We start from the raw sequence: 57,671 nt of genomic DNA, 5'->3' as shown, positions 1-57,671 counted from the left end.
TTACTATTAACCGCCTATACGACATCGCTGTTGTTGGCGTCACTCGGATTCCTAATGCGCCAGGCGCTTATGAACGCCGGAAATCCAATTCAAAGTGCTATTGCAATGGAAATTGTTGCTGATAAATACAAAGGGCTTGCTAACTCCGTGAACCAAACTGTGTTTAATATTGGATGGGCAACCATGGGCCCTGTAGCGGCGGGACTTGTAATGGCAAGTGGTTCGTATTGGGGTTATGCCTATGCATTCACAATCACAGCGGGCCTCTATGTCGTTTCCTCGACGTACTATTACTTCATTTTTGGTAGAAGGAAGCTGTCGGGAGGTTGAGTAGTCAGCTGAATCTGGTTTCACGTCTGTTGATTAACCATTTATTTGCATAAAGTACTGGTGAGAAGGGCTTGATATCCTCCATTTTCACTGGACTATTTTCGGCTCGCTTTCGGCTAACTATTCATGACAGATTTACTGAGGGATCCTAATGTGGCTAGAAGTTACTCCGTCACTTCTAGCCACACTTTTTTTCAGTAATCCTGTTGTGAATAGTTGCCTGTCGCGTTCCTACACTATTCAAGTGAAAAATGCAGTTGTTTTGGAAGAAAAGAGTAAATGACATTCTATAGAGAGTGTAAGTGCCCGAAGATGAAATTTCGGGCACTCTTTCCCGTTGTACAATGTGCATCTTGCTTACTTTTAACAAAGAGTATGCATGTAATCATGTGATTCCTTATAGAAAGTGACACTTCTTTATTAGTAAAAAAGAGAAAACCCTATAGAAAGTTTCAGCCGCCAAAATTGCATCTTTGGCGACTTTTTTCCAGGTAAGAAGCCAGCTATTCTTTCGTCCCGAAAAGCTTCAGCACTTCGTGTATCTGTGTTTTTGAAGAGCGAAGGATGAAGGACCACCATACGATTACCGAAAAAAGTATGTGGGGATGCGACAAAGTCGCATCCCCACATATCAAAACATCTCGATAATCGTATAGAAGTCATTCAATCAGAAGCAATCCAAAATCACCTACACACGTAGCGCCCAGTAGGTGATCAAGTTACTTGCTGGTTAATTTTGGTTGACCGACAGACGTAATCTGGTTTAGTAGTAGTATAATAAATAAAAAGGAGTGTTCTTATGGGCATTACCATTATAGCTGTTGTTGCCATTGTATTGGGACTCGGAGGTATGGTGTTAATTGGTTTTGCAATCTACAAGACACTTTTTAATAAGAAGAAGTCAGGAAATATGTTTACGCCTTTTACGCCTTATGACGATATGACGAGGGGAACAAATGACACGAACAGTAATAAGTACTTGGAAGAAGATACAAGGCACGCGGTTGGCATAGAGGAAACGAGAAATGTAGAATAAGAAAACTCCCTGCATATGAGATGCAGGGAGTTTTCTTATTCTCCTCTTTTAAATTGCGTTTCTTTCCAAGCATTTTGCTCATTGGGAACTCGACTTTTATCTTCAAAGACATTTTCAGTTTTCTGATCTTGTACTTTTAACTGTTCTTTTTCTTTACGCAACTCTTCAGGGGATTTTTCGTTAGTCATACTGCGCCTCCTTAATACGTCATGAAGGACAGTATTCCCGAAGTTTTCATGAATCAATCATAGACGTGGAAAATCATCAATTCATGGATCATTTTTTTCAAATTGTCTTCTTCAGGCGGCGTTTCTCCGGCCCAAACAATGACACCCTCAGGTAAATAGTCACCGGTGTACCTCGTGTTACGGAAGAAAAATGAGAATGTCCAACCCGGTAATTGTGTGTTGTCAAACATCGGTTTAAAGCTGAAATGTTGAAGCATGTAGTTAACTCCTCTCATAAGACGCTACCCGTCCGCATAATATCAAGAAAAGAAAGCGAAAGGGTGCTGACTTGTTTGTTGATAAATTAAAGCAGGCCATCGAGGATGAGTACAAAGATTATTATTTTTATAAATCAATGCACGGCATGACGAATGATCCGCTTTGGCAAGACTTTCTTCAACATATATATGAAGATGAAAAAAGTCATTATGAAATGTTTCAACAGCTCTATTATATGATGACGGGGACATTTGTACAAAACCCAAAGAAACCTTTGCCTTGTTATAACTTAAAAGAGTGTGTTCAGCGGGCATTGGTGAATGAGCTTGAGGGAGTTGAAATGTATAAGGAAATGCTGCTGACAGTTCCTTTCCAGCAGGCCTACAATCCGTTTTTCATCGCCATGCATGATGAAATGGAACATGCTATTCGTATGTCGACAATGTACAACGCACTTAGATAAGCCTTTGAGTTTTTACGTTCGGTTGAGTTCTGTTATAATTAGGGCTTAACGATACGGAAAAAGGTGAATCATTTGGGTTTCTTATGGACATTGTTATTCATGGCATTAATTGGTGCGTTAATCGGTGGATTTACAAATCATCTAGCGATTAAAATGCTGTTTAGGCCACACGAAGCAAAATATATTGGGAAATGGCGTGTGCCGTTTACACCAGGATTGATACCGAAGCGGCGCGATGAACTGGCAATGCAACTTGGTAAGACAGTAACAAAGTATTTATTAACACCAGAAACGTTCAGAAAGAAATTATTGACAGACGACATGGAGAAGAAAGCAGAGTATTTCCTCCAGCAAAAACTTGAACAGCATATCCTTCTCTCTGATAAAACATTGAATGACTGGCTTGATACTGCCGGGGCGACAAATGTTGCACAGAAAGCAGAGCGGAAAGTGTTGGAAGTACTCGATACCCAGCTTAACGCCGTTCGTGCAAAACTGACGACGGGATCGGTAGAAGAGGTGCTACCGCAAAAGTGGCGGGTAGAAGCAGCAGGGCGCATTCCAGCCGTGACAACCTACATTTTAAGCAAGTCGGAACACTACTTCGAATCGGATGAAGGAAAAGCAATGTTCGGTAAAATGATTGATGATTTCCTAGCAACGAAAGGTACACTTGGAAGCATGGTAAATATGTTTTTTGGAGAATCTGAATCGCTTGTTGGAAAAGTCCAGCGTGAAGCATTGAAATTCGTCTCAGCACCTGGGACATATGATCTTGTGAACACGATTATACTTAATGAATGGGAAAAGCTTCAAAAACGTCCTGTTGAGGAACTTCTTTCAGGATTTGATTGGGATGGATTGTTCGATTCAATCCGGTCATATGCGTTGAAAGAACTTGTGTTAGAAGACCGTTTGAATAAGACGATACATGATTATTGGCCTGGTGGATCGGCATGGACAGCTACCAACGTAACACCGGTGCTGACTAACTTCGCATTCAAACAGGCAGAAAAACAAATGGAAATATCGCTCCGCAAACTCAAAATAGATGATATGGTTAGAGAGCAAGTCGATACGTTTCCGGTTGCAGTCTTGGAAGATCTCGTGCTTGGTATTTCCAAGCGTGAGTTCAAGATGATTACCGTACTCGGGGCATTTCTTGGCGGTTTGATTGGAATCGTTCAAGGCCTTATCGTCTTGGCAACAAATTTATCCTAGGGGGACTATACATGACAGTGAATATTTACGACGATTTAAACAAATTGGAAGCAACGTTCAGAAAGACTGATGAATTTATGGAAGTACAGCAAGCGGTAGTAGAAGTAAAGGCAGATGACGATGCACTAGCGTTGTTCAAAAGCTTCCGTAAAATCCAATTGAGCCTTCAGGAAAAACAGATGCAAGGTGAAGAACCAGTTGCTGAAGAACTTGAATACGCTCAAAAGACTGCACAACTTGCGCAGCAGAATCCTAAAATAATGAAAATGCTGGAAGCAGAAATGAAATTGAGTGGCTTGATTGAAGAAGTAAACCGTGTACTGATGAAACCAGTACAACAATTATACGAGTCCATCTAAAAACCGGCCTAGGCCGGTTTTTCTTCAAAAATAAGAAAGTATACGCTTTTTTGACTTATACTAGTGTCTAGCTCCAGGCGCCAGCCGCTCGGAGGCCCACAGGATGTGGGTCTCGTAGCCATTGCCGCAGGACGCGGCGTACTTAGGCTAAGTTCCTTGAAAGCAATCCAGCTATGTGGCAAAGAGCGCCACGGCGTGACTGCATGGATGCAGGTATGCGGTCGTTGCGACAGGACGTCGCGATCTTAGACTGCCTTTCCACGGATCGACTTATGCCTATCGCGGGCCTACAGGATGTAGGTCATGCAGCTGTTGCCACAGGAAGTGGCGCACTTAAGCTGCGTTCCTTTTAAGGCGCCTTCTGCTTTTCTTCTTCCTTCACTCCGTAAATTTGCTATAATGATTTTATGGTCTTCTAAAGAAAAAACTTCGGATTGATTAATAGAAAGTTGGGTATACACATTGCAAAAAATCGTTATGAAAGAAAACTATGAACAGGGCTGGATTAGGATGTTCACGCATCTTGCAAACCTGTTCTTTGAACAATCAAAAATCGTCGATGAGGATGAAGAGGGAGCGATACTCGCGAACTTGACGTTGGATCGGACGCTTGATGGACAACTTGTCGGAAAGGCAATCATTACATGGGATGGCGTGGAGTATTCTGCAGTGTTTTCTGAGGTAGAAGAAACGGACGATGATAAAGCGATTACTCGCCAGTTAAAGCGAATTTATTCACACGTCTTCCTTGAAACGCTTGAACAGGCAACGGGGATGCATCAATCGTGGGGAATTCTGACAGGGATCCGCCCGATGAAGCTGTACCATAAATATCGCCGCGAGGGATACAGTACAGAAGAGGCTCAGCAATTGCTAATGGATAGCCATCGACTATCGAGTGAAAAAAGTGAGCTACTCGCGAAAATTGCAGATGTTCAACTTCGTTCCGTGCCTGATCTACATGAATTAAAAAATGAAGTAAGTATTTATATAGGCATTCCATTTTGCCCGACAAAATGTGCGTATTGCACATTCCCGGCCTATGCGATTAATCGGAAAAATGGCCGAGTCGAAACATTCTTAGACGGATTACACGACGAAATCCGTGAAATGGGGAAATGGCTGACAGCGCGAGACATGGCCATTACGACGATATACTTCGGCGGAGGTACACCAACATCTATTGAGGCGGAAGAAATGGATGCGCTATATGAAACGATGTATGCCTCATTCCCTAACATGGATAAAGTCAGAGAAATCACGGTAGAAGCGGGTCGTCCTGATACGATAACACCTGCAAAAATCGATGTACTGAAAAAGTGGGGTATTGACCGGATAAGCGTCAATCCACAATCCTATACAGATGAAACACTGAAAGCAATCGGCCGTCACCATACAGTCCAAGAAACAGTCGATAAGTTCTGGCTATCACGCGATATGGGCATGAAAAATATCAATATGGATCTCATTATCGGGTTACCAAATGAAGGAATGGAAGAATTCAAGCATTCACTTGCGGAGACTGAAAAAATGCAACCTGAATCGCTGACAGTTCACACATTGTCATTCAAACGGGCATCTGAAATGACCCGCAATAAAGATAAATACAAAGTTGCGAATCGTGAAACTGTTGAGCAGATGATGAAACTCGGAGAAGAGTGGAATGCTGCAAATGGCTATGAACCGTACTATTTGTACCGTCAAAAGAACATTTTAGGTAACTTGGAAAACGTCGGTTACGCGAAACCTGGTGAAGAAAGTATCTACAACATTATTATAATGGAAGAGGTACAGACAATTATCGGAGTTGGATGTGGAGCTTCAAGCAAGTTCATGGACCCTGAAACGGAGAAAATTACGCAGTTCTATAACCCGAAAGATCCTGCAGCTTATATTTTGACGTATGAAGATTCGATTGTTAAGAAACTCGCTCATCTTGACGCGACTTTTCCGAAGACGGTTAATTAGAAAAGCGCAAGCGCCTTGATAGACCCGAAAAGCGCTGGCCGACTAAGTTCGCCACGTCCTGTGGCAACGTCGGCACTAGTACGTCCTGTACGTCGAAGGGCCTTAAGATAAAGGCGCTCTTTGCCTTTAACTTAAGGGCTGAAGCGACTCAAGGGGCTAGGCGCTGGAGCTAGACACTACTCTAGGTTGAAAAACGTATACTTTATCTTTTAAATAAAGGGTTTATTAAAAAAACACCGAATCTAAGAAGTGAATGGTAATTCATTTCTTATGAAGGGGTGTTTTTTTATGTATACAACTGTCGAATTAAAAAAAGAGGGGCGCCTTGCGCATCTTACGTTGAATAGGCCCGCGTCTATGAACGCGATGGATAGTGTCATGATGAAGGAACTTGCGGATGTTTTTGAGGCATTGAAAAGTGATACGACAGTCCAAGTTCTAGTGATTCAAGGAGCTGGCCGTGCATTTTCAGCGGGCGGAGATATTAAAGCGATGCTAGATCCGGATAGCCCGATGGACATTGGGAATGTGATGGTAGACGTGTCACGCCTTGCAAAGGCACTTTATACATTACCGCAAGTTACGATTGCAGTTGTGCATGGCGCAGCGGCGGGACTTGGGTTTAGCCTTGTACTTGGCTGCGATCATATTATTGCAGAAGAAGAGAGTAAACTCGCGATGAACTTCATCGGCATTGGTCTAATTCCCGATGGAGCTGGTCATTTCTTCTTAAAAGAACGTGTTGGTGTGCCTCAAGCGAAAAGCCTTATTTGGTCAGGAAAAGTGATGAATGGTCAAGAAGCACTTGAAAAAGGACTAATCGATGAAGTGACTGCGCAAGGTAATGGTGCTGAACGCGGCGAAGCGTTTGCTCATAAGCTGCTTGCGTCGCCGATTGCAGCAATGATTGCATCGAAGCATATATTGCATGCGCAGAAAACAGCAGAACTCGAAAATGTGTTGAAAATGGAAAGCGAAGCACAAGTGGCGATGCGGAAAACGGTAGACCACTTGGAAGGTATTCAGGCATTTGTAGGGAAACGTAAGCCGGAATTTATAGGGAAATGATTTTTTAGTAATACGGACACTGATTTAGCAGGCGAGTTATAACTGCTAAATCAGTGTCTTTTTGAGTGCATTACGAAATGATAAGGAATATGCTATGATTAGTTATAAGATAATTACGTTAGAAAGTGAGGTTGGAAAAATGGAAGAGTTGTTAAGGCAGTTCATGGAGCAAATGGACAAGCGTTTTGATCAGGTCGACAAACGCTTTGAGCAAATGGGAAGTCGTTTCGATCAGGTCGACAAGCGTTTCGAACATATGGACAAGCGTTTCGACAAGGTTGAACAGGACATCAGAAGTTTGACGGAAGAAGTGCGTCTCAACCAAACGGAGAACAGAAGTCATTTTAAACATGTTGAATCCCAGTTGGAACAGCAACAACATACTTTTCAAGTTGTAGGCGATGAAATCAAAGGTGATAAAATCGATATCCAGTATTTGAACCAAAAAACAAGCAAGCTTGATATGGAAGTCAACAATTTGATCCAACGCTTTCATTCCTAACAGCCTGCGTAAATAAAAAAGTACCAAGCATGCATCCGTTGAACAACCGGATTTATGCTTGGTACTTTTTAAAATGGTAATAAAGTATAAATTTTTCAACCTGTAGCAGTGTCTAGCTACAGGCGCCAACTCCTCGGGTCATAAGCCAGCCCAACTAGGAAGGATTGAACTGCATCCTTCCCGGGAAGTTCGCCGCGTCGTTGGCCCGTCTTATGCCTGTCGGAGCTATGCGGCGCATTCCGCTTTTCTTATTTATATTTATCAAGCATTTCACGCCACGAAAAATACCCTTTTTCCACAGCACGAATTAATAGTTCAGCCGTTGCGATATTCGTAGCTAGCGGGATGCCGTAGACATCACAAAGCCGCAATAATGCACTGACGTCAGGTTCATGTGGTTGAGCAGTTAGTGGATCTCGGAAGAATAGGATCAAGTCCAAATCGCCAGTCGCAACCATTGCACCAATTTGCTGGTCACCACCTAAAGGTCCCGAATTAAGTCGAGTCACAGATAAATTGGTTTCGTCCATGATTCTTTTTCCAGTTGTACCGGTAGCAAATAATGTGTATTGCGAAAAGATATGTTCGTAGGCGATTGTGAAATTCACCATTTCATTTTTCTTTTCATCATGGGCAATTAATGCGATTTTCACTTCGTAACACCCCGTCTATTTGTATGATGGAAATGCTCATTTTTATGTTTAAGAATGGAACAATAATAACTTGCCAGCTGGAGAGGCGAGGCGGTGTGTTTTGTTGAGAAGGTTTTTCTCCTCGAGCATTACTTGACCTTTTTCTTTTGCTGCATCGTCTGTTTCAGCTGTGAATGTATCTTCTGTAATTAGTGCGCCTGTTGGTTCGAAAGCTGTTAGTTTATATGTTCTCACATAATTCACCCTTTCCACTCTATTTAATTCATTATACATGAAAGGTCCGGAAAAGAAATTTGTAAAAAAATACTTCATATGGTAAAGTTGCTGCCATTCTCTAAATAGAAATTAAGTTGAAACTTCTGCATGCTAGATACGTATAGTTACTATTGGGAAATTCGAAAGGGGTAGCAAAATGTCATTACTACTTGAAAATGTCACGAAACGATTTGGGGATTTTACCGCGGTAGATGATTTGACACTGTCTGTTAATAAAGGAACGATGTACGGGTTTCTCGGTGCGAACGGTGCAGGTAAGACGACGACGTTTCGGATGATTCTTGGTTTATTGAACGCCAATGAAGGACGGATTACGTGGAATGGAAAACCGATTTCTTATGCGACAAGTCCTGAGATTGGTTATTTACCGGAGGAACGAGGGCTTTATCCGAAAATGAAAGTGGAAGAGCAGCTGATTTTTCTAGCACAATTGCGTGGTATGAAAAAAACGGATGCAAAGATGGCTATGAATAAATGGCTTGAACGAATGGAAATCACTCATTATGCCAATAAAAAAGTTGAAGAACTATCAAAAGGAAATCAGCAAAAGATTCAAGTAATTGCATCTCTTATGCATAACCCTCAACTGTTAATTCTTGACGAACCATTTTCAGGCTTGGACCCAGTTAACGTTGAAATGTTGAAAGAGGCGATTCTACAATTCCGCAATGATGGCGCAACCATTGTATTCTCGAGCCACCGCATGGATCATGTCGAAGAATTATGCGAGCAACTTAGCATTATCGATAAAGGCAAGCAAATTGTGAGCGGCACACTTCGTGATGTGAAACGGTCATTTGGCAAGCAGAATGTACGCATAAATTCGGACAATGATTTGGCGCATTTGGCGGCAATTGCAGGTGTGAAATCAGTGCAGAAATCAATTGAAGGTGCACTTTACCAAGTCGAATCTGAACAAGTTGCTAATGATTTGCTGACAGCGGCATTAAAGTCGGGCCCGATTCGCCATTTTGGAATAGAAGAACCTTCGCTGCAAGACATTTTCATCGAAAAGGTGGGGAAGCAACATGCGTGAATTCATGATCATTTTTAAACAGGCATTTATGACCAAAGCGAAAACGAAATCGTTCATCATAACAACATCTATCATGATTGCAGCGGTTTTCCTGTTTGCGAACATGGAGAAAATTATTGATACAGTTAAAAGTGCTACGGGCGGGGATAGCGACTCGGGGGAAGTGCTGCAAGTACTCGATGAAAGCGGCGTTCTTGCAGATCGGTTAAAAGCTCAGTTCGAGTCAAATGAATCAGATATTAAGGTGGAACTGTCCAGTAAATCGGAGAAGGAACTTACAGATTTAGTGAAAGAGGGAGAAATTGACTCGTTCGTATCGCTTGCACTTGATAATGAAAATACAATTCAGGCGAACTATGTTTCAATGAGTGCCATGGAATTCACTCTTCCAATGATGCTACAAGAGGCACTGCAATCGATACAAACGGAAATGAAAGCGCAAGAGTTATCTTTGTCTGGCGAACAAGTGCAGACGCTATTCGCACCCATTCAATTTGAGCAGCAATCGGTATCTCCGTCAGCAAAATCAGAGGAGGAATTGAGTCAGGCACGTGGTCTTGTCTATGTACTCATGTTTCTTATCTATTTTGCAGTCATTGTTTATTCTAGTATGATTGCGACAGAAGTTGCGGCAGAAAAATCATCACGTGTGATGGAAATTCTAATCTCAAGTGTGTCGCCAGTTAAGCATATGTTTGCAAAAGTACTTGGCATTGGATCACTAGGTCTTTTGCAAATGGTATTGCTGGGTCTGGCGGGGTACATTGCATTGAAAACAACAGCTTCTGAAATGGCAGAAGGTTTCTTTTCCGTCTTCGGCTTTTCAACTATGAATGTAGGAACGCTCGTCTATGCACTCGTCTTCTTCCTGTTGGGATACTTCCTTTTCGCAACGTTAGCGGCTCTTCTAGGCTCACTCGTTAGCCGGACAGAAGATGTGCAGCAGATTATCATGCCGATGACATTGCTAATCGTGGCAGGGTTCATGATTGCAGCAACAGGACTTGGGAATCCTGAAATGGCCTATATAAAATATGCTTCGTTTTTCCCGTTCTTTGCACCGCTGGTTATGTTCTTGCGTGTCGGTATGTTGGAGTTACCAGTATGGGAACCGTTATTGTCAATTGCGATCATGCTTGTGACAATCTTCCTTCTAGGCTTCTTCGGAGCACGTGTTTACCGTGGCGGCGTTCTTATGTACGGACCGTCTCGTTCGTTGAAAGATATTAAAAAAGCAATTCAGCTTGGAAAAGAATAAGTGAGATGTAAAAAGACTCTGATTAATTCGCAGAGTCTTTTTATTTATGGTAAAATTAGAACAAGTATTCGTCGAATGAAGGAGGGTTCCCACTTGTCAACAATCCGATTTATCCACACGGCTGATTTGCATCTCGACAGCCCATTCAAAGGCATGACAGGCTTGCCGACAGATCGTTTGAACAGTTTACGAGACAGCACCTTTGCTGCGTTTACTAAACTAATTGAGCACGCAGTCAAAACGAAACCAGATTTTGTCTTATTCGCGGGTGACATTTACGATGGGGAAGATCGGAGTTTGCGTACGCAGATGAGGTTCCGTGAAGGAATGGCGAAATTGGATGCGGCAGGCATTCCCGTATTTATATCACACGGAAACCATGATCATCTAAGTGGCAGATGGACAAGGTTTGAACTACCGCCGAATGTGCATGTTTTCGGTGAGAACGTTGAAACTGTACGTCTGAACGTGAATGATCAGGAGGTATTAATTTATGGCTTCAGTTATAAGGAACGGCATATCCGTGATAAAGTGATTGACCGTTATCCTGTTGCTGAAAATCATGATGCATTTCATATTGGTATGCTGCATGGTAGTTTGGCGGGAGATGAAACACATGCAGTTTATGCGCCATTCACGAAGAATGAGTTGCTAGCGAAGCAGTATGATTACTGGGCGCTCGGGCATATCCATGTGAGGCAACAGCTACATGAATCGCCTCCAATCGTTTATCCGGGAAATTTGCAGGGGCGTCATCGCAATGAACGTGGTACAAAGGGGTTCTATGAAGTTGAGCTCACGAAAACAAAAGCATCACTTCATTTCATCCCAGCATCAGCAATTGTCTTTGATAGACTCGAATTGTCTTGTGGAGGAATGAGTCATGCGAATGAGTGGCTGACGGCATGTTCGGAAGCACTAGAGTCATTCAAGGAGCATAATGGAGCAGGAATCGTGGAGCTGTTAATGACTGATATCGACAGTGAAGCTGCGAATCTGTTCAGTCAATCGCCGGAGGAAGAATGGTTGGAGGTCTTGCGTGATTTTGTCGGTGAAAGCGAACCTTATGTCTGGGTGCAGAAAATTACATTTGCGAGGCAGTTGAATCCGTCGATTGCATCGAGTGCACTAATGCAATCAGTTACTGGGATGATTGATGGCTGGACGAAAGAAGACTGGAAAGATGTTTTAAAAGATGTTTACCAGCATGCGCGTGGCGTCAAATATTTAGACGTTTTGACTGAAGATGAAATAGATGAAGTGAAAGCCGGTGCAACAGTATTGTTGGCGGCGGAAATGTCGGGAATGGAATGAGGTGTTTACATGAGGATTGAAAAGTTGAACATTTACGGATTCGGAAAACATGAAAATGTTACGGTGGATTTTGGCCCGGGCATTACTGTTTTGTATGGATTGAATGAAGCTGGGAAAACGACCATTCAGCAGTTTATCCTTCATATCTTATTTGGATTCCCACAAAAAAACAATGTGCTCTTACGCTACGAACCGAAATCTGGTGGCAAGTACGGTGGACAAGTGCATCTTGTGGATGAGACATACGGAAAATGCATCGTCGAACGAATTCGTGGAAAATCCGCTGGTGATGTTACCGTCTATTTCGAGGATGGAACAAAGGGGGGAGAAGTGCAATTGAACACGCTACTTCGCCAGTATGACCGCGCTTCATTCGAATCCATTTTTTCATTCTCATTGTTACAGTTACAGGGATTCGAAAAAATGGATGAAGACGAATTAAGCCGGACACTTCTTGCTTCGGGAACCACAGGCGTTGACTCTATGTTACAGCTTGGAAACCGAATGGAAAAAGAGCTAGGAGATTTGTTCAAAAAGTCAGGAAGAGTTCCGGAAATGAACGTCAAAATCATGGAACTTCGGGAATTAGAGATAGAGCTGAAAGATGAGCAGGAAAAAGTGGGGGAATATGCACCTTCGATTGAACGAATAAGGGAAATCGATGACTTGCTTACAGAGTTGCGAGAACAGGAAAAAGAACTTATGCAAGGCTCACAGAAGCTCGCTCTCGTGCGACAGCTACTCCCCCTTCATCAAAAAAAACAGGCATTGGTTGCAAGATTGTCTCAATTAAGTGCAATAACCTTTCCGGTAGATGGTATCCGGCGCTATGAAATGCTGGCTGGGAAGTTAACAGAAGCCGAAGCTAGTAAACAACGGTTGGAAGAAGAAGTAGCAGAACTACTGGCAAGAATGCCTGAACAGCAAGAATTTGAACGCATTGCTGAACTTGAAACTTTACTGGCGAAAGAAACAGAGTGGCATAGATGGCAAACAGCAGTTACTTTTGAAGAAGATAACGTGAGTCAGCTAACTAGTTCTAAAAGACGTCTACTCGATAGACTTGGTATAAAAGGGTTTGAAGCGGAAAACACTATTTTTGAGGCTGATGTTTCAATCCAAAAGGAAGAAAACATGCACAAAATTATCCGAGAACTTACCGAAGGCGATCAGCAAATGGGCTTTGTGAATCGCCAACTTATCCAAGTGGAAAATGAGTTAGCTGATACTGAAACTGAAATCAGTGGAACTGAACGTACTGCACCTACTATAAAGGAATTGGAACATGTACAGCAGTGGCCAAAAATCCGCCAGCAACTTGCTGAAGCGAAAGCCTATGTTTCATTAAGAGGACGATCAGCTGGACAGAAATCACTGATGATACCTGCACTCCTAGTCATACTTGCAATTGCGTTTATCGTTTTCGGGTTCATCCAAAAAGAATGGTTGATAATTATAGCTGGTGTTATCGTTATAGGATTAGGCATCTCTCTATATTCAAAGAGACAGGATCAAACGCCGGATTCATCGAAACTGCAGCAGATGGAAAAAATCATTGCCGCATATGACGGGAATGAGGACCAAATGGAAGAACTGACAGAGCGAATTGGCATATACAAGCGCAAGAAAGAAAAGTTACAAGAAGTATTTATGGCACTTGAAAGGAAATACCAAACGCTGACATCTGAGCTTGAAAATGCATATAGTAATAGGCGGCAAATTGAATTGGAACTGGCCAATTTTTTAGGGCTTTATGGTTTCAATGAAATTCCTTCAACCGCGATTATCCCGGAATTATTCCGTATGATTCGAGAAGTTCAGGAAGTTACTAGAGAGTTGAATGATGCTGTGTTACGGCGACAAACGATTCAGCAGCAAATTGTTGAACGGTTGGCTGAAGCTGAAAAAATAGTTCGGAAATCTGCACCGAAAGAAGCTATTTATGAGATGCTAAGAAGGGAATTCATTCAGCTGAATGAACAAGCAGAAACAATTAAGTCATTGTCAGCTGCTTTGGAACGTAAACAATCAGCGCTGAAAGAAACATCCAGCCTTGCAAACTCGTTGCTTGAAAAAGTGCAGGCTTTGTTTAGCGAGGCAGCGGCAGATACGGAAGAAGCCTTTTACGCAGCATACAATATCCACCAGGAGGCGTTGCGTCTTAAGGGGCAACAAGAGGATGTCGATGCACAACTAGCATCATACGGCCATCTTGAATTGCCTGACGGCGTTATGGATGATGAGTTGCGCATAAAGCTGGATGATAATAGCGCAATACTATTGTCGATTAGCGAAAGGCTAAATGTCTTAATCAATGACAAGGCCGCACTTGTTAATAAAACGGAACGACTACTAACAGATGAAAATTATGGTCGTAAACTACAGCTCTTCGAAATGAAAAAATCCGAGCTTGCAGAACTTGCAAAAAAATGGTCTGAGCGCAAAGCGATTACTGAAGCAATCAGACGGACAATGTCGGAGTTGAAAGAAAAGAAATTGCCTGAAGTACTTGAAGCAGCAGAAAGATTGTTCTGTGAACTGACGGGCGGAAATTATGAATCACTTAGCGTAACGGAAACGGGTCATTTTGAAGTATTGGCGAAAAGTGGAATGCGTTATCCAATTGTAGAGCTGAGCCAGGCTACAAAAGAACAAGCCTATATTTCGCTTAGATTGGCGCTTGCGGCATCAATAGTGAGTACGGCTCCTTTTCCATTAATGTTGGACGATCCATTCGTTCACTTTGACGAAGAGCGACTTTCGCGTATGATTGAACTACTCGACAATCTACAAAACAAGCATCAGTTCATTTATTTCACATGCCACGAAGTGATGAAGGATAAATGGCAGGGGGCAACAATACTAAACGTTTCCGAAATCGGAAACGAACGGGGAGCGATGGTCATATGAAGAAAATTGCAGAATATAATGCAGGTGAGCCACTTGAAATTTTCTTGCTGATTAAGCAATCAACAAAAGGAGTTACCACACAAGGTAAACCATTTATGACACTTATCTTGCAAGATAAAAGCGGTGATATTGAAGCGAAACTATGGGATACGACAGATGAGCACGCGCAGACATATGCCGCAGCGACGATTGTCAAAGTTGGCGGGGAAGTACATGAATACCGTGGGAAAAATCAGTTGCGCATCAAAAGCATACGACCAGTAAAAGAAGATGAGGGTGTGTCGATTGCTGATCTAGTTCCGTCATCGGCAACAAGTAAGGAAGTACTATACGAAGAGTTGATGCAGTATTTCTTTGAAATGCAAAATCCGCAAATTCAACGAATTACGCGTCATTTATTGAAAAAACATCAGACAGCTTTCATGACGTACCCAGCTGCAACACGAAATCACCATGATTATGTATCGGGTCTTATCGATCATGTTGTTTCCATGCTTAAACTCGGAAAAGCGTTAGCGGATCTGTATCCTTCACTCAATAAGGATTTATTGTACGCGGGAATTATTTTGCATGATGTTGGAAAAGTGATTGAGCTTTCAGGTCCAATTGCAACGCAATATACGATTGAGGGAAATCTTCTAGGTCATATTACAATTATGGTCAATGAAATTTCAAAAGCGGCTGACGAACTTGAAATTACTGGCGAAGAAGTCATGCTGTTGCAACATATGGTTTTATCCCACCACGGCAAGGAAGAGTGGGGAAGCCCGAAACGTCCTATGCTGAAAGAAGCGGAAATTCTTCATTACATCGATAACATTGATGCGAAGATGAATATGCTGGACCGCGCACTTGGCAAGACGGCTCCTGGTGAGTTCACGGAAAGAATTTTCCCGCTGGATAACAGGTCATTTTATAAACCATCAATTGAATAACATATATTGAAAAAACAAACACCCCCGAAAGCCGTCTTTCGGGGGTGTTTGTTTGAACTTTTATACATTGTCATGTCTGTTGATTAACCATTTACTTGCATAAAAGACTCGTGAGAAGGGATCGATGACCTTCGTTTTCACTTGACCATTTTCGGCCCGCTTGCGGCTAACTTTTCATGACAGATTTACTGGGGGGTCCTAATGTGGCTAGAAGTGACTCCGTCACTTCTAGCCATACTATTTTCAGTAATCCTGTTGTGAATAATTGCCTGTCGCGTTCCTACAATGTTCTAGTGAAAAATGCAGTTGTTTTTGAAGAAAAGATTAGATAACTTTATATAGAGAGTGTAAGTGCCCGAAGATGCAATTTCGGGCACTAATGTATGTTGTATAATATGCTTCTTGCTTACTTTTAACAAAGAGTATGCGTCTAATCATGTGATGCCTACTAGAAAGTTACGCTTCTTTAATAAAAAAAGAGAAAACGCTATAGAAAGTTTCAGCCGCCAAAATTGCATCTTTGGCGGCTTTTCTCCAGGTTGTTGCCCTCTATTCTTTCGTCCCAAAAGGCTTAAGCACTACATGTATTTATGAATTTGGAGCGCGACGGATGAAGGATCACCATACGATTACCGAGAAAAATGTGTGTGGGTGCGACAAAGTCGCACCCACACAAATCCAGTCATCTCGGTAATCGTATAGAAGTCATTCAATCCAAAGCAAAACAAAGTCATCTATACACGTAGCACCCAGTGTTCGATCAAGTTATTTGCTGGTTACTTTTGGTTAATCAACATACATAATACATAGTAATAAAAAAAGACTCCTAAAAAGGAGTCTGAAATTCTTAATGGTATTATTTAGTTTTATCTTCTTTATCTTCTTTTTCTACTTCTGGCTCTACCAAGAATACATCAAGTGCTGATTTCAAGTCTTTATCTTCAACTTTTACATCAGCATCTTTCATTAACTTAGCTATTTTCGGGATAATTGTACTTGGATCTGCCTTCTCAAGTTGTATTTCTTTAGTAAGTTTTTCTTTCTCTTCTTTAGTCATTTCCTTAGCTTCGATGTTACGTTTTTCTGTAACTTTAATAACGTGGAATCCGTGTTCCGATTGAACAGGTTCACTGATTGCGTTCACATCAAGTGCATACGCACCTTCCCAGAATTCTTTGACCATTTTACCGTAGCCAAACCATCCAAGATCCCCACCGGATTCTTTTGCAGCCGGTTCAGTCGAATACTTTTTCGCTACTTCAGCGAAATCAGCTCCGCCTTCAAGTTCCTTTTTGACTTTAAGGGCAGTCTCTTCATCCGCAACTAGGACGTGTTTGGCATTCAATTCTGTATTCATCATTTTAATGCGTTCTTCGATTTCCTTATCTGTTACTTCAACGCCATCAGTAAGAGCAGCTTCTTGTAACAAATTAATACGAAGGATTTTTCTTAAGCTCTCTTCAGTGTGACCTTCTTGAGCGATATAGGCATCGAAACCTTCACCTAATTGTTCTTTCATATCATTGACTATTGCATCAACTTGTTTATCAGAAATTTTATATTTTGCATCTAGCACTTTTTCGAGGACGAGTAGTTGTAACGTTTTTTCACCCTGCGCATGCTTCATTTCGTTATAAAGTTCGCTTTGTGTTACATTTCCGGCTTTTGATTTGACAAGAACTTCATCGCCGGCATTCTTGTCGCTGCACGCTGAAAGTGCAAGTACAGATGCGGCCATTGTAAGTGCTAAAATAGTTTTTTTCATTTTGAAATCTCCCCTAACTTTTATGTGCAACAGTATACATTATAACATAAAAACAATTCTAAAACAAAAAGGTTCCCTTTGGATATACTGCCTACAACGGGTCGATTATTACGCATAGGATACATAGAGAGAGGGGGTGCTCCTATGAGCGGATATGACCAAGGTTCCCAAGGTACTTCGGGATTTGCGTTGATTGTTGTTTTGTTCATTTTATTAATCATTGTCGGTGCAGCCTTCCTGAATTAATTCAAGAAAAGCTCTAGGCGTTAGGCGCTAAGGCTTCGATAATGGAAAAAGTCCATTTCCCGTAAAAAAGGGAATGGACTTTTTTATACTTGTAACAGAATCTCGACGTAAAATGACACAATTAATATGGTTACAAGAACGTTAACGGTGGTAAATATTTTCTGTTGCTTCTCTTCAGGGATTTCCTTAGATTCGCAAAGTGCATACGTCATTTTATTGATTTGAAACAGATATAATAATGAGAACAGAATTGTAATAATAAGGATCAAATCTATTCCTCCTCTTTAACTTCCCAAGGCAATCATAGCAGAAGTCCTTCTAAAATGAAATTATTTTTCCTCTGCGCTAGATACCAGTTTTTTAAGTTCATCATTACTATTCGTTTGACCTATAGCAATCATCTCACCAGTAGAGTCATCGTACGATTCCTTGATTTTTTCAAAGCCACGTTCAAATATTTCCATGAAATCTTCCCCATAAATATTTCGGACAACGGACATAACTTCGAGGAATTCTGGGAATTTTCCGTAAAGGTCTTTAATAGGGAGTGAACCCTCTAAAATATCATGTTTAGAATCATAGTAGTTCATATTCATCTCGAGTAGCAGTTTCTCCCCTGCCTCTGTAACTTCAACATATGTATTTCTTCTGTCATCGTCTTTTTTATAAAACCGTAAATACTCACGATCTTCCAGCTTCTTTGAAAAGTTGAATGCTGTTGAAACATGCATGACTCCGAATTTAGCGATGTCAGAAATAGTGGCACCTTGAAGATGGTAAGAAATCCATAAAATGTGATGCTCATTAATATTCAAGTCATAAGGTTTTATCCATTGCTGCCAATCTTTTTCTACCGCTTTCCAAAGTGCTTTTGACATCTGTGCAACCCTTTGACTGAAAATCATTGCTTCTTTCGGAGAGTACTTTTGCTCTGACATTGGAAACACCTTCTTTCTATATTTTTCCGCTTCTTTTATTATAGCAGGAAAGCAAAGAAGAGAAAAGTAAAGATTGTGAAAAAAGATTTTGAGTCAATAATAACGTTGAAGAGAAATTGACATAAAAATTAGGAATGCGGCCGTATCCACTACTTAAAACCTATATAGTGTAGGCCTTTTGTGGAGAGTAGACTGCATTCCTAAATGGTAGATTGTATGTGCTTTAAAATTATCCTGCATTAACGGGCAGTAGGAACCCTACTTCAAGTCTGCAAGGACGTGAGAAGAAGTGGGAGATCATCTGCCCATAATAGCCTGAATGGTTAGGGCCAACAGGATGTTGATTACCTAGGCTTTGCCAAAGTTCATTAAATAATCAGTGGAGGATGTAGCCCCCACTGAATGTTGATTACCTTTATCTTTGCTGTGTTGCGATATTTCGTTCCAGTTCTTCAAGAGCAGTTTGGATTGCAGCAATTTCTTTTTCCATGCGTTCTCGATTTGATTCGGTTGAATGTTGCCATTCCTCTACTGAACCCTTGATGCCATCGATTGTTGTTGGAACAGTTTCTTTCGCTTCTTTTGTAAGATGGGAAATGGACTCTTTTAGATCATCGACTTTTACCTTTACATCTTTGAACAAAAATTTCATGTCACTTGAAGCATCCCTGACGGATGTCCGAAGCTGGCTTCCCGATTGGGGAGTTGAATACAATACCGTAACAGCGGCCGCAACTGAACCGGTCACGAGTCCGATGAAAAATGTAGATGCTTTCATGAATAATGCACTCCTTCTTATTATGAATAGTATTCCTTGCTCTGGCTTAATTAAAACATTTTAAAGGAGCCTGGGCAATAATGAGATATATAAGCGACTGGGCATCAAAAAAAAGCTCTCCTCGTGGAGACGGAAAGCTTTCGCTATAATTTTAATTGGAAAATGCAGTTTTAAACGAGGATCGCTTGACCAAACCCTTAACAATTGGGTAGATCAAGAAAAATGCAATTCCGTTCATGGCAACAGCGGGAAGTACAACTGCTAAGAATAACCCTCCGAACGGTAAATCTGCTCCAAGAATGAAAATGGCGATTGAAAGGAAGATACTCCCTGACAATACAGTTCCAATACCTGCTACAACAGTGGAAGCGATCAAGTTACCTGTGATCTTTTTAAGTGAAACAATAATTGCATAGATTACAAATGCAGTAATGAACTTATCAACCACATTGGGGATGAAGCCCCCTGGAAAGTTTGAAATAATACCTGTTGTTCCAGCAAGTAAAAATACATTGCGCACTTCAGGGAACAGGAATATGCTGATAAACATCATTGTCAGCATGAAATCGGGTTTCATTCCGCCAGTAATGGGTGGAATTATTAGGTACAATGCAGCACCTACAGCAGTTAATAATGACATTAATACAAGACTTTTCGTATTCATTTCTCATCTCTCCTCGGCTCATCTGTTTTTTTGAGTTTTTCCTGACGTATCCTCATGATCGACAGCGAAAAACTTATTATGAATCTTACACGGTATTCAGATAACTTGCAAGCTTATTGTTCTAACTTTCTTCGAATTCCAGCTGCAATCTCCTGAACTCGTTCCACACTTGTTTCAGATTCCTTCGTTTCAAAAGTTGGTTGGAATCCGTCGGTTTCATCATAGCGAGGGATGAAATGCAGATGGGAATGGAAGACGGCTTGTCCTGCAAATGCGCCATTGTTTTGCAATAAATTCATTCCAGCTGGTTTGAATTCATCTTTTAGCGCATTGGCGATTTTGGGTACGACAGAAAATAGTTGGGCTGCTTCTTCAGCAGTTAAATCATAGATATTTTCACGATGTGTTTTCGGGATAAGAAGCACATGTCCTGTCGTTACAGGCATAATATCCATGAAGGCGAGTACATGCTCATCTTCATAAACTTTTACGCTAGGGATTGTTCCTTCAATGATTTTACAAAAAATACAAGCAGTCATTTTCACCACTCCTTTTCATGAATGGGACAAGTGTAGCATAATTTAAGATATAGGTTGAAATATTGAAGACGGTATTCAGACTAGCGTAGGCGCCTTACAGGTAAAGGAAGGCAGTCTAAGTTAGCGACGTCGTGTCGCAACGACTGCATGATCTGCATTCTGCAGGCCCAAGCGTTATTCAATGCAATCATTCTATATAGTTGTATGAAGGAGAAAGCTTTTTAAACCGTTTTTTGCTAAAATGAATAGAAGAATGGAGGATGGATATGGAAATTCTTGAATTACAAGACGTAACAGGCGGATACACACGTAAACCCGTTCTGTATGATTTATCATTTAACATCGGACATGGCGAGTTAGTGGGTCTGATTGGACTAAATGGGGCGGGGAAAAGTACAACTATTAAACATATTATCGGATTAATGAATCCACATAAGGGAGAAATTCGTGTTAACGGGGTGACATTCAGTGAAGATCCCGAAAAGTATAGGAAGGCGTTCACTTATATTCCTGAAACGCCGATACTCTATGAAGAATTGACGCTGAGGGAACATCTTGAACTAACAGCGATGGCATACGACCTTGATAAAGAAGTGTTTGAAGCGCGATCAGATGAGTTACTCCGGGAATTCCGGATGGAGAAACGTCTAAACTGGTTCCCAGCGCATTTTTCAAAAGGGATGCGTCAAAAAGTAATGATCATGTGTGCTTTTCTCGTTAATCCATCATTATATATTATCGATGAACCATTTGTCGGCCTCGATCCAATAGGCATCAAATCACTATTAAAGCAAATGACGCAGAGAACAGAAAATGGGGCTTCTATTCTTATGTCAACGCATGTATTGCCAACTGCGGAAAAACATTGCGACAGGATCATTTTGCTGCACGAAGGACGGGTGCGAGCGGAAGGAACGATGGATGACTTGAGAAAGGCATTCGGACGTCCTGACGCATCATTGGATGACTTGTATATTGCGATGACAGAGGAAAACGACAATGAACAATTTGCGTGAAATATGGGGATCCCGGTTCGTCCATTATATAACCGAGCTCCAAAAGTATTTAAAATATGTATTTACAGGTCATTTGGCAATTGTCCTTGTCTTCACAATCGGGGCGGGGGGCTATACGTATAGCGAATGGTTGAAGGAAGTGCCAGCAGATTTCCCAGCGGCATTGCTTACGGCTATCATACTTGGACTAGCGCTCGCCTTTTCGCCGCCAGTGACGCTATTGAAACCCGCGGACACGGTTTATTTCCTCCCGTTGGAACAAAAGCTTGTTACGTATATGAAACGGGCTTTGAGTTGGAGTTTCTATTCACAATTGCCAGTACCATTTATTTTATATATTGTTGCGTTGCCGTTACTTTCAGCTACAGGGACCGGGTCGAAGATGGAGTACATCATCACCGCAATTTTGTTGCTGGTCATTAAGCGAGTATTCATTGAGTCGGAATATAATTTCAGACATGCTTTGGATGGGAAAGGAATCTGGCTAGATAGGGTCGTCCGATTTTTAATGGGGGGATCCATAATTTATTTTGGTCTTGCAGGAAGTCCTCTTATTCTTCCGGTAATTGCTGTACTTATTGGTATGTACAACTTGTATTGGCGAAAAAAGAGGATGCTAAAACCGTTTCCTTACGACCATTTCATCTCACTTGAACAGAATCGAATGATGCGTTTTTATCGTTTTGCCAACTACTTCACAGACGTTCCACATTTGAAAGGATCCGTTAGTAGACGAGCATGGCTCGGTTTTGCGATGGGATCTCCGAACTTCAGAAATCCTGTTGCACAAACGTATCTAATCAAACGCACATTTATACGTACAGATGATATTTTTTGGCTATGGGTAAGGCTAACTGCTTTATCAGCACTTGGGGCGATTTTCATTCCGTTCCCGATTGTCGTGTTCATATTCGCAGGAGCACTAGCATTTGCCTCTGCCGTACAACTTATCCACGCATTGCGGGCCGGGGACGATTTTCGGATGGATATGCTGTTTCCAGAAAAGGAAGACACCCGTCCAGATGCAATTAAAAGAATCGTTCGTACAGTCCAATGGATTCAGGCGGCAGTAGTTATATGTGCTGCACTGTATCTGTATGGGGTTTCTGTAACAACATTCCTTGTCGGGGCTGTCATCCTCATCATCTCCGAGGCGACGATTAGATTGACTGTGGAAAATAAAGAATATGAGTGATAAGTCGTCCCGTTTGCAATCAATTGCAGGCGGGGCGTTTCTTTAATAAAATATGACTAAATAAAAAATAGAATATTCCGAAAAACCTTGCAACTTATCTCTGAAATTAGATATACTAAATAAAAGGCAGCAGGGGTGATAGGGATGGAAAACAATTATTCATATGCCGAGTTTTTGAAAGCTGTAGGGAAAAACAGTACTTCGCTCCAAGCGGAAAAACTGTTGAATGAAATTTATTTGGATCTTTTTTTGAAACATATACACAGAGAGCAAACGAAGACCAGGATTATGGGGTTTATCGACCTTGCGCTTGACTGTCGGGATGAAAGCGCATTCCTAACGTATTCCGAAAGACTGGGAAAACTTGAAGAGAATGATTGAAAAATGGTAGGACGCTACATGTTGAATAGACATGCAGCGTTTTTTTCTGTGTGTTTTATAGAAAGTGAAATTAGCACGTCTGTTGATTAACCAAACAACCAGTAACTAACTTGATCACAAGCTGGCCGCTACTTGTATAGTTGCGCTTTTGGATCGCTTTGGATTGAATGACTTCTATCCACACTAGGACCCCTCAGTAAATCTGTCATGACTAGTTAGCTGTAAGCGGGTCGGAAATAGTCCAGTGAAAATGAAGGTTACCAAGCCCATCTCACCTTATACTATGTAACTAAATGGTTAATCAACAAATGTGGGGAATTAGTTAAAAAACGTACGTTCGCTTTTTACTCGTCAAAAGATGGGTAAAGTGATAAGATAGAAGTAACTGATAGAGGAGGTTTTTCCGATGATCGGAAAATTCAATTTGCAAGCCCCTTATACACCAAAAGGCGATCAGCCGTCTGCGATCGCACAACTATTAGAAGGACATAACCGAGGTGAGAAGCACCAAACTTTGCTCGGTGCAACCGGGACTGGGAAGACGTTCACGGTTTCGAATGTCTTAACGGAAATTAATAAACCGACTCTCGTTATGGCTCACAACAAAACATTAGCGGGTCAATTATATAGTGAATTTAAAGAGTTTTTTCCTGATAATGCTGTTGAATATTTCGTCAGTTTCTATGATTATTATCAGCCAGAAGCGTATATTGCACATACCGACACCTTTATTGAAAAAGACTCAAGCATCAATGACGAAATTGATAAATTGCGTCACTCTGCCACATCTTCCTTATTTGAAAGGAATGACGTGCTCATTGTTGCCTCTGTCTCCTGCATTTATGGCCTAGGTTCCCCAGAAGAATACAGCGCACATGTTGTATCTCTCCGTCCAGGTATGGAAATCGGACGTAATGAACTGCTACGCAGATTTGTAGATATTCAATACGAACGGAATGACATAAGCTTCACTCGGGGTACGTTCCGAGTACGCGGCGATGTTGTTGAACTTTTACCAGCATCCCAGGATGAACATTGCTTACGAATCGAGTTTTTCGGTGATGAAATTGAACGGATTCGCGAAGTGGACTCACTGACAGGTGAAATTCTCGGCGAACGTGAACACGTCGCCATATTCCCCGCATCTCACTTTGTCACTGGTGAAGAAAAAATGGTCAAGGCAATTGAAAACATTGAGATAGAACTAGAAGAACGTTTGAAAGAATTTCGTTCCCAGGACAAACTGTTGGAAGCACAGCGCCTTGAACAGCGGACACGCTATGATCTTGAAATGATGCGGGAAATGGGTTTCTGTTCGGGTATCGAAAACTATTCTCGCCATTTAACGCTTCGTCCTGCTGGAGCGATCCCGTATACGCTGCTTGACTATTTCCCAGATGACTTTCTTATTATTGTTGATGAAAGTCATGTCTCACTACCACAAATACGCGGTATGTATAACGGTGACCAGGCACGGAAAAATGTCCTTGTTGAACATGGTTTTCGTCTACCTTCAGCACTCGACAACAGACCGCTGACATTCCAAGAATTCGAAGACCATGTCCATGAAGCGATTTATGTTTCTGCGACACCAGGTCCTTACGAAATGGAGCATACTCCCGAAATGGTTCAACAAATTATCCGCCCGACTGGACTACTAGATCCGACGATTGAAATCCGTCCAATTGAAGGACAGATTGATGATTTGATAGGTCAAATAAGAGAACGGACGAAACAGAACGAACGAGTTCTAATTACGACGTTAACAAAGAAAATGTCCGAAGACTTGACCGATTACTTGAAGGAAATTGGTATAAAAGTTCAATACCTTCATTCTGATATTAAAACACTTGAACGAATTGAAACGTTACGAGAACTGCGAATAGGCACATATGATGTCTTAGTAGGGATTAATCTCTTAAGGGAAGGGATAGATATTCCCGAGGTATCACTTGTTGTAATCTTAGATGCAGATAAAGAAGGATTTCTTCGTTCTGAGCGAGCACTTATTCAGACGATGGGCCGCGCTGCCCGTAACTCCAATGGACATGTTATTTTGTATGCAGACAGGGTGACGGACTCCATGGCGAAGGCAATTGGTGAAACGGAGCGACGTCGAGATATTCAACGAAAATACAATGAAGAGCATGGCATAACGCCGACGACAATTAAAAAGGAAATCCGTGATGTGATTCGCGCAACCGCAGTATCAGAAGAAGCTATTTCCTATTTAGAAAAAGTAACACAGGGCAAGAAGTTGACAAAGGACGAAAAAACAACGCTTCTTGTCACTTTGGAAAAAGAGATGAAAGAGGCGGCGAAAGCACTCGACTTCGAACGTGCTGCTGAACTAAGGGATACGATCATGGAATTGAAGGCTGAAAGGTAGGGTTTTTATGAAGAATAAAGAAATCATCATACAAGGCGCACGCGCGAATAATTTGAAGAACATTAACATAAATATTCCACGTGACAAATTGGTCGTCATGACAGGACTTTCGGGGTCGGGAAAATCTTCACTCGCATTCGATACAATTTACGCTGAAGGACAGCGGAGGTACGTTGAATCATTATCTTCTTATGCAAGACAGTTTCTAGGTCAGATGGACAAGCCGGATGTGGATGTCATTGAAGGACTATCCCCTGCAATTTCAATTGATCAAAAGACGACAAGCCGCAATCCCCGCTCGACCGTCGGAACCGCGACGGAAATATACGACTATCTCCGTCTTCTTTATGCTCGTGTAGGCAAACCAATCTGCCCGATTCACGGAACGGAAATTTCGTCACAGACAATTGAGCAAATGGTTGACCGCCTTATGAAATTACCGGAGCGTGCACGTATTCAAGTTCTGGCACCGATTGTATCAGGTCGTAAAGGAACACATGTAAAATTAATCGAAGATATTAAGAAACAAGGGTATGTGCGAATTCGTGTCAACGGTGAAATCATAGACCTCGACGACAATATTGAATTGAACAAAAACAAGAAGCATACGATAGAAGTTGTCATTGACCGGATTGTTATGAAAGAAGATATTGCTGCACGCCTAAGCGACTCTCTTGAATCAGCGCTTCGTCTCGCGGATGGAACTGTATTGGTTGACGTCATGGACGGGGAAGAACTCTTGTTCAGTGAACATCATGCTTGCCCATTATGCGGATTTTCAATTGGTGAACTTGAACCAAGAATGTTTTCATTCAACAGTCCGTTTGGTGCTTGTCAGGAATGTGATGGGCTGGGGACAAAGCAAGAAGTTGACCCGGAATTAATCATGCCAGACCCAACGCTATCATTAAAAGATCATGCGATTGCGCCGTGGGAACCGACAAGTTCACAATACTATCCGGAACTCTTAAAAACTGTTGCGGATCATTTTGGCATATCCATGGATGTGCCGGTAAATGAATTGGCAGACGATGAACTTGATAAAATATTAAATGGCTCAAAAGATGAAAAAATTCGATTCCGTTACACAAACGAATTTGGTGGCACGCGAGATAGCAATATCTACTTCGAAGGTGTTTTGGCAAATGTAGAACGTCGCTATAAAGAAACTTCTTCAGATTATATCCGAGAACAGATGGAAAAGTATATGTCACAGCGGCCGTGTCCAACATGTGCCGGATACCGTTTAAAGGAAGAGTCGCTCGCGGTAAAAGTGAATGGCGTACATGTTGGGAAAGTTACGGAATTGTCTATTACTGAGGCAGACCAGTTTTTCAAAAATCTTGTGCTGTCAGAAAAAGATGCGCAAATTGCGAAGCTTATATTGCGTGAAATCGAAGAGCGTCTCGGATTCCTAATTAATGTTGGACTCGATTATTTGTCGTTATCGAGGGCGGCTGGGACGCTATCTGGCGGAGAAGCACAGCGGATTCGATTGGCAACGCAAATTGGTTCAAGACTGACTGGCGTTCTATATATCTTAGATGAACCATCTATTGGACTTCATCAGCGCGATAACGACCGCTTAATTGGTACATTGAAAAGTATGCGCGACATCGGCAACACATTGATTGTAGTTGAGCATGATGAAGATACGATGATGGCTGCCGATTATTTAATTGATATCGGACCTGGTGCGGGTGTTGCGGGGGGAGAAATCGTTTCTGCAGGTACACCTGAAAAAGTGATGAATGACCCTAATTCACTGACAGGTCAATACTTGAGTGGCAAGAAGTTTATCCCGCTGCCGTTGGAAAGACGTAAACTGGATGGACGAAAAATCGTCATTAAAGGTGCATCTGAAAATAATTTAAAAAATGTAAATGTAGATATTCCACTTGGCCAATTCATAGCTGTGACAGGTGTTTCTGGATCGGGGAAAAGCACGCTTATCAATCAAGTGCTTTACAAAGTGCTCGCCCAGAAATTGAATCGTTCTAAGCAGAAGCCGGGCCAATATAAATCTGCTATAGGGCTTGAAGAACTTGAAAAAGTCATTGAAATCGACCAATCCCCAATTGGGCGGACGCCGAGATCCAATCCTGCAACCTATACAGGCATGTTTGATGATGTACGGGATATGTTTGCTTCTACGAACGAAGCAAAAGTCCGCGGTTATAAAAAAGGGCGCTTCAGCTTTAACGTTAAGGGCGGTCGTTGTGAAGCTTGTCGTGGCGATGGAATCATTAAAATCGAAATGCACTTCTTACCGGACGTCTATGTACCTTGTGAAGTTTGTCATGGGAAACGATATAATAGAGAAACACTCGAAGTAACCTATAAAGGAAAAAATATTGCGGATGTCCTTGCTATGACAGTAGATGATGCACTCGTGTTTTTTGAAAATATACCTAAAATTAGCCGTAAGCTCCAGACGATTGTTGATGTTGGACTAGGTTATATTAATCTAGGCCAGCCGGCAACAACCTTATCGGGCGGGGAAGCGCAACGGGTGAAACTTGCTTCTGAGCTGCACAAGCGCTCGAATGGAAAATCGTTTTATATTCTTGACGAACCGACGACGGGACTTCATGTCCATGATATTGCCAAATTACTTATTGTATTGCAGCGCCTTGTCGATACAGGGAATACTGTACTCGTTATCGAGCATAATCTGGACGTCATTAAAACTGTCGATTACATTATCGACATAGGGCCTGAAGGTGGCGATAAAGGCGGGCAAATTATCGCAACAGGTACGCCAGAAAAAGTGGCAGAATCCACAGTTTCATATACAGGTTATTATTTAAAACCAGTTCTTGAGCGTGAACGAAAACGAATGGATATGATGATTGAAGATGCAGAAAAAGTTTCGAAATGAAACCTTTTCCACATCCACTCGTATATATAGATAGTCATAAAATAACGGAGAAATCCGGATCACCACAATACTAGGGGGCGTAATGATGCAAAATGAACGGAAACGGATTTTAGCAATGCTGGAAAACGGTACGATCACGACCGAGGAAGCATTGACACTTCTAGAAACAGTAGGGAAAACGGGTCAAGTGGAAAAAAACGCTGAGGCTAAAAAGGTTACTGTAGAGTCGCAAGAATTGGAAGAACAATATAGTGAACCAAAACAACAAGAAAAAAAAGGTCCATTTGAAAAGGCCGACCCTGTTATCGAAGACGAGGATCAAAATCAGCCTTCTATGGATGAATTCCTTGAAGATTTGACAAAGGATTTTACGAACGTTGGAGACAGATTCATGCAATTCATGCAGACGGCTGTTCAAAAAGTGAAATCATTCGACTTTGATTCGCCATTTGGCAATACAGTTACGTTCGACCATACAATAACTAAGCCAGCAACCGAAATCGAGGAAGTCATCATCGATATCGACAACGGTAAAGTGACAATCCATACTGGTGAAATAGAAGAAGTACGAGCAGACTTCACGGTGAAAACCTATAATAGTGAATCAGAAGAAAAAGCAAAAAAAGATTTTCTTGATAAGTTACTGTTTGTTAATGACGAAGGGAAAGTAAGGATTTCAAGCGATTTGAAAATGGTTCAAGTAAATGTTGAATTATTCATTCCGAAAAAAGATTACGCAAGAATTTCCGCACGTTTACTAAACGGCTCATTTAAAATGAAAGATGCAACGGCTGAAAAGGTAAAAGTGAAGACTGCAAACGGGAAAATTGAGATTGCCGGATTGACGTTCAACAACGGAGAGTTCGAAACCGTGAATGGCTCAATCGGTCTGAATGGTGTAACTGCTACTACAATTGAAGCAGAAACCTTGAACGGGCGCGTTTACATTGATGGTGCTGTGAAAGATGTGGAGGCACAATCATTAAACGGACATGTCGTCGTTACAACGACAGATCCGGCTGCAGAGAAAATTGAAGCAAAAACAATGAGCGGTACAGTTGAAATTTACATTCCAGCAGGCGTTGCCTTATCAGGTGAAATTGCATCCAATATTGGGCGATTGGACTTAAAGCTTGATGATGTCGATCGGACTATCGAACAGGAACAATTGCTACATCGGACAATCCGTTTTAAAAAGGACGTAGAAGGAAATCCATCTCCGTTACACATTTTTGGAGAAGCGAAAACGGGTTCAGTTCTCGTTTGTTATAACGCAAAAAAAGAATAACGTACAAATGGGACTGCTGTTACACCAAAATCGGTGTAATAACAGTCCTTTTTCATTGGGGTGAAACTATATAGTCGGCACTTAACAAATAGAATGTTCTTCCAATACCGCTTTGTCGCTTGGTGATGGCCTTACGCAATCAGCCCGTCAGAAGATCACTGTCGGTCTGATTGCTCCGGCTCACACTTGTCGCTTCTTCGCTAGATTTGTTCGGTATACTGGTGAGATATACCGCCTAGTCGATTCCAAATAAATAGTGCCGACTATATATATGTTAAACAAATGAATACCTATATGAACTTAGCGAAGGCGCCTTACAAGGGGTAGCCGAAGCCCTAAGACTAGCGGGCGAAGCTGCTTGGCTTAGGGCGGGAGGCATCCCCTAGCGCCGTAGCGAATTCAATGGGATTCTTTATTTCAACATATACTGTTACTTTTTCCCTCGATAAATCCAAGTTGAGAGTGCGTGAGCAATTGCCTTTGCACACTGGAGCCTGTATGCTGTCTCCTTAGAAATGTGGCTTCTTGCGGATTTGTCATGAATCCGTATTCAATGTTGAAAGCGGTACATCTTCATGTATTTTATGTGCAAAAATGACTGTGAAGCCTTCTTCAATAAGAAATTGTTTTACAAGATCTGCAACAGCGCTGTTAAAGCTGAATTCCCGCAATAGCCCGTCTGGTGAGCGTTTTCCCGCTGTCTCAGGACCGTGTCCCGCATCAATTAGTAGTGTCGTCAACATCTTCCCCTCCTTATCCCTTATATAGGGGATAAGAGTTTAGAAGTGGACAGTTTCGGCACTAAATCATTTCATTTGAAATTGTGCATGGTAAAATAGGGTATAGACGTTTGAATATATAGAAAAGGGGCGAGTTAATGTCTTATGTAACAGTAAAGGATGTTCAAGAAAAACTTTTTCTTGAACTATGCGCAGGAGAAGCCGGCATTGAGCGTCAAATACATACGAGTGATATTTCAAGACCTGGACTTGAAATGGCTGGTTATTTCGATTATTATCTTGCGGATCGCGTTCAACTTTTGGGCAAAACAGAACTATCATTTTTCGCGAATTTAAAAGAAGTGGAACGGATAGATCGGATGAAAAGACTCTGTTCAGAAACTACGCCGGCCATCATTGTGGCACATGAAATGGAAGTGCCGATTGAATTGATTGAGGCTGCCGAGAGTAAAGGCATTCCTGTGTTGAAAACGGATGTTCCAACGACACGGTTTTCGGGCATGCTGACGAATTATCTTAGTGGCAGACTTGCTCCAATGACAGCCCTTCATGGGGTACTTGTAGATGTTTATGGAATTGGCATACTGATCACGGGCAAGAGTGGTGTGGGGAAAAGTGAAACTGCTCTTGAACTTGTGAAAAGGGGTCATCGATTGGTGGCTGATGACCTTGTGGAAATTAGACAGGTAGCTAAAAATGTGTTAATTGGAAATCCACCAAAACTGCTTGAACATATGCTTGAAATCCGTGGAGTTGGGATTGTTGATATGATGACATTGTTCGGGGCGAGCGCCGTGAAAAGTGATAAACGAATATTAATTATCATCGATCTTGAATTTTGGGATCAGGATAAGATTTATGATCGACTTGGTATTGATGAAGAAAAGATGAAAATTATGGATTCGGAATTGACGAAGCTGACTGTACCTGTAAGACCAGGACGTAACTTGTCTGTCATAATTGAAGTTGCAGCAATGGATTATCGAATGAAGAAGCTTGGCGTTAATGCAGCAGAAGAGTTTACGAAAAAACTTGCCGCTGAAATTAAAGTGAATCGAAAGTAAATGATTGATGGAGAAAGGATAGGTTGATACATGTTTAATGTACTTGCAATAAACCCGATTGCATTTTCACTAGGTCCACTGGAAGTCAGGTGGTATGGGATTTTAATTGCACTAGGGATTGTACTCGCATTCATTGTTGTTCAAAAAGAAATGGTAAAGCGCGGAATGCATCCGGATTTTTTGACTGACCTGCTCATTTGGGCTGTTCCAATCGCGATTGTTAGTGCGCGAATTTACTATGTTATTTTCTCGTGGGATTATTATAAAGACCATCCGGGACAGATTATTCAAATTTGGCAAGGCGGCATCGCTATCCATGGTGCATTAATTGGTGCCTTCATTACGACGTACTTCTTCACGAAAAAGAGAGGTATTTCATTCTGGAAAGTGGTTGATATTGCAGCAGCTGGTCTGCTGATAGGTCAAATTATCGGTCGTTGGGGCAATTTCATGAATCAGGAGGCACACGGGGGCCCTGTTTCAGAAAAGTTCATTGAAACAACGATTATTCCTGATTGGATTATGAACCAGATGACGATTGAAGGCGTGACGTATCATCCGACATTCCTTTATGAATCCATGTGGAATATTGTGGGACTTGTCATCGTTATCTTGTTGCGCAAGGTGAACTTGAAGCGCGGCGAAATGTTTCTATTTTACCTTGTCTGGTATTCTGCTGGGCGCTTCTTCATCGAAGGAATGCGAACGGACAGTTTATATGTCATCGGTGAACTTCGGGCGGCGCAGCTAGTATCGGTCATCACGATCATTGTTGCAATCGCGGTTTTCATCGTGCGAAGATATGTTCAAAAAGTAAATGTGAAGTATCAAGATAAATAAAAAGGGGTTTGAGAAATGGGGACGCTTCAAAAGGGGTTAAAGGCGGGACTTCTGACAACGTGGACACTGGGGAAAATCATCTTTCCAATCACAGTACTTGTCATCATTTTACAGCATACACCGGTGTTGCCGTGGCTTATTAAACTTGTTGCACCGTTTATGGGGATATTCGGTCTGAGTGGAGAAGCGGCGATTCCGTTGGTGCTTGGTAATGCACTCAATTTATATGCGGGAATTGCCGGTATTTTATCGTTGGAAATGACTGTGAAGGAAGTATTCATCATTGCTGTCATGTTGTCGTTTTCGCATAATATATTCATAGAAACAGGCGTTGCACTGAAAGTTGGTGTGAAGCTGTGGATCGTGATTGTTGTTCGGTATGGGCTAGCTATTCTATCAGGTATCGTCATCAATTTGTTATGGAAAGGCGGAGGGGAGACGGCGCGCTACGGTATGGCTCCGCAAATTACGGCTATACCAGATGGCTGGTTGGAAATTGGATTGCTTGGCATACAGAAAGCATCATTCGGCGTCTTACAACTTGCCATAATCGTCATCCCACTAATGATTTTTGTCCAGTTATTGAAGGACCGTCATTATTTGCAGAAGTTTTCTGAGAAAGTAGCACCATTTACGAAAATAATTGGTGTACAACCGAATGCTTCAACAACGCTTGTCGCGGGTCTAGTTATCGGCCTTGCTTATGGTGCCGGCGTTATGATTCAGGCTGTACAAGAGGATGGTGTGAGCAAGAAGGACGCAACACTAGCATTCATCTTTCTCGTTGCTTGTCACGCAGTTATAGAAGATACACTGATTTTTATCCCACTTGGCATTCCTATTCTGCCATTACTGATTATCAGGGTCGTAACGGCTTTCGTGCTGACGATCATTGTCGCGTATGTCTGGAAACGGTCTGAACAACAGAAGAAGAAGGAGGTTCCGGTTGCAGATGGCTAAACCAATTACTACACTACTATTTGATTTTGACGGAACATTACTGGATACGAATGAATTGATCATCGGGACATTTCAACATGTCCTTGAAAAAAACTACCCAGGAAAATATGGACGAATTGATATATTACCGTTTCTAGGACCGACTTTACATGAAACATTTGATTCGATTGACCCTGAAAAGACGGAGCAACTGATTGAAGAATACAGAGCGTGGAATAAATCGATGCATGATGAACTTTCTAGCGAGTTCGACGGAGTGTCCGAAACGATGAGGTCGTTGAAGGCGGCGGGCATGAAAATGGCGATTGTTTCAACAAAGAGAAAAGATATGGTTATGCGGGGCTTGGGACTTCTTGATGTAGAAGGGGTCTTTGACGAAGTCATAGCAATGGATGATGTAACGAAAACGAAGCCTGACCCAGAACCGATTTTATTGGCACTTGAACGATTGGGAGCTACCGCAGATGAAGCCCTTATGATTGGTGATAACTACCATGATATAGTTGGGGGTCAAAATGCGGGTGTCCGTACAGCGGGTGTTGCATGGTCCGCAAAAGGGGAAGCCTTTTTACAAACGTTCAACCCAGATTACATGTTGCAGCATATTTCGGACTTATTTCAATTGGTCAAAGGTGAAAAAGGGTGAGACGTACTGAAAGGCATCCCGCACAAGTTGGAGCAAATTCACTTTGGCATATTTACAAGACGGTCCCGTTTTTGAAAGTGGCAAAAAACTTTGCTGTTATCCAATTATCGAGGTATACACCATTCATCCCGATGAAGAACTTTTTGTTCCGTACGTTTTTGAAAATGGAAGTCGGAAATAAGACGTCTTTCGCCTTAATGGTTATGCCTGATGTCATGTTCCCGGAGCGGATAAAAGTCGGCGACAATTCAATCATCGGCTTCAATACGACAATCCTTGCGCATGAATACTTAATAGATGAGTATCGTATAGGAGATGTCATTATTGGAAAGAACGTATTAATTGGAGCAAATACGACAATTCTTCCTGGAGTAGAAATTGGCGATGGGGCGATTGTTTCTGCCGCTTCCCTTGTCAACCGTGATATCCCACCGGGTGTGTTTGCTGGTGGCAATCCGGTTAAGATCATCTTTACGCAAGAGCAGATGATTGAGCGACAACAAAAAGATGAAAACAGATAGTGCTGATGTATCTTATGGTATAATGGGGGACAATACGAGAAGGAACGTGCTTTGCGTTCCTTCTTATTTTTTCGGGGGAATATGATTGGATAAACTACGTAAGAAGCACGATGAAAAAATTATTTCGTTCATTCCAGACGGTGAATTTTATTATAATAAGGCGATTCAGGCGATGCAACGCGATCGTTTTGAAGATGCGCAGCGGTATTTGAAAAGAGCATCAGAGTTAAGTCCTGAAGATTGGAAAATCCTCATGGAATACGGTGTGCTCGTTATGGAAGAGGGCCGTTTCGAGGAAGCGCATGAACTGCTAATGACTGCAAACTCACTTGCACCTATGGAAGAGGAAGTTATATTCTATTTGGCGGAAGTGCACGCCCATCTCGGTATGCTACGGGATGCGAAGATGTATGCGGAGAAATATATATTAATTGATCCCGATGGCCCATTTGCTGATGATTCAATGGAAATCATTGATTTCGCAGAACAGGAAGAGTCATTTAATGACGATGAAATGCCAGATGGTGAAGTGTACTTTTTACAGGAAAAGGCACGCCGACTTATGGAGTCGGGTGATTTCAAGGCGGCTGTGGAATTACTTGAGTCAATTATTGGCGATTACCCGGAATTTTGGGCGGCTTACAACAATTTAGCGCTTGCCTATTTTTATATAGGGGAGAACGAACGGGCTAGTAAGTTACTACATGATGTTTTAGATCGTAATAAAGGAAATATCCATGCACTTTGCAATCTGGCGGTCTTTTATTATTACGAAAAAAAGGAAGAGGAATTGGAGTCCCTACTTGCTTTACTTGTGAAAATTAAACCGTATCAATTTGAAAATCGCTATAAACTCGGCGCAACATTTGCGCTTATTGGCAGACATAAAGAAGCCTATAATTGGCTCAGAAGTCTTCAGAAAAGAGGATTTGAAGGGGATACAGGCTATTACTTCTGGCTGTCCCATTCTGCTTATTTTTCTGGGCATGAAAAAATTGCGCGGGACGCATATGCAAAACTGGTTGAAATAGATCCTTCGAAGGCGGGTTACGAGCCGTGGAAAGATGTCCAGGAGATTATCACGTCTGACTCACTCGAGCAGGATAGGGAGTTTTTACTTAGTAAAATCACCAATGCCTACAGAAGTGAAAGGATGTTTGGTTTTTATCTTCTTGGAAAATCAGGACATAAACAAGAAATTATCTCACATCCATCTTATATTGAAGTCGAAAAACTAAGTGACTATGAGCGACTTTTTCTGGCAAGTGGCCTCGATTATGAGTTCATGCCGGAAACGATCTTTGATAAGTCATATATGCGGGCACTTGAAACGACGGACTTACTGTACAACAAATATTGTCCGCTCGATAAACAAGCATCCCATCTGTTTCAAATGTGGTTCACCCTATGCGAGACTGCATTAAGTCGCTCTTATTTGTTTAGAAATCCAGCGGCACTTGCAGCCGCGGCAGATTATATGTTCCAGTCATCCCGTTATCCGGATGTGACCAAAACAGCGATTGCAAAGGAATTCGGTGTATCAGTTCCGACGCTGACAAAGTATGTCGGAGAATTGATTGAGTATTTACCACAATTTGATGCTTAAGGGCCTACTGGAAGTGGTGCACTTTAGCTGTGTTCCTTTTAGGCGCCTTACGCTTTTCTTATTGTCTAGCTCCAGCGCCTAGCCCCTCGAGTCGCTTCAGTCCTTAAGTTAAAGGCAAAGAGCGCCTTTATCTTAAGGCCCTCCAGCGCTTGTCGGGTCTACCAAGGCGCTTACGCTTTTCTTAGTGTCTAGCTTCAGGCGCCAGCCGCTCGGAGGCCCGCAGGATGTGGGTCACGTAGCTGTTGCCGCAGGACGCGGCGTACTTAGGCTAGGTTCCTTGAAAGTAATCCAGCTATGTGGCAAAGAGCGCCACGTCGCTGGATTACTTATGCCTGTCGCGTCTAAGACGGCGCCTTACGCTTTTCTTATAAGCAGGAAAGTTGAATGGACACCATGAATCCTATACGATTTGTTGTGTAAATGTTGTAGAGGAGGAAATTCACATGACTACTGAAAAAATCTATGATGTCATTATTATTGGTGCCGGCCCTGCGGGGATGACGGCTGCTGTTTATACATCACGTGGTAACCTTTCTACGTTAATGCTTGAACGGGGAATTCCGGGTGGCCAAATGGCTAATACGGAAGAAATTGAAAACTACCCAGGATTCGAACATATATTAGGTCCGGACCTTTCTACAAAAATGTTTGATCACGCGCGTAAATTTGGCGCTGAATATGCTTATGGTGATGTTACAGACGTCATTGATGGAGAAAGTTACAAGACGATTGTTGTCGGCGACAAAGAGTATAAAGCCCGTGCGATTATTATTACGACTGGTGCTGAATACAAAAAAATGGGTATTCCCGGAGAAGCTGAACTTACAGGTCGTGGCGTAAGCTATTGTGCGGTTTGTGATGGGGCATTCTTCCGTAAGAAAGAGCTCGTTGTTGTAGGCGGTGGTGACTCAGCAGTAGAAGAAGGCACTTATTTGACACGTTTTGCGGATAAGGTGACGATTGTTCATCGCCGTGGTGAATTACGTGCACAAAAAATCCTTCAAGACCGTGCATTTGCAAACGACAAGATTGAATTCATCTGGAATTCATCTGTCAAAGAGGTAAATGCTAGAGAAGGAAAAGTTGGTTCCGTGACACTTGTGTCAACTGTCGACGGTTCCGAAAGGGAATTTGAAGCGGATGGCATGTTCGTTTATATCGGAATGGACCCATTAACAGCTCCTTTTGCTAAACTTGGAATTCTTGACGAAAACGGTTACGTTGCAACAAACGAAATTATGGAAACATCCGTACCCGGTATTTATGCTGCAGGGGATGTTCGTGAGAAATTGTTGCGTCAAGTTGTAACGGCTACTGGAGACGGTAGTATTGCTGCGCAGGCTGTACAGAAATACGTTGAGGAATTGATGGAGAAGTTAGGCGCAAAAGCTTAATGGATTTTAATGTAACCTTAATGTGGCTGTAACAGTAATGCAATGTCTAAAGGGTATAGTAAAAGTATCAATTGACCCCCCTTTTGATAAAATAAATTTTGAAAGGCAATTTATCGGTCTAATCCGGTAGTTTGCCTTTTTTTTGTCGTTTTACAATGGTTCGATGTATAATGATACTATGCGTTTATAAAAAGTGGGGTTAGACAAATGCAGAGAATCGTAAATTTACTAGTAGTAAAAGACAATCATGTATTATTGTTAAAAAAACCTCGTCGTGGCTGGTATGTAGCACCTGGTGGAAAGATGGATACCGGTGAGTCGATTTACGAAACGGCCGTCAGAGAATTCACTGAAGAAACCGGTGCTGTACCGATTAATCCGCTGCTAAAAGCCGTCTACACAATGATGATTATGGATGAAACCGGAGAGAATGTGAAAAATGAATGGATGCTCCACACATTCGTTGCATTTGACTTAATAGGTAAACCGTTTGAAACGACAGTTGAGGGAGTGCTGGAATGGCATCCCGTTGAAAACCTAGCGACACTTCCAATGGCGGAAGGAGATCGGACCAATTTACTGTTTGCAGTTTCCAGGAGTGGGATACAGTATGGAACGTTTTTTTACACCGAAGAATTTAAATTATTGAAAGAGGAAATCCAATATTCAGTGGAAGGTGATGGACAATGACTGAAATAGGGAAGCCAAGCAGTGATATTGAAATAGTTATTATTACTGGGATGTCAGGTGCGGGTAAGACGGTTGCAGTGCAGAGCTTTGAAGATCTTGGGTTTTATTGCATCGATAATTTGCCTCCGGAGCTATTAGTTATGTTTCTGAATTTGATGATGAAATCGGAAAATAAAATGAACAGGATAGCCGCTGTAATGGATACGCGTGGAGGTGACCTATTTGATTCGCTCATTGGGGCACTGGATAATTTATTGCATATGAAGGGTGTTTCGTCACGAATATTATTCCTTGATGCAGACGATGAGACGCTTGTTCGACGTTATAAGGAATCGCGAAGGTCACATCCACTGTCCGCGGGCGGATTGCCTTTAGCAGGTATTAAGAAAGAGCGCTTGTTATTGTCCGAGATGAAAGGCCGTGCACGCTCAATTTTCAACACTTCAGGTTTAAAACCAAGGGCATTGAGAGAAAAGATAATGTCTGAGTTCTCCTCTAAGGATGATCTTGGTTTTACGCTGAACTTCCTCTCTTTCGGTTTTAAGCATGGTATGCCGATTGATGCCGATGTTGTATTTGACATTCGTTTCCTACCAAATCCTTTCTATATTGAGGATTTGAAACCGAAGACTGGACTCGATAATGAAGTCTATGACTATGTACTGAAATGGAACGATACAAAAATCCTTATTGAAAAATTAACGGACTTATTCAAGTTCTTAATTCCACAATATAAAAATGAAGGAAAATCACAAGTAGTAATTGCATTCGGCTGTACAGGAGGCCAACACCGCTCTGTAACACTCGCTGAATTTTTCGGAAGCCGGTTCAAGGACGAGTATCGGACACTAATAACCCATAGGGACATTGAAAAAAGAAAGGATTGACGCTATGCCGAAATCCGGGAATTTGAAAAAAGTCGTTGTGTTAGGCGGCGGAACAGGCTTGTCGACATTACTACGCGGATTGAAAAAATATCCCGTCGATTTAACCGCAGTGGTCACAGTAGCGGATGATGGCGGCAGTTCAGGCAGACTTCTCGATGAATATGACATTCCGCCTCCGGGTGATATACGCAAAGTGATGGCAGCGCTTTCAGATGTTGAACCATTAATCGAAGAGATGTTTGAATACCGCTTTGCTACTTCGGAAGATTTGAAAGGTCATTCACTCGGCAATCTTATGCTGGCTGCTATGACGGATATCACCGGTGATTTCGCACGTGCAGTCGAGCAAATGAGCAAGGTGTTGAACATCAAAGGGAAAGTATTACCAGCCGCTAATCAGCGCATCACATTGCATGCAGAACTCGAAGACGGTACAATCGTGACTGGTGAATCGAAAATTCCGGTTTACGGACGTAAAATACGCAAAGTGTATTTATCGCCACAAGAAGTTGAACCGTTACCTGAAACAATAGAGGCCATCAATTCTGCCGACCTGATCATTATTGGTCCAGGTAGCTTATATACGAGCATCTTGCCGGCACTTCTTGTCCAATCAATTCGTAAAGCGGTCTTGTCATGTAAGGCGAAAAAGGTGTATATTAACAACTTGACGACGCAAGCAGGAGAAACATATCGCTATACGGCCTCGGAGCATGTGCAGGCATTGTATGATCATGCGGGTGAATCCTTTATCGATACGGTTTTATTGAACGGTACAGAGTTTTCTACGTTGCAGGGTGGTACAGAATGGACGGGGCCGCCTTGGCCTGTCGAAAACGATTTGGAAACGCTTCAACAACTTGTACCAAATATCGTAGTGAGAGACATTTGCTTATTATTAAATGGAACTATCATACATGATTCCGAGAAAGTAGCTAAATGGCTCATAGATTATATGGAAAATGGAAACAAAACGGAACAGACGTGATCGTCGCCGAGAAAGGGGAAGAATCATGTCTTTTGCTTCAGAAACAAAAAAGGAAATGACACAGATAGAAGCGGATGACTGTTGTACGAAGGCAGAGGTAGCGGCATTCATTAGGATGAATGGTGCACTATCGTTTTCTAATAAACAGTTAAGTCTGGACGTGCAAACTGAAAACGCTGCGATTGCAAGACGCCTTTATACGAATTTAAAACGGTTGTATCCTTATAAAGTAGAGTTGCTTGTTCGAAAAAAGATGCGCTTGAAAAAAAACAACGTTTACATTTGCCGAATTAGGAGCGGAGCAAAAGCCCTTCTGGAAGAACTTCTAATTTTGACAGGTACATTTCAATTTAAAAATGAGATTTCAAAGGAATTGGTTAAAAAGAGATGCTGTCAACGCGCTTATTTACGGGGTGCTTTTCTGGCAGGGGGTTCTGTGAATAACCCGGAAACATCTTCCTATCACCTTGAAATCTTTTCCATATATAAAGAACATAGTGAAGACTTAGTCGATCTGATGAACAAATACCATTTGAATGCGAAGTCTATTGAGCGGAAAAAAGGGTATATTGCTTATTTAAAGGAAGCTGAAAAAATATCGGACTTTCTTAGTATTGTCGGCGCGCATGTGTCTTTAATGAAGTTTGAAGATGTACGAATCATACGCGATATGCGAAATAGTGTGAACAGGCTTGTGAATTGTGAAACTGCTAATATGAATAAAACAATTGGTGCAGCACAGCGCCAAGTTGAAAATATAAAGTTTATTGAAAGTACGATTGGACTTGCTGAATTACCAGATAGATTGCAAGAAATCGCAAGGCTTCGGGTAGACAATCAAGATATTACGTTGAAGGAACTTGGAGAGCTGGTTTCGGGCGGGATGGTAAGTAAATCCGGTGTAAACCATCGCTTAAGAAAAATCGAAGAAATTGCGGATAATCTTCGCAATGGGGGAATCGGTAGTCGGTGAATCCGCTGTCGAACCAAGAGAGGAGCTGGCGCTGTCATGGCAGAACGAATAGTTGAAGTGAAGTTGAAATCAGGATTACAAGCACGGCAAGCAGCACTTTTTGTCCAAGAAGCAAATAGGTTTTTGGCTGACGTATTTTTGAAAAGAGAAGAACGCCAAGTAAACGCTAAAAGTATAATGGGGATAATGAGCCTAGCCATTGCGCGCGGCACAACAATCACATTGATCGCAGAGGGAAGCGACGAGGAACAGGCTCTAGAATCGCTCGCAGCCCTTGTTGAAAATGACAATTAAATAAAGGATTAACCGTTAGCGCTGTCAAATGACAAGTGGTAACGGTTTTTTTATGGACATTGGGTGTGAAGTCATGGGGATGCGGTTCGAAGTCATGGCAAGGCGATAAATAGTCATGGCAATAACGGTTAGTCATGGCAATAGGGAGTGAAGTCATGGGGACGCGGTTCGAAGTCATGGCGAGGTGATAAATAGTCATGGCAATAACGGTTAGTCATGGCAACCCAGCAAACTGTAAGGGAAAAGGCAAGAACTTTCATGACAACTCGTTAAACTGTCGCAACATCCCCCCAAAAAAAACGCAAAAAAATATTCATCCGCTTGTAAAAGCAGATGAATATTTTACAGTATAAACCTTATACTGGGATATGCCCTCGGCGAGAATCGAACTCACATTTTAAGCTTCGGAGGCTTACGTGCTATCCGTTGCACCACGAGGGCCTTACAAATCCGCTAACTTTTGCAGCAGACTAGACTTATTATACTAGTGTAGCTCAATGAATGCAATGCTTATTTTGAAAGCGTTATATTTGACCTTCGTTGACCATACTATGTATGATAAAGTTACAGTTGAAACGAAGTTATGTTTCAATAGGTAGACAACACTATCCAGCTTGAAGGAGGAAATAGAATGAATCTAATACCTACAGTAATTGAACAGACTAGCCGCGGTGAGCGTGCTTACGACATCTATTCACGTCTATTGAAAGACCGTATTATCATGCTTGGAAGTGGAATCAATGACGACGTTGCGAACTCTATCGTTGCTCAACTCCTATTTTTGGAAGCAGAAGATCCGGATAAAGATATTTCAATCTACATTAATAGCCCCGGGGGAAGCGTCACTGCTGGAATGGCTATTTTTGACACAATGCAATTCATCAAACCTGAAATCCAAACAATTTGTATGGGGATGGCTGCATCTATGGGATCGTTCCTGCTAGCGGCGGGTACTAAAGGGAAACGTTACGCACTTCCTAACGCAGAAGTAATGATTCACCAACCATTGGGTGGAGCACAAGGGCAAGCAACAGAAATTGAAATTGCTGCAAAACATATCCTTTTCACTCGTGAAAAACTTAACTTGATTCTTGCTGAGCGTACTGGCCAATCAGTTGAAGTAATTGCGAGAGATACAGACCGCGACAATTTCATGACAGCTGAACGTGCGAAAGAATATGGTTTAATTGACCATATTATTACACGCAGTGACATGAAAGACGGAGCTAAAACTAAACCTGAATCTAAATAAGTTGTACGAAAGCCGGCTTTCCACTATGGGAAGCCGGTTTTTTGATGGCTAAAAAAACGATGCCGCAGAAGAAATGAAACATTTTCAATCGTCATACTGTATATACTACTGTAGAAAAAGTTTCGGCACGGTGTTCGAGAGGGTAAATGAAAATAACTAACTCGTGAGGGGTGTTAACATGAAAAGAGTTTTAGGACCAATTGCGGTAATCGTAATTATACTTGCAGTTTTGGCAATGATACTGGTTCCAAGCTATAACAAATTCGTTAATTTAGAAGAAGATGTGGACCAGGCGTATGCACAAGTGGAAAATCAACTACAACGGAGACTTGATTTGATTCCGAACTTGGTAAGCACGGTAAAAGGCTTCGCAAGCCATGAAAAAGGGATTATCAGTGATATTGCGGATTCTCGTGCCAGATTGGCCGGTGCAAAAGGGCCTGGGGAACAAGCGGATGCAAACGCTGACTTAGCCGGAGCTCTTAGCCGTCTTCTCGTAGTCGTTGAAAACTACCCTGATTTGAAGGCGAATGAGAACTTCAGACAATTAATGGATGAACTTTCGGGGACTGAAAATCGATTGGGTGTTGCACGTAAGGATTATAACGACGTAGTCGCCAATTACAATAGGAAAGTAAAAAGATTCCCTGGAAAAATCGTTGCATCCATTTTCGGATATGATGAAAAGGAATACTTTAAAGCCGATGCAGCTGCAAATGAAGCGCCGAATGTCGATTTTGGAGATGACAAGGAATGATTAGAAAAGCTGTCCGCATACTGGTGACGGCATGTCTGATTGTTTTTACATCGTTAAACTCAGCAGTGTTTTCGGCTGATGCTGCTGTTCCAGTTGTTCAAGATACTGCGAATGTGTTGTCCGCTGAACAGAAAGCGGAACTTGAGCAATATGGGATTCAATTAAAGAATGCTACGACAGCGGAACTTGCGGTATTAATCCTCCCGAGCATAGGCGATGAGCCAGTTGAGGAAAATGCGGTAGAGAAGCTCAGGGAATTTAAATTAGGTAATAAGGAAAAAAATAACGGAGCTTTGCTAGTTGTCACAACAGAGAAAAATTCCGATGGTAAACGACATTTCGAACTATCGGTCGGGTACGGATTAGAGGGTGCCCTTCCGGACGGAAAAGTCGGACGTATAATGGATGAAGTAGCTGTTCCTTATTTGGATAAGCAACAGCCTGACATGGCGATCATGGAAGCATATAAATCATTCTATAATGAAATCGCAGCTGAATATGGCTGGGATGGCGCGGTTGTGCCCGTCACAACTATAGATTCCGACTCAAGTGATGGGGGTTTCGGTATTCCATTCCCCGTCATTCTATTCATCATTATTTACATTGTCTTCCGTGTTATCAGTAATAGAGGAGGTCGTGGAGGAGGCGGTTCGGGTGGACGACGCGGTGGGGGGCCAATTTTCTTCCCTGGTTCTTTTGGCGGCAGAAGTGGTGGCGGTGGTTCAGGAGGCGGGTTTGGTGGTTTCGGTGGCGGTGGTTCCGGCGGTGGAGGCGGAGCAGGCCGAAGCTGGTAAAAGATAATGATAACAGGCGGCATGCGTGGGCAACATCCTGTGCATGCCCCCGTTATTCATTTATACTGAAGGTATTATAAAGGTAGTGAGGTGCATTAGAGTGCATGTGACATTTTATACGAAACCAGGCTGTCATCTTTGTGAGGAAGCTGAGTTAATGATGAAACTTGTTCAAGAAGATTTCCCGCTAACGTGGACGAAAGTAGATATAGAAACTGATGATGAAAGTCATGAGAAATATATGTTTTTGATTCCTGTCATCGAAAAAGATGGCGATGTAATGCTTTACGGGTCAATTGGCTACGCTGATATCATTGATTTATTCTGATAATTAATGCTATATTGTTTGTAAAGTCGAATGAAAAGAGCTACAATGAAGTTAGAAATATTTTTTTGCTTTATGTGGGACGTTATTTAGTACGTAGGGTCGCAAAGTGTCCCTATGGTAAAGAGGAGGGCAGCCATTGGACGTTTTGATGGATGCACAGAGCAAACTCGTACCAGAAATGATGGAGTTAATGCAGCAAAGATATCGGATAGTAAAGCTTGTAAAAATGGCTGGCCCAATTGGAAGACGTCCACTCGGTCAGATGGCAGGCTTATCGGAGCGAGAAACGCGAACCATGATGGATACGCTAAGGGGTCAAAATCTTATTGATATCGCAAAAGACGGAGCTTCAATCACCACTGAAGGATTGACTGTCTTACTTGCACTTGAGTCTTCAATGGAAGACTGGTCGGGTCGTACGGCTATTGCAAAGAAATTAATGGGTTTCCTTGGCATTCAATCAGTCAAAGTTGTAGCAGGTAACTGCGATACGGATAGCGCTTCGAAAAGCTTACTTGGTATGGAGGCAGCGAAACAATTTTCTTCTAAAATTGACGAGGGCAAAGTAGTCGCCGTCACTGGAGGAAGTACAATTGCATCAATTCCACTTCATATCGAAAAATTTAGCGGTACCAATAATCTGCTATTCATCGCTGCAAGAGGCGGTGTAGGTGATGATATTGGATTGCAAGCGAATGTTATTGCGGCTTCTTTTGCCTCGGCATGCGGAGGTACGTATAGTACATTTTATTACCCAGAGTCGTTAAGTGAAGAAGCGCATGAAGCGTTCCGAAAAGATCCTTCTGTCTTGAAAATGCTCGAACTTTACGACACAACAGATTGTGTTCTGCATGGAGTAGGCGACGCACAAACAATGGCAACTATGCGTAATACGCCCACAGAAGAGCAGGATATGATCCATGACAATGGAGCTAAAGGCGAAGCATTCGGTTATTATTTTGACCAGGATGGTAACGTTGTCCACAGATTACGGACAATCGGTATCCAAACTGGCCATCTCGAGAAGATTCCGCTAATCATTTCAGTCGCGGGCGGCAGCAGTAAAGCTGAAGCCATCTTGGCTTATATGGCAAGTGCACCTAAACAAACAATTTTAGTAACTGATGAAGGTGCCGCGACTGAAATGCTGAAAATACTCGTCAATAAATAAACGTATAAATGACTAAGACGGGTCTTTTCAGGGAATAGGTTTAGATGGGCTTTGTATAGATATAAGAAACTTTTAAAATAAAACTAAAAACAACTTGGAGGAATAGATTATGACATTGAAAATTGCAATTAACGGTTTTGGACGTATTGGACGTAAAGTATTTCGTGAGGCATTGAAACAAGAGGAAATTGAAATTGTAGCAGTGAACGATTTAACGGATGCGGCAATGCTTGCACATCTTTTGAAGTATGACTCTGTACATGGCGTATTTGACGCAGAAGTCAGTTCGGATAATGACACGCTAGTTGTCGATGGCAAAAGAGTGAAAGTATATGCAGAAAAAGATCCAGCAGCACTCCCATGGGGCAAACTAGGGGTTGACGTTGTCGTCGATTCGACAGGCGTATTTACGGACAGAGCAGGACTTAGCAAACACCTTGAAGCCGGTGCAAAAAGAGTTATCTTGTCTTCACCTGCTAAAGGTGATATCACAACACTTGTTATGGGCGTCAACCATGAAACGTATAACCCGGAAACAGATACTATCGTATCGAATGCATCATGTACGACAAACTGTCTTGCGCCAGTTGTGAAAGTACTTCACAACGAATTTGGCATAAAACGCGGTCTAATGACAACAATTCACTCGTACACAAATGACCAACGCATTTTGGATTTACCACATTCGGATTACAGACGTGCTCGTGCAGCTGGAGAAAACATGATTCCAACTACGACTGGCGCAGCTTCAGCTGTAACGAAAGTTATTCCTGAATTGAAAGGTAAACTTGACGGTATGGCTGTCCGCGTTCCGACACCAAACGTTTCACTCGTTGACTTTGTCGCTGAACTTGAGAAAGATGTGACAGTTGCTGATGTGAACAATGCATTGAAAAACGCGGCTGAAAATGAGCTAAAAGGTTTCTTGGCTTATAATGAACTTCCACTAGTATCTAAAGATTATAACGGAAATACTTCATCATCTACTGTAGATGGTCTTTCAACGATGGTCCTTGAAGACAACATGGTGAAAGTAATTACTTGGTATGACAATGAATCAGCTTATTCTGCACGTTGTGTAGACTTGGCGCTTTATATGCACAGTAAAGGTCTATAATTCAGTTAAATATAGCCATAAACAATAAGACCCCTTATAATATAGTTGGGTAAGAGGAGCGGGGGTTACCCCGTTCCTCATTTTTTTTCAGTAAATATGGAGGTGGGCGTTTTCATGGTGTCGAAAAAGACGATGAAAGATATGCAGCTTGAAGGGAAACGCGTTTTTTGCCGGGTGGATTTCAATGTGCCTATGGAAGATGGCAATGTAACGGATGATACAAGGATCCGTGCAGCAATTCCGACCATCACTTACATGGTCGAACAGGGTGCAAAAGTTATTCTAGCAAGCCATTTAGGTCGTCCAAAAGGCGAAGTGAATGAAGACATGCGGCTTACTGCTGTAGGAGAAAAACTTGCGGAATTGATTGGCAAACCGGTAACAAAGCTCGATTCATCCATTGGGAAAGAAGTGGAGGAAACCATTTCAACAATGAAAAACGGCGATATCGTTCTGCTTGAAAATGTTAGGTTCCATGCAGGGGAAGAAAAGAATGATGCAGGACTCGCAAAGCAATTTGCGGAACTCGCTGACCTTTTCGTCAATGACGCATTTGGCGCTGCACACCGTGCGCATGCATCTACCGCAGGCATCGCGCAATATATTCCAGCTGTATCTGGGCTCTTACTTGAAAAAGAATTGGACATTCTAGGTAAGGCATTATCAGAGCCTGACCGTCCATTCACAGCGATTATTGGCGGAGCCAAAGTGAAAGACAAAATTGGCGTCATCGATCATCTGTTAGACAAAGTGGATAACTTGATTATCGGCGGCGGATTATCATATACATTTACAAAAGCACAAGGTCATGAAATAGGAAATTCGCTTTTAGAAGAAGATAAAATCGACCTTGCAAACTCATTTATTCAGAAGGCTAAAGATAAAGGCGTTAATTTGTATTTGCCAATGGACGTGGTCGTGGCGGATGCATTTTCAAACGAAGCGAATACGAAAGTGGTTGCAATTGATTCCATACCAGAAGGATGGATGGGGCTTGATATTGGACCGAAAACAGCTGAACTTTACGCGAATGTTATTAAAGAGTCGAAATTGATCATTTGGAACGGGCCGATGGGTGTCTTCGAAATGGAGTCATTCGCTGGAGGAACACAACGCGTTGCAAAAGCGATGGCTGAAACAACAGCGTATACGGTTATTGGCGGGGGCGATTCAGCCGCTGCTGTCGAAAAGTTCGGCGTAGCAGTTAAAATGGATCACATTTCCACCGGTGGGGGAGCTTCTCTTGAATTCATGGAGGGGAAAGACTTACCTGGCGTCACTGCATTAAACGATAAATGAGTGGAGGAAACTAATTTGCGAAAACGAATAATTGCTGGTAACTGGAAAATGTACAAGTCTCTTGAAGAAGCGAAAAGCTTCGCGATAGAAGTGCAAGAAAAAGCACCAGTTTCAGAAAAGTTGGAAGCGGTTATCTGTCCACCTGCTTTATACCTTTCGGAACTTGTACAAATAACAAAAGGTTCAGCAGTCGGTATTGGCGCACAAACGATGCACGATGTAAAAGAAGGAGCATTCACGGGTGAAATCAGTCCAGCGATGCTGTCAGAAATAGGCGTCGGCTATGTTGTCCTGGGTCATTCTGAACGTCGCCAATACTTCAACGAAACAGATGAATCCGTCAACAAGAAAGTTCATGCTGCATTCGATTACAAGCTAACACCAATCGTCTGTGTGGGAGAATCACTTGAAGATCGCGAAAGTGGAAAAACAGTCGATTTAGTAGCAGGACAAGTGAAAAAAGCATTTGAAGGCATCAGCGCTGATTTAGCAGCACAAGCAGTCATTGCTTATGAACCAATCTGGGCTATCGGTACAGGGAAAACGGCAACTGCACAAGATGCGAATGAAGTATGTGGTGCAATCCGTATGACAATTGGCGAATTATACAATGAAACAGTCGCTGACCAAATCCGTATTCAGTATGGAGGTAGCGTTAAACCGGATAACATTGAAGAACTTCTCACAATGGAACATATCGATGGCGCACTTGTCGGCGGCGCAAGTTTGGAAGCTGCATCATTCTTGAAATTGCTAGAGGCTGGAGCACATGAGTAAAAGTCCGGTAGCGCTTATCATTTTGGATGGTTTTGGCCTTCGTGATGACAAGCTAGGAAATGCAGTTGCACAGGCGAATAAGCCGAATTACGATCTATTATGGAACAACTTCCCACATTCAACGCTGACAGCTTGTGGGGAAGCGGTAGGTCTTCCTGAAGGGCAGATGGGGAACTCTGAAGTCGGGCATTTAAATATTGGAGCTGGTCGCGTCGTCTATCAAAGTCTGACCCGTATTAATAAATCAATTAGGGAAGCTGACTTTTTTGATAACGAAACACTTCTGCGGGCAGTTAGGCACGCGAAGGAAAATGGCTCTGCACTTCATCTGATGGGGCTACTATCCGACGGTGGTGTACATAGCCATTATGAGCATTTATTCGCACTCCTTCGCCTAGCGAAGTTGAACGGGCTTGATAAGGTGTTCGTCCATGCATTCCTTGATGGCCGTGATGTAAGTCCGCAGTCTGCACTTGATTACCTCGAAAAGACTGAAACGTTTATGCAAGAGCTAGGCGTAGGTAAGTTTGCAAGTATCTCAGGGCGTTATTACGCGATGGATCGTGATAAGCGCTGGGAGCGTGTTGAGAAGGCTTACCGCGCGATTGTAGATGGCACTGCCCTAACAGCGGCAACGCCGACAGCAGGCGTAATGGCATCCTATAAACAAGGGATTCATGATGAATTTGTCGTGCCATTCGTGATCGAAGAACTTGGTAAACCAGTTGCAACTGTCGAAGACGGAGATGCGGTTGTGTTCTTTAACTTCCGACCGGATCGTGCGATTCAACTTTCACGTGCATTTACGGATAGTTCTTTTGATGAATTAGAAAAAGAAACGAAGAAATTTACGGACTTGAAATTTGTAACGTTCACGCATTATAGTGACGAAGTTGTTGCAGATGTCGTCTATAGTAGTCAAAATCTAGAAAATACACTTGGTGAAGTCATTTCTCGTAATGGATTGACACAACTGCGTATTGCAGAAACTGAGAAGTATCCTCATGTCACTTTTTTCATGAGTGGAGGAAGAGAAGATAGATTTGAAGGCGAAGAACGTATTTTGATAGCCTCACCGAAAGTTGCAACGTATGACTTGCAACCAGAGATGAGTGCTTACGAAGTGACGGAAGCGCTTATTGAAGGAATTGAAGCGAATCGCTTTGATGCCATTATTCTCAATTTCGCAAATCCTGACATGGTCGGGCATAGTGGTATGCTGGAACCAACCATCAAGGCGATTGAAACGGTCGATGAATGCCTTGGCAAAATCATCGACGCAATTCATGCTAAAGGCGGTACGGCAATCGTTACGGCTGACCATGGGAATGCTGATGAAGTAACGACACTAGACGGGGCTCCGATGACGGCACACACGACGAATCCGGTTCCGGTTATCGTTACGAAGTCAGAAATAGTTCTGCGTGAAGGCGGTAAACTCGCAGACTTGGCACCAACAATGCTAAAATTGTTACAAGTAGACCAACCGGCAGAAATGACCGGCACACCATTATTTTAAAAGGGGAGAATGACATGCCAATCATTACACTTATCCAAGCTAGAGAAGTACTCGATTCACGTGGAAATCCAACAGTAGAAGTTGAAGTATTTACCCAAAGCGGTGCATTTGGTCGGGCAATCGTTCCATCTGGCGCTTCGACAGGCGAATACGAGGCAGTAGAATTACGTGACGGTGATCCAAATCGCTACTTCGGCAAGGGTGTTCTTCAAGCGGTTGACCATGTTAATGAAGTCATTTCGGAAGAATTGGAAGATGCGTATTCAGTCCTTGATCAAGTGACAATCGACAAAGCGCTGATTGAACTTGATGGAACTACTAACAAAGGAAACTTGGGCGCAAATGCAATTCTTGGCGTATCGATAGCTGTCGCACATGCTGCTTCTGATTACCTTGATATTCCCCTTTATCAATATCTAGGTGGCATTAACGCAAAACAATTGCCAGTGCCAATGATGAATATTTTAAACGGCGGCGAGCACGCAGATAACAACGTTGATATTCAAGAGTTTATGGTAATGCCAGTCGGGGCGGATTCATTCCATGAAGGACTTCGCATGGGAACTGAAATTTTCCATAGCCTAAAAGCTGTATTAAAAGCTAAAGGCTTGAATACATCAGTGGGTGATGAAGGCGGATTCGCTCCGAACCTATCTTCCAATGAAGAAGCATTGTCTATTATCCTTGAAGCAATCGAAAAAGCGGGCTACACACCAGGCGAGGAAGTTCTTCTTGCAATGGACGTTGCAGCATCTGAGTTTTTCAATAAAGAAGATGGCACGTACAATCTTGCAGGTGAAGGTATCGTGAAAACATCGGCAGAAATGGTTGATTGGTACGAAGAGCTTTGCAATAAGTATCCAATCATCTCTATTGAAGATGGCTTGGATGAAAATGACTGGGCGGGTCATAAACTTTTGACGGACCGTCTAGGCAAAAAAGTTCAACTTGTCGGGGACGACTTGTTTGTAACGAACACAGAAAAACTGGCCCGCGGTATTGAAGAAGGTATTGGTAACTCAATCCTTATTAAAGTGAACCAAATCGGTACATTGACGGAAACGTTTGATGCGATTGAAATGGCGAAACGCGCTGGCTATACGGCTGTTATTTCCCACCGTTCAGGTGAATCGGAAGATACGACAATTGCTGATATCGCAGTTGCAACAAACGCTGGGCAAATCAAAACGGGTGCACCATCTCGTACGGACCGCGTTGCGAAATACAACCAATTGCTTCGTATTGAAGATCAGCTAGATGATACTGCTGAGTATCTCGGTGTTAAGACGTTTTATAACTTGAAGAAATAATGAGTGATCAAAACCCGCTTAGGCGGGTTTTTCTTTGCCTTTTGAGAGATTAAGTGGAAATTCAAAAGGTGACCCTTAAGACTTCTGTCTTAAAATTAGAACAATAGGTTGTAACGCCAGTCCGTTTTTGGTAAAATAGAACTGTTGTGAAGTTCGAATCGGGAGGTGGAACAAAATGCATACTTTGCTGATGACACTGCTCGTAATCGTAGCACTATCATTGATCGTAGTCGTATTATTGCAATCTGGGAAAAGCGCAGGTCTATCAGGAGCCATCTCTGGTGGAGCCGAACAACTTTTCGGGAAACAAAAAGCACGAGGACTTGACCTTGTACTTCAACGGGTTACAGTTGTACTTGCTGTTTTGTTTATCGTATTGGCGATCGTCATTATGAAAGTATAATCTTAAATAGACCACTATCGCCTGACCTTCCGACTGGTCGGGCGTTTTTTATGAAAAAGTAAAATAGTATTAGTTTTTTCTACTGGGGTCGGTGTCTAGACTCCAGGCGCCAGCCGCTCGGTCATAAGCAATTCAGCTATGTGGCAAAGAGCGCCACGTCGCTGGATCGACTTATGCCTGCCGCGTCTAGCGGGCGCCTTGCGCTTTTCTTACGAAGGGATGATTGAATTGAGAATTGCACAACCGAAACCATTCTTTTTCGAAAGAGGGAAGCGTGCAGTTTTACTGCTCCATGGATTTACTGGTACCTCTGCGGATGTCCGGATGTTGGGACGTTTTCTTGAAAAGAAGGGTTACACATCGCTTGCACCTCATTACAAAGGCCACGGTGTTCCTCCTGAAGAATTGATCCACACGGGTCCCGAAGAGTGGTGGGAAGATGTTCTTAAGGGTTATAATCAATTAAAGGAAGCTGGCTATGATGAGATTGCAGTAGCGGGATTGTCTTTAGGAGGCGTATTTTCGCTCAAATTGGGGTATAACAAGCCAGTGAAGGGCATTGTTACAATGTGTGCGCCGATGTCGATGAAAACAACTGACCTTATGTATGAAGGTGTTCTTAAATATGCACGAGAGTATAAGAAGTTTGAAGGGAAAGGTGATGCTGACATCGAAAGAGATATAGAGGCATTACGTGCGCAAAATATGCCTTCTCTGGAAGAACTTCGCTCACTCGTCTATGATGTACGCAATCATATCGACCACATTTATGCACCACTATTGGTTGTGCAAGCTACATACGATGATGTTATCGATACCGATTCTGCAAACGTTATTTATGACAATACCGAATCAGACATAAAACACATTAAATGGTATGAACAATCGGGACATGTCATTACGCTTGGACCTGAAAAAGTGACACTTCATGAAGATATTTTGAGATTCCTGGAATCATTGGACTGGAATGAGTGAAAGATTAGACCAATGACCATACTATATACTTATAAGGAGTGATGCAACTTGGATAGCATAGAGCAAGACATTCAGCAAAAATTGCTGTCTCTAATGAAAGAAGAATCGTATAAGCCGTTAACTGTACAGGAAATCCAGGAAGTAATGGGATTTGAACAGGCAGCGGAGTTTAAGGAACTAGTGAAAATGCTTGTGGACCTTGAACAAAAAGGGCAAATTATTCGTTCTAAATCGAACCGTTATGGCGTACCCGAAGGCATGAATCTCCTGCGTGGAAAATTCATCGGGCATGCAAAAGGCTTTGGTTTTGTAGCACCGGAAGAAGAAGGAATGGATGATGTATTCATCCCCCCACATGAAGTTAATGGTGCGATGAACGGGGATACTGTCCTCATACGTGTCGTTAACGCTACATCAGGCGGTAGACGTGAAGGGGCAATTACACGTGTCGTAGAACGCAAAACGACAAAGGTAGTTGGTATGTACCAGAACAATAAAGGCTTCGGTTTCGTTGTTCCTGATGATAAAAAATTACCTATGGACGTTTTCATCGGCAAAGGGGATTCACTTGATGCGGTGGACGGTCATAAAGTCGTTGTTGAAATAACAGACTGGCCTGTTGACGGGAAGTCAGCAACAGGTATGGTGACACAAATCCTTGGTCACAGAAATGATCCCGGCGTTGATATCTTGTCTATTATTCATAAGCATGGAATTGAAGTCGATTTTCCACAAGCAGTACTAGACCAGGCAAATAAAATTCCTGATGAAGTTCAGGAAAGAGATTTGATCAACCGTCGTGACCTTCGTGAAGAACTTTCGATTACAATTGATGGTGCAGACGCGAAAGACCTTGATGATGCTATTTCAGTTGTGAAAAATGACAATGGTGGCTATCTATTATCTGTTCATATTTCCGATGTCAGTTATTATGTGACGGAAAATTCACCAATGGGCGATGACGCTTATGATCGAGGAACTAGTGTTTACTTGACGGATAGAGTTATTCCGATGTTGCCGCATAGATTATCGAACGGAATTTGTTCATTAAATCCTGGTGTCGATAGGCTTACGTTGTCTTGTACAATGACGATAGACCGCAACGGGAAGGTCATCGATCATGAGATATTTGAGAGTGTTATTCGCTCGAAAGAACGTATGACCTATAATGAAGTTTATAAAATCATCGAAGAAAAAGATGAAGAACTTTCAACTCGATATGCAAATGTTGTTCCTATGATTAACCATATGGCAGACCTCGCAGCTATTTTGAAACAGAAGAGAGAAGATCGTGGAGCCATTGATTTCAATTTCAAGGAATCGAAAATCCTTGTTGATGAAAAAGGATGGCCAACGGATGTTGTCATTTTGGAGCGAACTGTATCAGAACGCCTCATAGAAGAATTCATGCTTGCTGCGAACGAAACGATTGCTGAACATTTCCACAGGCTTGAACTACCGTTCATTTACCGGATTCACGAAGATCCCAAAGCTGAGAAATTACAACGGTTCTTCGAATTCCTAACAAACTTCGGCGTTGTTGTCAAAGGAACTGGCAATAAAGTCCATCCAAAAGCGCTACAGGAAATTGTTGAATCAATTGAAGGTCTTCCTGAAGAAACGGTTATATCGACAATGCTCCTTCGTTCAATGCAACAGGCGAAGTATTTCGATGAAAGCCTGGGTCACTTTGGATTATCTACTGAATTTTATACCCATTTCACGGCACCAATCCGCCGCTTTCCAGATTTGATTGTTCACCGTTTAATCCGGACATATCTAATTGAAAAAGATGTTTCGGCACAGACGCTTGCACATTGGGGTGCGATATTATCCGATATTGCAGAGCATACATCGGAACGAGAACGCCGTGCGGTTGAAGCAGAACGTGATACAGAGTCACTGAAAAAATCTCAATTTATGCTCGATAAAATTGGCGAAGAATTCGAGGGCGTTATTTCATCGGTTACAAACTTTGGTTTGTTTGTCGAACTGGAAAACACAATCGAAGGGCTTGTTCATGTTAGCCATATGACAGATGATTATTATCGATTTGACGACAGACAAATGATGATGATTGGTGAACGTGCAGGCAAGCAATATAGGCTTGGCGACGAAGTAACCGTCAAAGTTATTGCTGTGAAACCTGAAGAATCGACAATCGATTTTGAAATCGTTGGGATGAAACAAAACTTCCGTCGTACACGTAAAGAAACGCCGAAAGTTATTTATGCTAAGAAAAAAGAAGGCGACAATAAGTCCGGCGACAAGTCAAAAAATCAAAAGAAATCTGGCACATACAATAAAAAGAAAAAGTTCTATGAAGGCGCAGCGAAAAAAGCGGGTAGTAAACTTAAACCTAGGCCTAAAAAGAAAAAGTAAAGCCGGAGCGGTCTAGGCCGCTCTGAGGTTTTCACTTGATTCAGCAGACGTTCTCTACTTCAATAAGTGGCGGCGTGAATGCTAAAATGTGCAAAAAACAGTGGGGGTTCAGGCTACCCGCTGATTAGAAGAACTCAGACTAAAATCGCCGCGTCCTGCGGCAACGTCTGAGTAACCAACATCCTGTTGGACCAAGCCTCCGGCGAATGTCAAAAATTTTGAAAGCTGTGGAAAGGCAACCTAAGAGCGCCGCGTCCTGCAGCAAAGGTTGTATACCTGCGTCCTGCAGGCATAAACGCAATTCAAAATTTGGACGCAATTACGCCGAGGCGCAATTGATTAAGGGGTGAAAGAAATGGCGAAAGGCCAAGGGAAGGTAGTCGCCGTCAATAAAAAGGCGAATCATGATTTTGCAATCGAAGAAACAATTGAGGCAGGTATTGTCCTTCTAGGTACGGAAATCAAAGCAATTCGTAATAGTAAAGTCCAATTGCGTGATGCGTTTGTAAGGATCCGTAATAACGAAGCGTGGATTTCCAATATGCACATTAGTCCATATGATCATGGAAACCAGTTCAATCACGATCCATTGCGTTCTAGAAAGCTACTTCTTCATAAAAAACAGATTAGCAAATTGATTGGACAAACGAAAGAGCAGGGATCTGCTATTGTACCGATTAAGATGTATTTAAAAGACGGCTTTGCAAAAGTGTTAATTGGTGTTGGTAAAGGGAAGAAAGATTACGATAAACGTCAAGATCTTAAGAAAAAAGATGCAAAACGTGAAATAGATCGTGCACTTAGAGATAGGCAAAAATATTGAAGTATAGGTTAAGATAAGTTACAATAAGTATAGTAAGTAGTTCAGAAGCCTTTCAATAGGTTCTCCTGACATCCCTTTGGGGACGTTACGGATTCGACAGGGGTAGTCTGAGCTTGAGTTGCGCGTCGGAGGGTTCGGCTCCGTCAGAAACGACACCTTATAATAACAGGCAAAACTAACAACAACCTAGCATTCGCAGCGTAAGCTGTTGAATCTGCCTTGTAATTTCATCGCCCATGTGGCGTTGCAGGGCTAACCTTTAGTGGGATACGACGGCTGTTGCCTCTTGAGGCAGTCGGAAGAGACTTCCAAGATAGCGTACATGACGCCTTGATTGATGGCATAATGCCACGCGAAACCTAATAGTCAATCTACACGCGTAGATGCTTAAGTGTTAGGGCCTCTGGACGCGGGTTCGACTCCCGCCGTCTCCATATTTGTTGTCGCAGCAACGTTTAAGCGATGTGTGGCATCATTATGGTAACAAGATATAAAAAAAAAGACGATTTCATCTACTTATAGATGAAATCGTCTTTTTTTATGTCAACATTCTGGTAATTCACTACTATTAATAATAGCTCCTTGAGAACCTAACCGTTATAAACACTTTCACATGTCCCAGCTGCTGGTTCATAAAAACAATGATTTTTAAATTGACCAGTAAAAGGTTGACCGTACCATGTTGGAGGACAAGGGGCGGATGGATTAAAGTTCCAAAGGGCATATTGCGCTGGATGTTGTCTCCAATTATCAATATTCCGTTTTACTAATTTTTTTTTAGAAGATCGCGCTCGTTGGTAAAATAAATTCCCTTTTTGAACAGCTTCAAAAGAATAATTTCCTCCTTGTTTCTGAAAAATGACGTCTTCAATTGTTCTTACATCATTAAAATCTAAACAATCTGCTACAGCGCGATTAATAATTACATTGCCAACATATAACATCCCTTGGTTTCCTTCACCCTAGGCTTCTGCTCTCATCATCCTTGCCATTAACTCAATGTCTTTATCCCTGTATTTAACTCTTGGCATATTTTCACCTCAAATCTATAGTATAAAAGAAGCTTTCATTGTTGTTTCCTGAACAGCAATACACATTATGTCGTTGAAATAAATGTTAGTGTACCTACTTTTTATTCGCCCCAACAACCGAGCCCGTTAATGGTACATGGAGGTTTTTGTTCACTCATCCATTAATTCTACAAAATGATGTCTTCGTTTTGCTGATTCCGCGTAGGCTGCCCCGCGAAAGCGAAGCACAGGATCATCCGAACATTGAAGACCATCAGGCACGACAGTTGGGGCGA

General features: G+C 42.2%; 59 protein-coding genes, 1 tRNA gene, 1 other RNA gene and 1 pseudogene (1 of these 62 running past the window's edge). 49 read left to right on the top strand and 13 right to left on the bottom strand.

The annotated features are described in order from the left end of the window. Together I2483_RS11525 and I2483_RS11520 are read left to right on the top strand one after the other, a co-directional pair. Positions 1–330 carry the end of an MFS transporter gene (locus tag I2483_RS11525; RefSeq protein ID WP_186672151.1) on the top strand. 942 nt of this gene lie to the left of the window's left edge, so 330 of the gene's 1,272 nt are visible here — the last part of the coding sequence; its start codon lies off the left edge, out of view; the stop codon is at positions 328–330. A gap of 799 nt (positions 331–1,129) precedes the next feature. Then, a complete protein-coding gene (locus I2483_RS11520; RefSeq protein WP_187046664.1) occupies positions 1,130–1,366 on the top strand; it encodes a hypothetical protein in 237 nt (78 codons plus the stop codon). Between the two features lie 35 nt (positions 1,367–1,401). Here the strand turns inward: I2483_RS11520 and I2483_RS11515 are convergent, their stop codons facing one another. Together I2483_RS11515 and I2483_RS11510 are read right to left on the bottom strand one after the other, a co-directional pair. Continuing rightward, positions 1,402–1,554, bottom strand: a complete 153-nt coding sequence (locus tag I2483_RS11515) for a hypothetical protein (protein WP_186672147.1) — start codon at positions 1,552–1,554, stop codon at positions 1,402–1,404. A gap of 53 nt (positions 1,555–1,607) precedes the next feature. Beyond that, the gene (locus tag I2483_RS11510) at positions 1,608–1,811 is read right to left on the bottom strand and encodes a YheE family protein (RefSeq protein ID WP_207277358.1); all 204 of its coding nucleotides are present in this window, start codon (positions 1,809–1,811) and stop codon (positions 1,608–1,610) included. 71 nt (positions 1,812–1,882) lie between these two features. Between I2483_RS11510 and I2483_RS11505 the strand changes: the two genes are divergently transcribed. The 6 genes from I2483_RS11505 to I2483_RS11480 all read left to right on the top strand — a co-directional run bounded on the left by I2483_RS11505 (position 1,883) and on the right by I2483_RS11480 (position 7,393). Beyond that, entirely contained in the window at positions 1,883–2,275 is a 393-nt protein-coding gene (locus tag I2483_RS11505; protein WP_186672145.1) for a ferritin-like domain-containing protein, read from the top strand. A 63-nt stretch (positions 2,276–2,338) separates the two neighbouring features. Continuing rightward, on the top strand, positions 2,339–3,496 hold the full coding sequence (locus tag I2483_RS11500) for a DUF445 domain-containing protein (protein ID WP_481886337.1): 1,158 nt from the start codon (positions 2,339–2,341) through the stop codon (positions 3,494–3,496). A gap of 11 nt (positions 3,497–3,507) precedes the next feature. Beyond that, on the top strand, positions 3,508–3,855 hold the full coding sequence (locus I2483_RS11495; protein WP_186672144.1) for a YlbF/YmcA family competence regulator: 348 nt from the start codon (positions 3,508–3,510) through the stop codon (positions 3,853–3,855). 462 nt (positions 3,856–4,317) lie between these two features. Next, positions 4,318–5,823, top strand: a complete 1,506-nt coding sequence (locus I2483_RS11490; RefSeq protein ID WP_207277357.1) for a coproporphyrinogen III oxidase — start codon at positions 4,318–4,320, stop codon at positions 5,821–5,823. Between the two features lie 288 nt (positions 5,824–6,111). Next, positions 6,112–6,891 carry an enoyl-CoA hydratase gene (locus I2483_RS11485; RefSeq protein ID WP_207277356.1) on the top strand — a complete coding sequence of 260 codons (780 nt, stop codon included), beginning with the start codon at positions 6,112–6,114 and terminating at the stop codon, positions 6,889–6,891. 94 nt (positions 6,892–6,985) lie between these two features. After that, on the top strand, positions 6,986–7,393 hold the full coding sequence (locus tag I2483_RS11480) for a hypothetical protein (RefSeq protein WP_207277355.1): 408 nt from the start codon (positions 6,986–6,988) through the stop codon (positions 7,391–7,393). 248 nt (positions 7,394–7,641) lie between these two features. On the opposite strand, the gene mgsA is transcribed toward I2483_RS11480, so the two are convergent. Then, entirely contained in the window at positions 7,642–8,046 is a 405-nt protein-coding gene (gene mgsA / locus I2483_RS11475; protein ID WP_186672137.1) for a methylglyoxal synthase, read from the bottom strand. A gap of 48 nt (positions 8,047–8,094) precedes the next feature. After that, positions 8,095–8,280 carry a YhzD family protein gene (locus I2483_RS11470; RefSeq protein WP_186672135.1) on the bottom strand — a complete coding sequence of 62 codons (186 nt, stop codon included), beginning with the start codon at positions 8,278–8,280 and terminating at the stop codon, positions 8,095–8,097. Between the two features lie 178 nt (positions 8,281–8,458). Between I2483_RS11470 and I2483_RS11465 the strand changes: the two genes are divergently transcribed. The 6 genes from I2483_RS11465 to I2483_RS19405 all read left to right on the top strand — a co-directional run bounded on the left by I2483_RS11465 (position 8,459) and on the right by I2483_RS19405 (position 16,107). Further along, positions 8,459–9,358: an ABC transporter ATP-binding protein gene (locus tag I2483_RS11465; RefSeq protein WP_207277354.1), complete on the top strand. Its 900-nt coding sequence runs from the start codon at positions 8,459–8,461 to the stop codon at positions 9,356–9,358. After that, positions 9,351–10,616: an ABC transporter permease gene (locus tag I2483_RS11460; RefSeq protein WP_207277353.1), complete on the top strand. Its 1,266-nt coding sequence runs from the start codon at positions 9,351–9,353 to the stop codon at positions 10,614–10,616. The genes I2483_RS11465 and I2483_RS11460 overlap by 8 nt, the downstream gene beginning before the upstream one ends. A 93-nt stretch (positions 10,617–10,709) precedes the next feature. Further along, the gene (locus I2483_RS11455) at positions 10,710–11,930 is read left to right on the top strand and encodes a metallophosphoesterase family protein (RefSeq protein ID WP_207277352.1); all 1,221 of its coding nucleotides are present in this window, start codon (positions 10,710–10,712) and stop codon (positions 11,928–11,930) included. Positions 11,931–11,939: 9 nt separating this feature from the next. Beyond that, positions 11,940–14,840 (top strand): ATP-binding protein, encoded by a 2,901-nt coding sequence (locus tag I2483_RS11450; RefSeq protein WP_207277351.1) that lies wholly within the window; start codon positions 11,940–11,942, stop codon positions 14,838–14,840. Next, complete coding sequence (gene yhaM, locus I2483_RS11445) at positions 14,837–15,775, top strand: 3'-5' exoribonuclease YhaM (protein ID WP_207277350.1); 939 nt, start codon at positions 14,837–14,839, stop codon at positions 15,773–15,775. The genes I2483_RS11450 and yhaM overlap by 4 nt, the downstream gene beginning before the upstream one ends. Positions 15,776–15,978: 203 nt before the next feature. Continuing rightward, positions 15,979–16,107 carry a hypothetical protein gene (locus I2483_RS19405; protein WP_255550406.1) on the top strand — a complete coding sequence of 43 codons (129 nt, stop codon included), beginning with the start codon at positions 15,979–15,981 and terminating at the stop codon, positions 16,105–16,107. A gap of 524 nt (positions 16,108–16,631) precedes the next feature. Here I2483_RS19405 and I2483_RS11440 read toward each other — a convergent pair. Then, positions 16,632–17,540: a peptidylprolyl isomerase gene (locus I2483_RS11440; protein WP_207277349.1), complete on the bottom strand. Its 909-nt coding sequence runs from the start codon at positions 17,538–17,540 to the stop codon at positions 16,632–16,634. Between the two features lie 144 nt (positions 17,541–17,684). On the opposite strand from I2483_RS11440, the gene I2483_RS11435 reads away from it, so the two are divergent. Then, complete coding sequence (locus I2483_RS11435; protein ID WP_186672119.1) at positions 17,685–17,786, top strand: YjcZ family sporulation protein; 102 nt, start codon at positions 17,685–17,687, stop codon at positions 17,784–17,786. A gap of 83 nt (positions 17,787–17,869) precedes the next feature. Here the strand turns inward: I2483_RS11435 and I2483_RS11430 are convergent, their stop codons facing one another. The 5 genes from I2483_RS11430 to I2483_RS11410 form a co-directional block, all read right to left on the bottom strand. Beyond that, the gene (locus I2483_RS11430) at positions 17,870–18,055 is read right to left on the bottom strand and encodes a hypothetical protein (RefSeq protein WP_186672118.1); all 186 of its coding nucleotides are present in this window, start codon (positions 18,053–18,055) and stop codon (positions 17,870–17,872) included. 60 nt (positions 18,056–18,115) lie between these two features. Beyond that, entirely contained in the window at positions 18,116–18,724 is a 609-nt protein-coding gene (locus I2483_RS11425; RefSeq protein WP_207277348.1) for an HTH-type transcriptional regulator Hpr, read from the bottom strand. Positions 18,725–19,139: 415 nt separating this feature from the next. Beyond that, the gene (locus I2483_RS11420; RefSeq protein ID WP_207277347.1) at positions 19,140–19,502 is read right to left on the bottom strand and encodes a YtxH domain-containing protein; all 363 of its coding nucleotides are present in this window, start codon (positions 19,500–19,502) and stop codon (positions 19,140–19,142) included. Positions 19,503–19,653: 151 nt separating this feature from the next. Further along, complete coding sequence (locus I2483_RS11415) at positions 19,654–20,166, bottom strand: tryptophan transporter (RefSeq protein ID WP_207277346.1); 513 nt, start codon at positions 20,164–20,166, stop codon at positions 19,654–19,656. A gap of 113 nt (positions 20,167–20,279) precedes the next feature. Continuing rightward, positions 20,280–20,705 (bottom strand): HIT family protein, encoded by a 426-nt coding sequence (locus I2483_RS11410; protein WP_207277345.1) that lies wholly within the window; start codon positions 20,703–20,705, stop codon positions 20,280–20,282. 266 nt (positions 20,706–20,971) lie between these two features. Here I2483_RS11410 and I2483_RS11405 point away from each other — a divergent pair, with 266 nt between their 5' ends. From I2483_RS11405 to I2483_RS11380, 6 genes are all read left to right on the top strand, one after another. Then, a complete protein-coding gene (locus I2483_RS11405; protein WP_207277344.1) occupies positions 20,972–21,721 on the top strand; it encodes an ABC transporter ATP-binding protein in 750 nt (249 codons plus the stop codon). Then, positions 21,705–22,916, top strand: a complete 1,212-nt coding sequence (locus tag I2483_RS11400) for an ABC transporter permease (RefSeq protein WP_207277343.1) — start codon at positions 21,705–21,707, stop codon at positions 22,914–22,916. Before I2483_RS11405 ends, I2483_RS11400 begins: the two co-directional genes overlap by 17 nt. A 144-nt stretch (positions 22,917–23,060) precedes the next feature. Continuing rightward, positions 23,061–23,297 carry an IDEAL domain-containing protein gene (locus I2483_RS11395; protein ID WP_186672103.1) on the top strand — a complete coding sequence of 79 codons (237 nt, stop codon included), beginning with the start codon at positions 23,061–23,063 and terminating at the stop codon, positions 23,295–23,297. A 406-nt stretch (positions 23,298–23,703) separates the two neighbouring features. Next, positions 23,704–25,686 carry an excinuclease ABC subunit UvrB gene (uvrB, locus tag I2483_RS11390; protein ID WP_207277342.1) on the top strand — a complete coding sequence of 661 codons (1,983 nt, stop codon included), beginning with the start codon at positions 23,704–23,706 and terminating at the stop codon, positions 25,684–25,686. Between the two features lie 7 nt (positions 25,687–25,693). Further along, positions 25,694–28,567 carry an excinuclease ABC subunit UvrA gene (uvrA, locus tag I2483_RS11385; RefSeq protein ID WP_207277341.1) on the top strand — a complete coding sequence of 958 codons (2,874 nt, stop codon included), beginning with the start codon at positions 25,694–25,696 and terminating at the stop codon, positions 28,565–28,567. 85 nt (positions 28,568–28,652) lie between these two features. Then, a complete protein-coding gene (locus tag I2483_RS11380) occupies positions 28,653–29,855 on the top strand; it encodes a DUF4097 family beta strand repeat-containing protein (protein WP_207277340.1) in 1,203 nt (400 codons plus the stop codon). A 536-nt stretch (positions 29,856–30,391) separates the two neighbouring features. Here the strand turns inward: I2483_RS11380 and I2483_RS11375 are convergent. Next, entirely contained in the window at positions 30,392–30,595 is a 204-nt protein-coding gene (locus I2483_RS11375; protein WP_255550405.1) for an N-acetylmuramoyl-L-alanine amidase, read from the bottom strand. Positions 30,596–30,732: 137 nt separating this feature from the next. On the opposite strand from I2483_RS11375, the gene hprK reads away from it, so the two are divergent. The 13 genes from hprK (at position 30,733) to I2483_RS11310 (ending at position 41,458) form a co-directional block, all read left to right on the top strand. Beyond that, on the top strand, positions 30,733–31,659 hold the full coding sequence (gene hprK / locus I2483_RS11370) for an HPr(Ser) kinase/phosphatase (protein ID WP_186672093.1): 927 nt from the start codon (positions 30,733–30,735) through the stop codon (positions 31,657–31,659). A 30-nt stretch (positions 31,660–31,689) separates the two neighbouring features. Next, positions 31,690–32,499, top strand: coding sequence for a prolipoprotein diacylglyceryl transferase (lgt, locus tag I2483_RS11365; RefSeq protein WP_207175946.1), 810 nt, complete (start codon positions 31,690–31,692; stop codon positions 32,497–32,499). 15 nt (positions 32,500–32,514) lie between these two features. Further along, positions 32,515–33,459, top strand: coding sequence for a nucleoside recognition domain-containing protein (locus I2483_RS11360; protein WP_207175944.1), 945 nt, complete (start codon positions 32,515–32,517; stop codon positions 33,457–33,459). Beyond that, positions 33,452–34,105: a pyrophosphatase PpaX gene (ppaX, locus tag I2483_RS11355; RefSeq protein ID WP_207175942.1), complete on the top strand. Its 654-nt coding sequence runs from the start codon at positions 33,452–33,454 to the stop codon at positions 34,103–34,105. Before I2483_RS11360 ends, ppaX begins: the two co-directional genes overlap by 8 nt. Beyond that, a complete protein-coding gene (locus I2483_RS11350) occupies positions 34,102–34,626 on the top strand; it encodes an acyltransferase (RefSeq protein WP_186672087.1) in 525 nt (174 codons plus the stop codon). Before ppaX ends, I2483_RS11350 begins: the two co-directional genes overlap by 4 nt. Positions 34,627–34,711: 85 nt before the next feature. After that, positions 34,712–36,232 (top strand): tetratricopeptide repeat protein, encoded by a 1,521-nt coding sequence (locus I2483_RS11345; protein WP_207175940.1) that lies wholly within the window; start codon positions 34,712–34,714, stop codon positions 36,230–36,232. Between the two features lie 226 nt (positions 36,233–36,458). Then, positions 36,459–36,629 (top strand): hypothetical protein, encoded by a 171-nt coding sequence (locus I2483_RS11340; RefSeq protein WP_207175938.1) that lies wholly within the window; start codon positions 36,459–36,461, stop codon positions 36,627–36,629. A gap of 46 nt (positions 36,630–36,675) precedes the next feature. Beyond that, positions 36,676–37,626, top strand: coding sequence for a thioredoxin-disulfide reductase (gene trxB, locus I2483_RS11335; protein ID WP_207175936.1), 951 nt, complete (start codon positions 36,676–36,678; stop codon positions 37,624–37,626). A gap of 207 nt (positions 37,627–37,833) precedes the next feature. Then, the gene (locus I2483_RS11330; RefSeq protein WP_207175935.1) at positions 37,834–38,316 is read left to right on the top strand and encodes an NUDIX hydrolase; all 483 of its coding nucleotides are present in this window, start codon (positions 37,834–37,836) and stop codon (positions 38,314–38,316) included. Continuing rightward, positions 38,313–39,203 (top strand): RNase adapter RapZ, encoded by an 891-nt coding sequence (gene rapZ / locus I2483_RS11325; RefSeq protein ID WP_207175934.1) that lies wholly within the window; start codon positions 38,313–38,315, stop codon positions 39,201–39,203. The genes I2483_RS11330 and rapZ overlap by 4 nt, the downstream gene beginning before the upstream one ends. A 4-nt stretch (positions 39,204–39,207) precedes the next feature. Beyond that, complete coding sequence (locus I2483_RS11320) at positions 39,208–40,191, top strand: gluconeogenesis factor YvcK family protein (RefSeq protein WP_186672081.1); 984 nt, start codon at positions 39,208–39,210, stop codon at positions 40,189–40,191. Positions 40,192–40,216: 25 nt separating this feature from the next. Further along, positions 40,217–41,164 carry a DNA-binding protein WhiA gene (whiA, locus tag I2483_RS11315; protein ID WP_186672079.1) on the top strand — a complete coding sequence of 316 codons (948 nt, stop codon included), beginning with the start codon at positions 40,217–40,219 and terminating at the stop codon, positions 41,162–41,164. Positions 41,165–41,200: 36 nt separating this feature from the next. Next, a complete protein-coding gene (locus I2483_RS11310) occupies positions 41,201–41,458 on the top strand; it encodes an HPr family phosphocarrier protein (protein ID WP_186672077.1) in 258 nt (85 codons plus the stop codon). A gap of 369 nt (positions 41,459–41,827) precedes the next feature. Here I2483_RS11310 and I2483_RS11305 read toward each other — a convergent pair. Next, a tRNA-Arg gene (locus I2483_RS11305) sits at positions 41,828–41,899 on the bottom strand. A 190-nt stretch (positions 41,900–42,089) separates the two neighbouring features. Between I2483_RS11305 and clpP the strand changes: the two genes are divergently transcribed. The 15 genes from clpP to ssrA all read left to right on the top strand — a co-directional run bounded on the left by clpP (position 42,090) and on the right by ssrA (position 56,802). After that, a complete protein-coding gene (gene clpP / locus I2483_RS11300) occupies positions 42,090–42,710 on the top strand; it encodes an ATP-dependent Clp endopeptidase proteolytic subunit ClpP (protein WP_186672075.1) in 621 nt (206 codons plus the stop codon). Between the two features lie 178 nt (positions 42,711–42,888). Then, positions 42,889–43,467 (top strand): LemA family protein, encoded by a 579-nt coding sequence (locus tag I2483_RS11295; RefSeq protein WP_207175933.1) that lies wholly within the window; start codon positions 42,889–42,891, stop codon positions 43,465–43,467. Further along, a complete protein-coding gene (locus tag I2483_RS11290; RefSeq protein ID WP_207175932.1) occupies positions 43,464–44,261 on the top strand; it encodes a TPM domain-containing protein in 798 nt (265 codons plus the stop codon). The genes I2483_RS11295 and I2483_RS11290 overlap by 4 nt, the downstream gene beginning before the upstream one ends. Positions 44,262–44,304: 43 nt before the next feature. Continuing rightward, a complete protein-coding gene (locus I2483_RS11285) occupies positions 44,305–44,589 on the top strand; it encodes a glutaredoxin family protein (RefSeq protein WP_207277375.1) in 285 nt (94 codons plus the stop codon). Positions 44,590–44,725: 136 nt separating this feature from the next. After that, on the top strand, positions 44,726–45,760 hold the full coding sequence (locus tag I2483_RS11280; protein WP_207175930.1) for a sugar-binding transcriptional regulator: 1,035 nt from the start codon (positions 44,726–44,728) through the stop codon (positions 45,758–45,760). Positions 45,761–45,869: 109 nt separating this feature from the next. Further along, entirely contained in the window at positions 45,870–46,877 is a 1,008-nt protein-coding gene (gap, locus tag I2483_RS11275; protein ID WP_207175928.1) for a type I glyceraldehyde-3-phosphate dehydrogenase, read from the top strand. A 117-nt stretch (positions 46,878–46,994) separates the two neighbouring features. After that, positions 46,995–48,176: a phosphoglycerate kinase gene (locus I2483_RS11270; RefSeq protein WP_207277374.1), complete on the top strand. Its 1,182-nt coding sequence runs from the start codon at positions 46,995–46,997 to the stop codon at positions 48,174–48,176. A gap of 15 nt (positions 48,177–48,191) precedes the next feature. Next, positions 48,192–48,953, top strand: a complete 762-nt coding sequence (gene tpiA / locus I2483_RS11265) for a triose-phosphate isomerase (protein ID WP_207175920.1) — start codon at positions 48,192–48,194, stop codon at positions 48,951–48,953. Then, complete coding sequence (gene gpmI, locus I2483_RS11260; RefSeq protein WP_207175918.1) at positions 48,946–50,472, top strand: 2,3-bisphosphoglycerate-independent phosphoglycerate mutase; 1,527 nt, start codon at positions 48,946–48,948, stop codon at positions 50,470–50,472. The genes tpiA and gpmI overlap by 8 nt, the downstream gene beginning before the upstream one ends. A gap of 14 nt (positions 50,473–50,486) precedes the next feature. Beyond that, entirely contained in the window at positions 50,487–51,782 is a 1,296-nt protein-coding gene (gene eno / locus I2483_RS11255; protein ID WP_207175917.1) for a phosphopyruvate hydratase, read from the top strand. A 175-nt stretch (positions 51,783–51,957) separates the two neighbouring features. Beyond that, on the top strand, positions 51,958–52,185 hold the full coding sequence (secG, locus tag I2483_RS11250; protein ID WP_067206024.1) for a preprotein translocase subunit SecG: 228 nt from the start codon (positions 51,958–51,960) through the stop codon (positions 52,183–52,185). Between the two features lie 228 nt (positions 52,186–52,413). After that, positions 52,414–53,160 carry an alpha/beta hydrolase gene (locus I2483_RS11245; protein WP_207175915.1) on the top strand — a complete coding sequence of 249 codons (747 nt, stop codon included), beginning with the start codon at positions 52,414–52,416 and terminating at the stop codon, positions 53,158–53,160. Positions 53,161–53,208: 48 nt separating this feature from the next. Beyond that, positions 53,209–55,542, top strand: a complete 2,334-nt coding sequence (gene rnr / locus I2483_RS11240) for a ribonuclease R (protein WP_255550404.1) — start codon at positions 53,209–53,211, stop codon at positions 55,540–55,542. A gap of 355 nt (positions 55,543–55,897) precedes the next feature. Further along, positions 55,898–56,365, top strand: a complete 468-nt coding sequence (gene smpB, locus I2483_RS11235) for an SsrA-binding protein SmpB (protein WP_186672058.1) — start codon at positions 55,898–55,900, stop codon at positions 56,363–56,365. Between the two features lie 78 nt (positions 56,366–56,443). Then, positions 56,444–56,802, top strand: a transfer-messenger RNA (tmRNA) gene (gene ssrA, locus I2483_RS11230). Positions 56,803–56,955: 153 nt separating this feature from the next. Here the strand turns inward: ssrA and I2483_RS11225 are convergent. Then, a pseudogene (locus tag I2483_RS11225) lies at positions 56,956–57,396 on the bottom strand (cell wall hydrolase). Positions 57,397–57,671 lie beyond the last annotated feature (275 nt).

This window comes from Sporosarcina sp. E16_3, from assembly GCF_017347125.1.
Taxonomy (GTDB): Bacteria; Bacillota; Bacilli; order Bacillales_A; family Planococcaceae; genus Sporosarcina.
The sequence above is the reverse complement of the archived record's forward strand: the minus strand, read 5'-3'. Positions and strand labels throughout refer to the sequence as shown.

Bases quoted from the DNA above. Each gene is read 5' to 3' on its own strand.
- I2483_RS11520 (WP_187046664.1), top strand. From the start codon at position 1,130: ATGGGCATTACCATTATAGCTGTTGTTGCCATTGTATTGGGACTCGGA.
- I2483_RS11515 (WP_186672147.1), bottom strand. From the start codon at position 1,554: ATGACTAACGAAAAATCCCCTGAAGAGTTGCGTAAAGAAAAAGAACAG.
- I2483_RS11510 (WP_207277358.1), bottom strand. From the start codon at position 1,811: ATGCTTCAACATTTCAGCTTTAAACCGATGTTTGACAACACACAATTA.
- I2483_RS11495 (WP_186672144.1), top strand. From the start codon at position 3,508: ATGACAGTGAATATTTACGACGATTTAAACAAATTGGAAGCAACGTTC.
- I2483_RS11485 (WP_207277356.1), top strand. From the start codon at position 6,112: ATGTATACAACTGTCGAATTAAAAAAAGAGGGGCGCCTTGCGCATCTT.
- I2483_RS11480 (WP_207277355.1), top strand. From the start codon at position 6,986: ATGATTAGTTATAAGATAATTACGTTAGAAAGTGAGGTTGGAAAAATG.
- I2483_RS11465 (WP_207277354.1), top strand. From the start codon at position 8,459: ATGTCATTACTACTTGAAAATGTCACGAAACGATTTGGGGATTTTACC.
- I2483_RS11460 (WP_207277353.1), top strand. From the start codon at position 9,351: ATGCGTGAATTCATGATCATTTTTAAACAGGCATTTATGACCAAAGCG.
- I2483_RS11450 (WP_207277351.1), top strand. From the start codon at position 11,940: ATGAGGATTGAAAAGTTGAACATTTACGGATTCGGAAAACATGAAAAT.
- yhaM (WP_207277350.1), top strand. From the start codon at position 14,837: ATGAAGAAAATTGCAGAATATAATGCAGGTGAGCCACTTGAAATTTTC.
- I2483_RS11440 (WP_207277349.1), bottom strand. From the start codon at position 17,540: ATGAAAAAAACTATTTTAGCACTTACAATGGCCGCATCTGTACTTGCA.
- I2483_RS11435 (WP_186672119.1), top strand. From the start codon at position 17,685: ATGAGCGGATATGACCAAGGTTCCCAAGGTACTTCGGGATTTGCGTTG.
- I2483_RS11425 (WP_207277348.1), bottom strand. From the start codon at position 18,724: ATGTCAGAGCAAAAGTACTCTCCGAAAGAAGCAATGATTTTCAGTCAA.
- I2483_RS11420 (WP_207277347.1), bottom strand. From the start codon at position 19,502: ATGAAAGCATCTACATTTTTCATCGGACTCGTGACCGGTTCAGTTGCG.
- I2483_RS11415 (WP_207277346.1), bottom strand. From the start codon at position 20,166: ATGAATACGAAAAGTCTTGTATTAATGTCATTATTAACTGCTGTAGGT.
- I2483_RS11410 (WP_207277345.1), bottom strand. From the start codon at position 20,705: ATGACTGCTTGTATTTTTTGTAAAATCATTGAAGGAACAATCCCTAGC.
- I2483_RS11405 (WP_207277344.1), top strand. From the start codon at position 20,972: ATGGAAATTCTTGAATTACAAGACGTAACAGGCGGATACACACGTAAA.
- I2483_RS11400 (WP_207277343.1), top strand. From the start codon at position 21,705: ATGAACAATTTGCGTGAAATATGGGGATCCCGGTTCGTCCATTATATA.
- I2483_RS11395 (WP_186672103.1), top strand. From the start codon at position 23,061: ATGGAAAACAATTATTCATATGCCGAGTTTTTGAAAGCTGTAGGGAAA.
- uvrB (WP_207277342.1), top strand. From the start codon at position 23,704: ATGATCGGAAAATTCAATTTGCAAGCCCCTTATACACCAAAAGGCGAT.
- uvrA (WP_207277341.1), top strand. From the start codon at position 25,694: ATGAAGAATAAAGAAATCATCATACAAGGCGCACGCGCGAATAATTTG.
- I2483_RS11380 (WP_207277340.1), top strand. From the start codon at position 28,653: ATGCAAAATGAACGGAAACGGATTTTAGCAATGCTGGAAAACGGTACG.
- hprK (WP_186672093.1), top strand. From the start codon at position 30,733: ATGTCTTATGTAACAGTAAAGGATGTTCAAGAAAAACTTTTTCTTGAA.
- lgt (WP_207175946.1), top strand. From the start codon at position 31,690: ATGTTTAATGTACTTGCAATAAACCCGATTGCATTTTCACTAGGTCCA.
- I2483_RS11360 (WP_207175944.1), top strand. From the start codon at position 32,515: ATGGGGACGCTTCAAAAGGGGTTAAAGGCGGGACTTCTGACAACGTGG.
- ppaX (WP_207175942.1), top strand. From the start codon at position 33,452: ATGGCTAAACCAATTACTACACTACTATTTGATTTTGACGGAACATTA.
- trxB (WP_207175936.1), top strand. From the start codon at position 36,676: ATGACTACTGAAAAAATCTATGATGTCATTATTATTGGTGCCGGCCCT.
- I2483_RS11330 (WP_207175935.1), top strand. From the start codon at position 37,834: ATGCAGAGAATCGTAAATTTACTAGTAGTAAAAGACAATCATGTATTA.
- rapZ (WP_207175934.1), top strand. From the start codon at position 38,313: ATGACTGAAATAGGGAAGCCAAGCAGTGATATTGAAATAGTTATTATT.
- I2483_RS11320 (WP_186672081.1), top strand. From the start codon at position 39,208: ATGCCGAAATCCGGGAATTTGAAAAAAGTCGTTGTGTTAGGCGGCGGA.
- whiA (WP_186672079.1), top strand. From the start codon at position 40,217: ATGTCTTTTGCTTCAGAAACAAAAAAGGAAATGACACAGATAGAAGCG.
- I2483_RS11310 (WP_186672077.1), top strand. From the start codon at position 41,201: ATGGCAGAACGAATAGTTGAAGTGAAGTTGAAATCAGGATTACAAGCA.
- clpP (WP_186672075.1), top strand. From the start codon at position 42,090: ATGAATCTAATACCTACAGTAATTGAACAGACTAGCCGCGGTGAGCGT.
- I2483_RS11295 (WP_207175933.1), top strand. From the start codon at position 42,889: ATGAAAAGAGTTTTAGGACCAATTGCGGTAATCGTAATTATACTTGCA.
- I2483_RS11290 (WP_207175932.1), top strand. From the start codon at position 43,464: ATGATTAGAAAAGCTGTCCGCATACTGGTGACGGCATGTCTGATTGTT.
- I2483_RS11285 (WP_207277375.1), top strand. From the start codon at position 44,305: ATGCCCCCGTTATTCATTTATACTGAAGGTATTATAAAGGTAGTGAGG.
- gap (WP_207175928.1), top strand. From the start codon at position 45,870: ATGACATTGAAAATTGCAATTAACGGTTTTGGACGTATTGGACGTAAA.
- gpmI (WP_207175918.1), top strand. From the start codon at position 48,946: ATGAGTAAAAGTCCGGTAGCGCTTATCATTTTGGATGGTTTTGGCCTT.
- eno (WP_207175917.1), top strand. From the start codon at position 50,487: ATGCCAATCATTACACTTATCCAAGCTAGAGAAGTACTCGATTCACGT.
- secG (WP_067206024.1), top strand. From the start codon at position 51,958: ATGCATACTTTGCTGATGACACTGCTCGTAATCGTAGCACTATCATTG.
- smpB (WP_186672058.1), top strand. From the start codon at position 55,898: ATGGCGAAAGGCCAAGGGAAGGTAGTCGCCGTCAATAAAAAGGCGAAT.